General features: G+C 49.2%; 44 protein-coding genes (2 of these 44 running past the window's edge). 24 read left to right on the top strand and 20 right to left on the bottom strand.

The window, feature by feature from the left end; genetic code table 11:
* The 6 genes from bglX (H1A11_RS14105) to H1A11_RS14130 all read left to right on the top strand — a co-directional run.
* A protein-coding gene (bglX, locus tag H1A11_RS14105) for a beta-glucosidase BglX (protein WP_117964742.1) crosses the window boundary here: on the top strand, nucleotides 1-508 show its 3' portion. The gene continues 1,784 nt to the left of window position 1, outside the view; only the last 508 of its 2,292 coding nucleotides appear in the window; its start codon lies off the left edge, out of view; the stop codon is at nucleotides 506-508.
* 137 nt (nucleotides 509-645) lie between these two features.
* The gene (locus tag H1A11_RS14110) at nucleotides 646-3,681 is read left to right on the top strand and encodes a TonB-dependent receptor (protein WP_181757358.1); all 3,036 of its coding nucleotides are present in this window, start codon (nucleotides 646-648) and stop codon (nucleotides 3,679-3,681) included.
* A gap of 84 nt (nucleotides 3,682-3,765) precedes the next feature.
* Entirely contained in the window at nucleotides 3,766-5,286 is a 1,521-nt protein-coding gene (locus H1A11_RS14115) for a RagB/SusD family nutrient uptake outer membrane protein (RefSeq protein WP_009037721.1), read from the top strand.
* 315 nt (nucleotides 5,287-5,601) lie between these two features.
* Nucleotides 5,602-7,938: a beta-glucosidase BglX gene (gene bglX / locus H1A11_RS14120; protein ID WP_119958055.1), complete on the top strand. Its 2,337-nt coding sequence runs from the start codon at nucleotides 5,602-5,604 to the stop codon at nucleotides 7,936-7,938.
* Between the two features lie 39 nt (nucleotides 7,939-7,977).
* Nucleotides 7,978-8,841, top strand: a complete 864-nt coding sequence (locus H1A11_RS14125; RefSeq protein ID WP_008662722.1) for an endonuclease/exonuclease/phosphatase family protein — start codon at nucleotides 7,978-7,980, stop codon at nucleotides 8,839-8,841.
* Between the two features lie 44 nt (nucleotides 8,842-8,885).
* Nucleotides 8,886-10,220 carry a glucoamylase family protein gene (locus tag H1A11_RS14130; RefSeq protein ID WP_181757359.1) on the top strand — a complete coding sequence of 445 codons (1,335 nt, stop codon included), beginning with the start codon at nucleotides 8,886-8,888 and terminating at the stop codon, nucleotides 10,218-10,220.
* A gap of 87 nt (nucleotides 10,221-10,307) precedes the next feature.
* Here H1A11_RS14130 and H1A11_RS14135 read toward each other — a convergent pair whose 3' ends face one another.
* From H1A11_RS14135 to H1A11_RS14190, 13 genes are all read right to left on the bottom strand, one after another.
* Complete coding sequence (locus H1A11_RS14135) at nucleotides 10,308-12,839, bottom strand: TonB-dependent receptor domain-containing protein (RefSeq protein WP_181757360.1); 2,532 nt, start codon at nucleotides 12,837-12,839, stop codon at nucleotides 10,308-10,310.
* 150 nt (nucleotides 12,840-12,989) lie between these two features.
* Complete coding sequence (locus H1A11_RS14140; protein ID WP_005830344.1) at nucleotides 12,990-14,285, bottom strand: DUF4010 domain-containing protein; 1,296 nt, start codon at nucleotides 14,283-14,285, stop codon at nucleotides 12,990-12,992.
* Between the two features lie 34 nt (nucleotides 14,286-14,319).
* A complete protein-coding gene (locus H1A11_RS14145; RefSeq protein WP_181757361.1) occupies nucleotides 14,320-14,787 on the bottom strand; it encodes a CYTH domain-containing protein in 468 nt (155 codons plus the stop codon).
* A gap of 19 nt (nucleotides 14,788-14,806) precedes the next feature.
* Entirely contained in the window at nucleotides 14,807-14,941 is a 135-nt protein-coding gene (locus H1A11_RS19215; RefSeq protein WP_005830349.1) for a hypothetical protein, read from the bottom strand.
* Between the two features lie 80 nt (nucleotides 14,942-15,021).
* Complete coding sequence (gene prfB / locus H1A11_RS14150; protein ID WP_005830350.1) at nucleotides 15,022-16,137, bottom strand: peptide chain release factor 2; 1,116 nt, start codon at nucleotides 16,135-16,137, stop codon at nucleotides 15,022-15,024.
* Nucleotides 16,138-16,251: 114 nt separating this feature from the next.
* Entirely contained in the window at nucleotides 16,252-17,004 is a 753-nt protein-coding gene (locus tag H1A11_RS14155) for a carbohydrate-binding family 9-like protein (protein WP_181757362.1), read from the bottom strand.
* Nucleotides 17,001-18,404, bottom strand: a complete 1,404-nt coding sequence (locus H1A11_RS14160) for a family 10 glycosylhydrolase (RefSeq protein ID WP_181757363.1) — start codon at nucleotides 18,402-18,404, stop codon at nucleotides 17,001-17,003. Before H1A11_RS14160 ends, H1A11_RS14155 begins: the two co-directional genes overlap by 4 nt.
* A gap of 5 nt (nucleotides 18,405-18,409) precedes the next feature.
* Nucleotides 18,410-19,636: a DUF5009 domain-containing protein gene (locus H1A11_RS14165; RefSeq protein ID WP_117964726.1), complete on the bottom strand. Its 1,227-nt coding sequence runs from the start codon at nucleotides 19,634-19,636 to the stop codon at nucleotides 18,410-18,412.
* Nucleotides 19,637-19,647: 11 nt separating this feature from the next.
* Nucleotides 19,648-22,098, bottom strand: coding sequence for a glycoside hydrolase family 9 protein (locus tag H1A11_RS14170; protein WP_181758097.1), 2,451 nt, complete (start codon nucleotides 22,096-22,098; stop codon nucleotides 19,648-19,650).
* Nucleotides 22,099-22,183: 85 nt separating this feature from the next.
* The gene (locus H1A11_RS14175) at nucleotides 22,184-23,269 is read right to left on the bottom strand and encodes a M57 family metalloprotease (RefSeq protein WP_008662714.1); all 1,086 of its coding nucleotides are present in this window, start codon (nucleotides 23,267-23,269) and stop codon (nucleotides 22,184-22,186) included.
* Nucleotides 23,270-23,397: 128 nt separating this feature from the next.
* Nucleotides 23,398-24,999: a SusD/RagB family nutrient-binding outer membrane lipoprotein gene (locus tag H1A11_RS14180; RefSeq protein ID WP_005834583.1), complete on the bottom strand. Its 1,602-nt coding sequence runs from the start codon at nucleotides 24,997-24,999 to the stop codon at nucleotides 23,398-23,400.
* Nucleotides 25,000-25,014: 15 nt separating this feature from the next.
* Nucleotides 25,015-28,104 carry a SusC/RagA family TonB-linked outer membrane protein gene (locus tag H1A11_RS14185; RefSeq protein ID WP_005830357.1) on the bottom strand — a complete coding sequence of 1,030 codons (3,090 nt, stop codon included), beginning with the start codon at nucleotides 28,102-28,104 and terminating at the stop codon, nucleotides 25,015-25,017.
* A 719-nt stretch (nucleotides 28,105-28,823) separates the two neighbouring features.
* On the bottom strand, nucleotides 28,824-30,629 hold the full coding sequence (locus tag H1A11_RS14190; protein WP_009037703.1) for a long-chain fatty acid--CoA ligase: 1,806 nt from the start codon (nucleotides 30,627-30,629) through the stop codon (nucleotides 28,824-28,826).
* Between the two features lie 142 nt (nucleotides 30,630-30,771).
* Here H1A11_RS14190 and H1A11_RS14195 point away from each other — a divergent pair, with 142 nt between their 5' ends.
* Nucleotides 30,772-31,842, top strand: a complete 1,071-nt coding sequence (locus tag H1A11_RS14195; RefSeq protein ID WP_117588744.1) for a M20 family metallo-hydrolase — start codon at nucleotides 30,772-30,774, stop codon at nucleotides 31,840-31,842.
* Between the two features lie 7 nt (nucleotides 31,843-31,849).
* Here the strand turns inward: H1A11_RS14195 and H1A11_RS14200 are convergent, their stop codons facing one another.
* Genes H1A11_RS14200 through dut form a run of 4 tightly spaced genes read right to left on the bottom strand, consistent with a single transcriptional unit; the run spans nucleotide 31,850 to nucleotide 36,082 of the window.
* On the bottom strand, nucleotides 31,850-33,142 hold the full coding sequence (locus H1A11_RS14200) for a murein hydrolase activator EnvC (RefSeq protein ID WP_117964718.1): 1,293 nt from the start codon (nucleotides 33,140-33,142) through the stop codon (nucleotides 31,850-31,852).
* Between the two features lie 42 nt (nucleotides 33,143-33,184).
* Nucleotides 33,185-33,772 carry a DUF4292 domain-containing protein gene (locus H1A11_RS14205; protein WP_117703846.1) on the bottom strand — a complete coding sequence of 196 codons (588 nt, stop codon included), beginning with the start codon at nucleotides 33,770-33,772 and terminating at the stop codon, nucleotides 33,185-33,187.
* Nucleotides 33,750-35,600 (bottom strand): tetratricopeptide repeat protein, encoded by a 1,851-nt coding sequence (locus H1A11_RS14210; protein WP_181757364.1) that lies wholly within the window; start codon nucleotides 35,598-35,600, stop codon nucleotides 33,750-33,752. Before H1A11_RS14210 ends, H1A11_RS14205 begins: the two co-directional genes overlap by 23 nt.
* Before the next feature lie 47 nt (nucleotides 35,601-35,647).
* A complete protein-coding gene (dut, locus tag H1A11_RS14215; protein ID WP_117703874.1) occupies nucleotides 35,648-36,082 on the bottom strand; it encodes a dUTP diphosphatase in 435 nt (144 codons plus the stop codon).
* Nucleotides 36,083-36,265: 183 nt separating this feature from the next.
* Between dut and H1A11_RS14220 the strand changes: the two genes are divergently transcribed.
* Nucleotides 36,266-37,594: a deoxyguanosinetriphosphate triphosphohydrolase gene (locus H1A11_RS14220; RefSeq protein ID WP_119961400.1), complete on the top strand. Its 1,329-nt coding sequence runs from the start codon at nucleotides 36,266-36,268 to the stop codon at nucleotides 37,592-37,594.
* 28 nt (nucleotides 37,595-37,622) lie between these two features.
* Here H1A11_RS14220 and H1A11_RS14225 read toward each other — a convergent pair whose 3' ends face one another.
* Complete coding sequence (locus tag H1A11_RS14225; RefSeq protein ID WP_117964712.1) at nucleotides 37,623-38,600, bottom strand: GNAT family N-acetyltransferase; 978 nt, start codon at nucleotides 38,598-38,600, stop codon at nucleotides 37,623-37,625.
* A 43-nt stretch (nucleotides 38,601-38,643) separates the two neighbouring features.
* Entirely contained in the window at nucleotides 38,644-39,462 is an 819-nt protein-coding gene (locus H1A11_RS14230) for a 1-acyl-sn-glycerol-3-phosphate acyltransferase (RefSeq protein ID WP_117964710.1), read from the bottom strand.
* A 213-nt stretch (nucleotides 39,463-39,675) separates the two neighbouring features.
* Here H1A11_RS14230 and H1A11_RS14235 point away from each other — a divergent pair, with 213 nt between their 5' ends.
* From H1A11_RS14235 to H1A11_RS14245, 3 genes are all read left to right on the top strand, one after another.
* Entirely contained in the window at nucleotides 39,676-40,179 is a 504-nt protein-coding gene (locus tag H1A11_RS14235; protein WP_117964708.1) for an RNA polymerase sigma factor, read from the top strand.
* 372 nt (nucleotides 40,180-40,551) lie between these two features.
* Entirely contained in the window at nucleotides 40,552-41,055 is a 504-nt protein-coding gene (locus H1A11_RS14240; protein ID WP_117964706.1) for an RNA polymerase sigma factor, read from the top strand.
* A 118-nt stretch (nucleotides 41,056-41,173) separates the two neighbouring features.
* Nucleotides 41,174-41,311, top strand: a complete 138-nt coding sequence (locus H1A11_RS14245; RefSeq protein WP_158562784.1) for a hypothetical protein — start codon at nucleotides 41,174-41,176, stop codon at nucleotides 41,309-41,311.
* 184 nt (nucleotides 41,312-41,495) lie between these two features.
* Here H1A11_RS14245 and H1A11_RS14250 read toward each other — a convergent pair whose 3' ends face one another.
* Nucleotides 41,496-41,741, bottom strand: coding sequence for a hypothetical protein (locus H1A11_RS14250; RefSeq protein ID WP_227204056.1), 246 nt, complete (start codon nucleotides 41,739-41,741; stop codon nucleotides 41,496-41,498).
* A 123-nt stretch (nucleotides 41,742-41,864) separates the two neighbouring features.
* On the opposite strand from H1A11_RS14250, the gene mraZ reads away from it, so the two are divergent.
* From mraZ to ftsZ, 13 genes are all read left to right on the top strand, one after another.
* Nucleotides 41,865-42,341, top strand: coding sequence for a division/cell wall cluster transcriptional repressor MraZ (gene mraZ, locus H1A11_RS14255; protein WP_117964704.1), 477 nt, complete (start codon nucleotides 41,865-41,867; stop codon nucleotides 42,339-42,341).
* Nucleotides 42,342-42,351: 10 nt separating this feature from the next.
* The gene (rsmH, locus tag H1A11_RS14260; protein WP_117600286.1) at nucleotides 42,352-43,272 is read left to right on the top strand and encodes a 16S rRNA (cytosine(1402)-N(4))-methyltransferase RsmH; all 921 of its coding nucleotides are present in this window, start codon (nucleotides 42,352-42,354) and stop codon (nucleotides 43,270-43,272) included.
* 9 nt (nucleotides 43,273-43,281) lie between these two features.
* Nucleotides 43,282-43,632, top strand: a complete 351-nt coding sequence (locus H1A11_RS14265; protein ID WP_005830386.1) for an FtsL-like putative cell division protein — start codon at nucleotides 43,282-43,284, stop codon at nucleotides 43,630-43,632.
* A gap of 87 nt (nucleotides 43,633-43,719) precedes the next feature.
* Nucleotides 43,720-45,858 (top strand): penicillin-binding protein, encoded by a 2,139-nt coding sequence (locus tag H1A11_RS14270; RefSeq protein ID WP_117600207.1) that lies wholly within the window; start codon nucleotides 43,720-43,722, stop codon nucleotides 45,856-45,858.
* Between the two features lie 43 nt (nucleotides 45,859-45,901).
* Nucleotides 45,902-47,350, top strand: a complete 1,449-nt coding sequence (locus tag H1A11_RS14275) for a UDP-N-acetylmuramoyl-L-alanyl-D-glutamate--2,6-diaminopimelate ligase (protein ID WP_117600206.1) — start codon at nucleotides 45,902-45,904, stop codon at nucleotides 47,348-47,350.
* An 8-nt stretch (nucleotides 47,351-47,358) separates the two neighbouring features.
* Nucleotides 47,359-48,627: a phospho-N-acetylmuramoyl-pentapeptide-transferase gene (mraY, locus tag H1A11_RS14280; protein WP_117600205.1), complete on the top strand. Its 1,269-nt coding sequence runs from the start codon at nucleotides 47,359-47,361 to the stop codon at nucleotides 48,625-48,627.
* A 52-nt stretch (nucleotides 48,628-48,679) separates the two neighbouring features.
* A complete protein-coding gene (gene murD / locus H1A11_RS14285) occupies nucleotides 48,680-50,014 on the top strand; it encodes a UDP-N-acetylmuramoyl-L-alanine--D-glutamate ligase (protein WP_117600204.1) in 1,335 nt (444 codons plus the stop codon).
* A 67-nt stretch (nucleotides 50,015-50,081) separates the two neighbouring features.
* Nucleotides 50,082-51,398 carry an FtsW/RodA/SpoVE family cell cycle protein gene (locus H1A11_RS14290; protein WP_117600203.1) on the top strand — a complete coding sequence of 439 codons (1,317 nt, stop codon included), beginning with the start codon at nucleotides 50,082-50,084 and terminating at the stop codon, nucleotides 51,396-51,398.
* Between the two features lie 99 nt (nucleotides 51,399-51,497).
* Nucleotides 51,498-52,694: an undecaprenyldiphospho-muramoylpentapeptide beta-N-acetylglucosaminyltransferase gene (gene murG, locus H1A11_RS14295; RefSeq protein ID WP_117600285.1), complete on the top strand. Its 1,197-nt coding sequence runs from the start codon at nucleotides 51,498-51,500 to the stop codon at nucleotides 52,692-52,694.
* Between the two features lie 26 nt (nucleotides 52,695-52,720).
* On the top strand, nucleotides 52,721-54,106 hold the full coding sequence (gene murC / locus H1A11_RS14300) for a UDP-N-acetylmuramate--L-alanine ligase (RefSeq protein WP_138344664.1): 1,386 nt from the start codon (nucleotides 52,721-52,723) through the stop codon (nucleotides 54,104-54,106).
* On the top strand, nucleotides 54,099-54,836 hold the full coding sequence (locus tag H1A11_RS14305) for a cell division protein FtsQ/DivIB (RefSeq protein WP_138344665.1): 738 nt from the start codon (nucleotides 54,099-54,101) through the stop codon (nucleotides 54,834-54,836). The genes murC and H1A11_RS14305 overlap by 8 nt, the downstream gene beginning before the upstream one ends.
* A 62-nt stretch (nucleotides 54,837-54,898) precedes the next feature.
* On the top strand, nucleotides 54,899-56,332 hold the full coding sequence (gene ftsA / locus H1A11_RS14310) for a cell division protein FtsA (protein ID WP_138344666.1): 1,434 nt from the start codon (nucleotides 54,899-54,901) through the stop codon (nucleotides 56,330-56,332).
* Between the two features lie 33 nt (nucleotides 56,333-56,365).
* Nucleotides 56,366-57,671 carry the 5' portion of a cell division protein FtsZ gene (ftsZ, locus tag H1A11_RS14315; protein WP_117600200.1) on the top strand. It continues 8 nt past the right edge of the window, so only the first 1,306 of its 1,314 coding nucleotides appear in the window; it begins with the start codon at nucleotides 56,366-56,368; the stop codon falls past the right edge of the window.

A 57,671-nucleotide genomic window follows, 5' to 3' on the forward strand; every position in this document is an offset into this window, starting at 1 on the left:
TTTCCCACAGAATGTGGGCCAGTTGCCTATGGCATACAATCACAAGAATACCGGCCGTCCTCTGAAAGAAGGCAAATGGTTCGAGAAATTCCGCAGCAACTACCTGGATGTGAGTAACGACCCGTTGTACCCCTTCGGCTATGGCTTGAGCTACACCACCTTCCAATACAGTGACATCACGCTCAGCTCCAAGCAACTGAATGCGGACGGCAAGCTGACCGCTTCCGTAACCGTAACCAATACGGGCAACTACGATGCAGATGAAATCGTACAGCTCTATATCCGCGACCTGGTGGGCAGCATTACCCGCCCCGTGAAAGAGCTGAAAGGCTTCGAGCGCATCCACCTGAAGAAAGGCGAAAGCAAGCAGGTGACCTTCACCATTACCCCCGAATTGCTGAAGTTCTACAACTACGACATACAGTATGTATACGAACCCGGCGAGTTCCACGTAATGATTGGACCCAACAGCCGCGATGTAAAGACTACGAGTTTTGAGTTGAAATAGGTATAGTTTTGCTTTTAGGTAAGAGGGCAGTCCGCGAAAACCGGGCTGCCCTTTTTTAACACCGTCACCAAATCTTTTTTGCATTTTGATTGTTCAGAGGAGAAACTGAATGATTTATCCACTAAAAAATCAATGTAATGAAAAAGAACCTAAACCTTCCCAAGAAGAAAATCGGAAGACTGAAAAACCTATTTCTGACGGTGTGCCTGCTGGCAAGTGTCGCCGCATCGGCGCAGGAGAAAACAGTAACCGGCACCGTGACCGATACCCTGGGTGACCCACTGATTGGTGCCACCGTATTGGTGCAGGGAACCTCCAATGGCGTGATTACCGACATAGACGGCCGGTACTCCATCCAGGCCACCCCGGAGAACACATTGGATTTTTCCTATGTAGGCATGGTGAAGCAAGCTGTCAAGGTAGGCAGCCAGTCGGTAATCAACGTCCAGATGAAAGACGACTCGCAGATGCTGGCCGAAACCGTGGTCATCGGTTATGGCAGCGCCAAGAAGCGAGACCTTACGGGCTCCATCACCAACATTAAAGGCGACGAAATCGCCAACAAGCCGGTGGTCAACCCCGTATCCGCACTACAAGGCAAGATTGCCGGCGTGCAGGTGATAAACTCCGGCAAGGCAGGCTCCGACCCGGAAATCCGTGTACGCGGAACAAACTCCATCAACGGCTACAAGCCACTCTATGTCGTGGACGGACTGTTCAACGACAATATCAACTTCCTGAATCCGCAGGACATCGAATCCATGGAGATACTGAAAGACCCGTCGTCGCTCGCCATCTTCGGTGTGCGCGGTGCCAACGGTGTGATTATCATCACCACCAAGAAGGCGAAAGAGGGACAGACACGCGTCAATATCAACGGCTCGTTCGGTTTCAAGTCCGTCACCGACAAAATTGCACTGACGGATGCCGAAGGATTCAAACTGCTGTACAACGAACAGTTGAAGAATGAAGGCAACCCGGAATACAACTTCTCGGACTGGACGGGAAACACCAACTGGCAGGATGAAATCTTCCAGACCGGGTTCATCACCAACAACAACATCAGCATCACGGGTGCCTCGGACAAGAACAGCTTCTATCTCGGTGCGGGCTATGCTTACGAGCAAGGCAACATCAAGCACGAGAAGTACAGCAAAATCACGTTGAACATCAGCAACGACTATAAAGTGACGGACAACCTCAAGGTAGGTTTCCAATTCAACGGGGCACGCATGCTGCCCGCCGACACGAAGAGTGTGGCTACAGCCCTGCGCGCAGCTCCGGTGGCGCATGTATTCAACTCCGAGTACGGCCTCTACACCTCACTGCCCGGATTCCAGAAGGCACAGATGAACAACCCGATGGTGGACGTGGACCTAAAGGCGAATACCACGAAAGCCGAGAACTACCGTGGCTCGGGCAACGTGTACGGTCAATGGGATTTCCTGAAAAGCTTCCAGTTCAAAGCCATGTTCTCGCTGGACTATGCCAGCAACAACACGCGGACGTATACCCCGATTATACAAGTGTATGACGCAAGCGTCGAGGGAGACATAGCCACGCTGGGCAACGGAAAGACCGGAGTGTCCCAAGCCAAAGAGACGGAAATGAAGGTACAGAGCGACTATCTGCTGACCTACACCAACTCCTGGGGAGACCACAACGTGACGGCCACAGCCGGTTTCACCACCTACTACAACAAGCTCGAGAATCTGAACGGCGCCCGTACCCAAGGGGTAGGCCTGGTCATTCCGGACAATCCCGACAAATGGTACGTAAGTATCGGCGACGCAGCCACCGCCACCAACGGCAGTACGCAGTGGGAGCGCTCCACCGTGTCCGTGCTGGCACGCGTGCTCTACAACTACAAGGGCAAGTACCTGTTCAACGGCTCCTACCGCCGCGACGGTTCTTCCGCCTTCTCCTACACCGGCAACCAGTGGCAGAACTTCTACTCCGTCGGCCTGGGCTGGCTGATGAGCGAGGAAGCATGGATGAAGGACATCACCTGGCTGGACATGCTGAAACTGAAAGGCTCATGGGGCACACTGGGCAACCAGAACCTGGATCGTGCCTATCCCGCCGAACCGTTGCTGACGAATGCCTACTCCGCCGTGTTCGGTACCCCGTCTGCCATCTATCCGGGCTACCAGCTTGCCTACCTGCCCAACCCCAAACTGCGCTGGGAGAAGGTGGAAGCCTGGGAAGCCGGTGCAGAAGCCAACTTCCTCCGCAACCGCCTGCACTTTGAAGGGGTGTACTACAAGAAGAAAACCAAAGACCTGCTGGCCGAAGTGCCGGGCATCTCGGGCACCGTACCGGGTATCGGAAACCTCGGCTCCATCGAGAATTCGGGCGTAGAGCTTGCCTTGAGCTGGCGCGACCGGATAGGCGACTGGAACTACAACATCGGTATGAACCTTGCCACCATCAAGAACAAGGTACTGAGCCTCGTGCAGGAAGGCTACTCCATCATAGCCGGAGACAAGCAGCAGAGCTACACAATGGCAGGATACCCCATCGGCTACTTCTACGGCTACAAGGTGGAAGGCGTCTACCAGACCCAGGAGGAGATTGAGCACTCTCCCAAGAACACACTGGCAACCGTCACCCCGGGCGACCTGAAATTCCGCGACGTGAACGGTGACGGTGAAATCACCACGGCAGACCGTACGATGATTGGTAATCCTACACCCGATGTCACCTACGGCTTCACGCTCGGCCTGGGCTACAAGAACTGGGAGCTTGCCGTTGACATGATGGGGCAGGGCGGCAATCAGATTTACCGCACGTGGGACAACTACAACTGGAGCCAGTTCAACTTCATGGAGCAACGCATGGACCGCTGGCACGGCGAGGGTACCAGCAACACCCAGCCACTGCTGAACACCAAGCATACCATCAACAATCTGAACTCCGAGTATTACATAGAGGACGGCTCGTTCTTCCGCATCCGTAACATGTCGCTGGCATACAACTTCGACAAGGCGCTGATTTCGAAGATAGGCATGCAGGCACTGAAGCTCTACGTGAACATACAGAACCTGAAGACCTGGAAGCACAACACCGGATATACCCCGGAACTGGGCGGATCGGCCATCGCTTTCGGGGTGGACGACGGCAGTTATCCGATGCCGGCGATTTATACGTTCGGATTTAATCTGACGTTCTAAAAGCCTCTCCCCTAAATAAGAAAGAGTAACTTCAAACCTCCCCCGACCCCTTCAAAGGAAACGGGGAATGAAAAATATAAATTTATGAAACTGATAAAATACATATTTACATTGCTGGTGGGTGCAACAGCCCTCTCACTGACATCCTGCAACGACTTCCTGGACCGCGACCCGCTGGGGCAGTTCACGGAAGATGACTCTCCTAACGCCCTTGTAGGCGGGAAGATATTCAACGTCTACTACCTGATGCGCTCGTACGACATCACTGCCGGTATTCCTGCTTTTATGGTGCACATGGTGCGCAGCGAGGACTCCGAGAAAGGCAGTGATGCCGGCGACGGCAGCAACGAGGCCGCCATGTGGGACGACTTCGAATACACTGCCTCCAACGGCCCTCTGAGTGCCTATTGGGGACAGAACTACAAAATCATCTACCAGTGCAACGAAATCCTGGACGACATTGAGAAGAGCGGACACAAGGACGACACCGAAGCCATCCGCAACCGTGGCGAAGCGCTCTTTTTCCGTGCCTGGTGCTACTTCAACCTGGTACGCGCCTTTGGCGAAGTGCCGCTGGTCACCATCAAGGTAGTGGAAGCCTCCGATGCCAACGTGCCCAAGACCACGGCGGAAAAGATATACGAACAGATTGACAAAGACCTGACCGAAGCCGAAGAATGCCTGCCCCTGCGGTGGGACAGCGACTATACGGGACGGCTGACCTGGGGCGCCGCACGCTCCCTGCACGCACGCACCTATATGATGCGGAACGATTGGGACAATATGTACACAGCCTCCACCGAAGTGATAAAGTCGGGCATCTACAACCTGAATACACCGGTCGACAAAGTCTTCACCGTAGAAGGGGAGAATTGCGGTGAGAGCATCTTCGAACTGCAATGCGAAGCCACCGATGCCATGAAAGAGGATGCCAGCATCGGCAGCCAGTTCTGCCAGGTGCAAGGGGTGCGCGGAGCCGGCGAGTGGGACCTGGGATGGGGCTGGCACATGGCCACCAAACTGATGGGAGAAGCTTTTGAACCGGGCGACCCGCGCCGGAACGCCACATTGCTCTACTTCCGCCGCAGCACGGACGAGCCCATCACACCGGAGAACACCAACCAGCCTTATGGCGAGTCACCCGTATCCACCGCCATGGGTGCCTACTTCAACAAGAAGGCCTACACGGACCCGACACTGCGCCGCAAGTACACCCGCATGGGTTTCTGGGTAAACATCCGCCTCATCCGCTACCCGGACGTGTTACTGATGGCTGCCGAAGCCGCCAACGAGAAAGGGCTAACGGGCGAAGCCGCCGGGTATCTGGAACAAGTACGCGCCCATGCCCGCGGCACACTGGCAGACGTGCTTCCGAAGGTAGAATCTGCCAGCCAGTCTGTGCTGCGTGACGCTATTCGCCACGAACGCCGCGTAGAGCTGGCACTGGAACCCGACCGCTTCTACGACCTCGTGCGCTGGGGCATTGCCAAAGAAGTGCTGCAAGCTGCCGGAAAGAATTACCAAGACAAGAATGCGCTGCTGCCTCTGCCCCAGACAGAGATAGACAAATCGAACGGAGTACTGGTGCAGAACCCCGACTATTGATACCCGGCCAAAGGAAACAGCCGGCCCAATCAATGGCAAAAGGTCTGTTTCATAACTTACTTGCAATCAAAGCATTGCTACTGCAAAGAGCTGCAAACTTTTTGCAGTGGCACTGCAAAGGTGTTGCAGTAGCACTGCACAACAGTTGCAGTGTCGCTGCAAAGCAGTTGCAGTAGCGCTGCAAACCGTTTGCAGTATCACTGCAGAGATATTGCAGCACCGTTGCAAAGAAGTCATAGCGCCACTGCAATAGAGTGACGGCAATCTAAAAACAATGAAGGGAACATACTTACAAACAATTAATTCAATATGAATATGAAGAAAATTTTCAAGAGAACAAGTCTGCTGCTCGCAACCGCTTTAATAGGTGGCACCGCCACCGTGCAGGCGCAGAAATCTCCGCAGGACATGGACCGCTTCATCGACGCACTGATGGGCCGGATGACTGTGGAAGAGAAAATCGGCCAGCTCAACCTGCCCGTGACCGGAGAAATCACCACCGGTCAGGCAAAGAGCAGCGACGTGGCCAAGAAGATTGAGCAGGGGCTCGTGGGAGGGCTTTTCAATCTGAAAGGAGTGGCCAAGATACGCGACGTACAGAAACTGGCCGTAGAGAACTCCCGCCTGGGCATCCCCCTGCTGTTCGGCATGGATGTGATACATGGCTATGAGACCATCTTCCCCATCCCCCTCGGCCTCTCCTGCACGTGGAATATGGCAGCCATCAAGCAGTCTGCCCGCATAGCCGCTACAGAAGCCAGTGCCGACGGTATCTCATGGACCTTCAGCCCGATGGTAGACATCAGCCGTGACCCGCGCTGGGGACGTGTATCCGAAGGTTCGGGCGAAGACCCGTTCCTCGGAGGCGCCATCGCCCGTGCCATGGTGTTGGGGTATCAGGGAAAAGACCTGAACGACCAACTGACACGGAACGACGAAATCATGGCATGCGTCAAGCACTTCGCACTGTACGGTGCCGGAGAAGCCGGACGCGACTACAACACCGTAGACATGAGCCGCAACCGCATGTTCAACGAATACATGTACCCCTATGAAGCAGCCGTCCGCGCCGGAGTGGGTAGTGTGATGGCCTCCTTCAACGAAGTGGACGGCGTGCCCGCCACCGCCAACCACTGGCTGATGACAAACGTGCTGCGCAAACAATGGGGCTTCAACGGTTTTGTGGTGACCGACTTTACCGGTATCTCCGAAATGGTGGAACACGGAATCGGCAACCTGCAGACCGTTTCCGCTCGTGCGCTCAACGCCGGTGTGGACATGGATATGGTGAGCGAAGGTTTCGTGGGCACGTTGAAAAAGTCGCTCACCGAAGGCAAAATAACCATGAAGACGCTGGATGCAGCCTGCCGCCGCATCCTTGAAGCGAAATACAAGTTAGGGCTGTTCGATGACCCTTACAAATACTGCGACCTCAGCCGTCCCGCACGCGACATCTTCACGCGCGAGCACCGCGACGCCGCACGCCGGATTGCCGCCGAAAGCTTTGTGCTGCTGAAAAACGAACCTTTTGAGGGACAAGGCAAGAAGTCTTCTCGTCCCGTCCTTCCTTTGGAGAAGCAAGGCACCGTCGCCGTCATCGGCCCCCTGGGCAATACCCGCAGCAACATGCCCGGTACCTGGAGTGTTGCCGCACGCCTGGACGACTATCCCTCTCTGTACGAAGGATTGAAAGAAATGACAGCCGGCCGGGTAAACATCACCTACGCCAAAGGCAGCAACCTCATCGGTGATGTAGCCTACGAGGAACGCGCCACCCTATTCGGCCGATCGCTGAGCCGGGACAACCGTACGGATAAGGAACTGCTGGACGAAGCTTTGAAGGTGGCCTCCGGTGCCGACGTGATTGTAGCCGCCCTGGGCGAGTCTTCCGAAATGAGCGGTGAAAGCTCGAGCCGTACCGACCTCGGCATCCCCGACGTGCAACGCACCCTGCTGGAGGCCTTGCTGAAGACCGGAAAGCCCGTTGTACTAACCCTCTTCACCGGCCGGCCGCTGACGCTCACCTGGGAGCAGGAACATGTGCCCGCTATCTTGAACGTATGGTTCGGTGGCAGTGAAGCGGCATACGCCATCGGCGACGTACTGTTCGGTGACGTGAACCCAAGCGGTAAGCTGACCATGACTTTCCCGAAGAACGTAGGGCAGATACCTTTATTCTACAACCACAAGAATACCGGTCGCCCGCTGGCTGCCGGCAATTGGTTCGAGAAGTTCCGCAGCAACTATCTGGATGTGGACAATGAACCGCTGTATCCCTTCGGCTACGGGCTCTCATACACCACTTTCCAGTACAGCGACATCGCCCTCAGTACCCCGGTCATGGGACAAAATGGCTCCACCACTGCCGTAGTCACCGTGACCAATACCGGCAAACGTGACGGCGCAGAAGTCGTGCAGCTCTATATCCGCGACCTCGTAGGCAGCATTACCCGCCCCGTACGCGAGCTGAAAGGCTTTGAAAAGGTGTTCCTGAAAGCGGGCGAAAGCAAGACCGTATCCTTCAAGATTACCCCTGAGCTGCTCCGCTTCTACGACTACGACCTCAACCACGTGGCCGAGCCGGGAGATTTCGATGTGATGATAGGTGGCAGCAGCCAGGCAGAAAAGACAGCCCGACTGACACTGAAATAAAATAAAATATTTAATATTGCACTCTAAAAACAAGAAAACATGAGATATACTACTTTACTCCTTTGTTTTTGCAGCATTCTGCTCCTTGGCAGCTGCAAGAGCCAGCCCTCCGCACAGAACGGACAGCCGCTGGAAGTGATGACGTTCAATGTCCGCCTGGATATTCCTTCGGACAGTGTAAACAACTGGAATTACCGCAAGGGTGACGCCTGCCGTATGATAGCCTACTACAGCCCCGACTTGCTGGGCATGCAGGAAGTGCTTCACAACCAAATGGAAGACCTAAAACGCGGGCTGCCGCAATACACAGCACTCGGTGTGGGGCGCGACGACGGCAAGGAAGCAGGCGAATACTGCCCGATATTCTTCCGGACCGACCGGTTTACACTGGTGGAATACGGCAATTTCTCCCTCAGCGAGCAACCCGAAACTATCGGCATCAAGGGCTGGGACGCTTCCTACAACCGTGTCACCACCTGGGCGATACTGCAGGAAAAGAACAACGGACAAAAGTTTGTATATTTCAACACCCATCTGGACAACGACGGAAAGACAGCCCGCAAAGAGGGCGTGCAACTCATTCTCGACAAAATCAAGGAGATAGCACCGGACATGCCCGCCATCATCACTGGTGACTTTAACTGTACGCCCGGTGAAGAACCTCTGCAAACGCTGGAAAAGGGAGGAATGGAAAATGCCGCAAAGACAGCTGCCGTCACCTACGGTCCGTCCTGGTCTTTCCATGACTTCGGCCGTCTGCCGGTGGAGGAACGCGTACTGCTGGACTATGTCTTCGTGACCAAAGGCGCAAAGATAGACCGCTACCGCGTTATCCAAGACAAACCGGAGAACAGCTACCTTTCCGACCACTGTCCTATACTTGTTGAATTGACCGTGCAATGAATATAGATAAGTAAATGATAAAAAAACAAGTAAGCATTGGTACAATGAAAATACAATACTGTTTATTATTGTTCCTGCTGTTGCTCGGTTTCACGCAATGCAAAAGCCCCGCCGCCAAAGAAGACCGGCTGAGCGACGATGCCCTGATGGACACCGTACAGCGCCGTACCTTCAACTACTTCTGGGAAGGTGCCGAGCCCAACAGCGGACTGGCACGCGAACGCATCCACATGGACGGTGTCTATCCGGAGAACGACCAGAACGTAATCACGTCCGGTGGAAGCGGCTTCGGCATCATGGCTATACTTGCCGGTATAGACCGCGGCTATGTCACCCGCCAGGAAGGGCTGGAACGAATGGAGAAAATCGTCTCCTTCCTCGAAACCGCCGACCGTTTCCACGGTGCCTACCCACACTGGTGGTATGGCGATACGGGCAAGGTGAAACCCTTCGGGCAGAAAGACAATGGCGGCGACCTGGTAGAAACAGCCTTCATCATGCAGGCGCTGCTCTCCGTCCACCAGTACTACATCGACGGTTCGCCCGCCGAGCAAGCCCTCGCCGCCCGCATCGACAAGCTGTGGCGCGAAGTGAACTGGAACTTCTACCGCCAGAACGGCCAGAACGTGCTCTATTGGCACTGGAGTCCGGAATACGGTTGGGAAATGAACTTTCCCGTACACGGTTACAACGAATGCCTCATCATGTATATCCTTGCCGCCGCCTCGCCTACCCACGGCGTGCCTGCAGCAGTCTATCACGAGGGCTGGGCGCAGAACGGGGCCATTGTAGACCCTCATAAAGTGGAGAATATCGAGTTGCATCTGCGCTATCAAGGCACAGAAGCCGGACCGCTCTTCTGGGCACAATACTCGTTCCTCGGCCTCGACCCCATCGGGCTGAAGGATGAATACTGCGCCAACTACTTCGACGAGATGCGTAACCTGACGCTTGTGAACCGTGCCTACTGTGTCCGCAACCCCAAGCACTACAAAGGTTTCGGGCCCGACTGCTGGGGACTGACAGCCAGCTACTCCGTCAACGGATATGCCGCCCACGCTCCCAACGAACGCGACGACCAGGGAGTCATCTCTCCAACTGCCGCCTTGTCATCCATCGTCTATACCCCGGAACAGTCGTTGCAAGTGATGCGCCACCTCTACGAGATGGGAGATAAGGTCTTCGGCCCTTATGGCTTCTACGATGCTTTCAGCGAAACGGACAACTGGTATCCGCAGCGCTACCTCGCCATTGACCAGGGCCCGATAGCCGTCATGATTGAGAATTATCGGTCGGGACTGCTGTGGAAGCTCTTCATGAGTCATCCGGATGTGCAGAAAGGGTTGAAGGAGTTGGGGTTCTCAACAGTCAGCAAGTAACTTACTATCATAAAAAATCCCCTTCTGAAACTTGTATTCTCTGATGAATAGCGAGGTACAAGTTTCAGAAGGGGATGTATTTACAACCTATTCACCGCCGCCACCAGAACCACTGCCACCGCTCTTCACATCATCATTGCTGATAGTGCGCGCAGCCTTTTTCACGTTTGCCTTCAACTCACCGATACGGTAGCTGACGCTTATGCCGAAGCGTTGGCGGCTGTACTTATAATTGCTTTCCCGTATAAAACCGCTGCCTTCGGTGGTGGAGCTTTGGTCCATATACTTCTTGAAGAAGTTGCTGGCAAAGGCAGACAAGGTGAGGCGCTTGTCCAGGAAGGACTTGTTGACGCTCAAGCCATAATCAAAGAAGCTGCTGCCCTTACCTTGCAGCATAATCCACGGCGTCTGTCCGAAGACATTCAGACTGATGCGCCAGTCATGGGGCAGCGTCTGCTGTGCACCGCCGTAGGCAAAGAGGCTCCAGCCATCGTTACGCATGCCTTCACTGCCCTCCAGATAAGAGTAATTGCCGCTCATGTTCATGTAGATACGTGTACGTGGAGTGGCATTCCAGTTGACGTAGCCGTTCACACTGGCATAACGGGTCTTGCCGATGTTGGCATAGGTAGAATAAAGCACATCCTTGCCCGTGGGATTCTTCAATCCCTCAATCTCCGTATCGGGCATGAGCCTTGTCACATTCTCAATACTGTTGTTGGTAAACGAGTAACGGGCCGAGATATTGATGTTGAACTTCTGTGTGAAGTTACTGTAACTCAAGTTGAAAGCATGGCTCTTCTCGCTGTCCAGCTCCGGATTACCCTGGCTGATGTAGGAGGGGTCCGTATCATTCAGATAAGGATTCAGAGACCAGATTCCCGGACGATAGATACGCATGTTGTATCCTAAACGCAGATTGGACATATCCGTCAGCTTGTAGCCGATAGAAGCGGAAGGCACTACGTCGTCAAAGTTCTTTGTGAAATCCTCGCCGCGGCCCACCAGATACTTCACATCTTGGATGGTATGCTCGTAGCGTAATCCCAAACGGCCCGAAAGTCTCTTCACCTTCAGTCCATATCCCAGATAGGCGGCGATAATATCGTTCAAATGCTTGTAGTGTGAACTCTGGTCCTTGTTGTATTCATACTTTCCGGTATCGTCCGCATCAAAACGGTCGTCTTCGGAGGAGTTGTTGCGCAGAATGTACTTGGCACCTGCCTCCAATGTATGCAGCTTGCCGATAGGCGTGGTATAGTCGGCCTGGAACGTATGCTCCGTGGTATTCTGCTCACCGTCGTTATGCTGGTTCTTCAAACGGTTCAGATAGTCTGCCCAATCGGGGTTATAGCCATTGTCTATTTCATATTCCGTATAGGAATCCGACGTTTGCGGACGGGTGTTTATCTTGTAGGAGAACGTCAGCATGCGGTCCTTGACCTTGAACAGACGCTGGTAGTCGATACCTCCGTCGATAGAATACCAGGAAGACTTGCTGCGGTTAAAGGCAGAATAACTGTAAATGGGAGCAGCATTTATGTTCTCTGGAAAGGTGGCGATGTAGTCCGTAGAGCCGTTACTCTTATTCCCACCGCCCCAAAGTCCGAAAGACATGGTAACCAAGCGTAATGTATCTATTTCGTAGCTGGCCTCCATGCTGCCCGACTGGAAAGAACCGTGTCCCTTGTTGCTGCCGTCATAGTCCAGATTGGAAGAATTCTCCGTAACAGCTTCCGGTGTCACGTGCTGGCTGCCGCTGCTGTAGTTGCGGGGCTGGTCGTTGTAATTGTAATTGTAGCGGGCGCTGACGGTCAGCTTTCCGCTCTTTATGGTACCGAATGCCCCGCCGCCTGCACCGCGGTTGCTGACATTGGCACTGAACGTAGCCGTATAGCCTTCGAGTCCGCTGCCCACGGTGACGATGTTCAGAATACCGCCCACACCCTCGGCGTCATACTTGGGGCCGGGATTGGTTATCACTTCAATATGCTTGATACTGTTTGCAGGCATACTTTTCAGCACTTCCGTCGGGTTGTTGCTCATCATGTTGTTGGGCTTTCCGTTGACGTATACCTTGAAGCTGCTACTCCCGTTCACCTGAATATTGTCCTCGCCATCCACCGTTACCAACGGTACCTTGCGGAGCATTTCCAGCACGGAGTTCGATTGGGCGTCAGGGTCATCCTGCACATTGTACTCTATCTTGTCGATATCTGCCTTCACCAGAGGCTTCTGAGCAACAATCTCCACTTGTCCCAACTCATTGGAAGCATCTACGATATACAGCGTACCGAAGTCCACCAGCTTCTCCCCTGCCTTCACAGAAAAGTCCTTCACGATGGGAGTACGTCCCACGGAAGTGATGGTCATCACGAAGTTGCCCGTACCGGGTACTTTCTCCTGGAACTGGCCTTTCATGTCCGTTACCAGCATTTTCAGCGCCTTTGCAGGGGCCTCTTTCTTCACGATTTTAATGGTAGCATAAGGTTCACCTTCCTGGGTGAGTGAGTCGAGCAAAATTCCTTTAACCTGGAAAGAAGTGTTTGCCGTGTTTTGCGCTGCAAGCAGTCCCGAAATCATCAGCATCCATAGCAGCACAGTCCATTTTGTTCTCATTGCGTTTTTATATTTAGTGACTATTCATGTTTATTGTCTTGGTATTAGACGTTTCCCGTTCGAGTTTTGTCACAATGAATTCGGCAAAAATAGCCCCTTTTTCATGCATTTACGAGACTTTCGGAGTTAAAAAAGCAAAAAGAAAGCAATTTAGAGAAAATAGAAGAAAAGTAACAGACAGATATTTGCGGCAATAACAGAGCCGAATCCCCCCAATATCCACGGCCGCAAAGGGCTTTTTCCACCGGCAAAGAATAACGCGTAGCACATGTTTACCGCTATATTGCTGACAATAGCCTGCATGCTACAAGCCGTAATCACCAGCACCGCCACACTGCCCGTTCCTTGAAGCAGGTTCAGGATGAAAGGAGTAATGTCACTGAACCCCGAAATGAAAGAGAGCAAGTTCAGTCCACCCGTGCCGGCATACACCAGCGTATAGTGGGTCAAGATAGTGAACACCACAAACAGCATGGCAAAAATCAGCGCTACCTTGAACTCCAACGGATTACTGCTGTCCTCGTCCTCCGTGGTCTGCGTGCCGTCGTCCACCCGTTTCCGCTTGGAATGCAGATACCATGCCACGGCTGCCGTTACCACCGACATTATCAGCAGGTAGGGATAAATGGCCAGTAGCGTCTCCCGGCTGAAAATACCTATCAATATCAAGAAACGGAGGAACATCATGCTGACCGCCAACAACATGGCCGCCACATATTCGGGAGCATCCTGCACAGAAGCCTTACGGCTCTTTCGCGCCAGTACGGAAATGGTAGCCGTGCTGCTGTACAAGCCTCCCACGATGCCCGAAACCAGAATGCCCGACTCATGGAAAACGTAACGCTTCAACAGATAAGAAAGGTAGGAAATGCCCGATACAACCACCGTGGCCAGCCAAATACTGTATGGCGTCAGGTTGATGCCGGGAATAAGATTCTCATTGGGCAGCATCGGCAGGATAATGCCGCTGATGGCAAGGAACTTGGCAAGCGTAATCATCTCGTCGTTCTTCATGCGCTGGGCCAGTTCCGTGAAGGTGTGTTTCAGCTCGGTGAAGAGCAGGACGGTCACTATGACCATGACGTAGAACCACGACGGCTGCGTGGCCACAATGGGAGCAATACAGTAGGTGATGAGTGCAATAATGATGGTGGTTACTCCGAACACATGGTACTGTGACTGCTTCACATAATAGTTCAGTCCGAGCAGCAGTCCCAGAATGGCTCCTCCTCCCATGAACAGACGATAGCCCGTAGGGTCGAGGATATAGAGCAGATAGCCCAGAATGCCTATAAAGGTGAAGGTGCGGTCGGTACCGAAAAGCGTAGTTTCCCCTTCGCGCTTCAAGCTGATTTTACGCTGTGAAAGCCCGATGAGTAAAGAGAATACAGTGACCAAAAGGAAGGTGACCAGTTCTCTTGGCAGGTAGTCGTAAAGTTTCTCCATGACGATTAAACAAGTACGGCACACAATTGGTTTGCTACCACGTGGTGAAAGGGTGTTTCATCAGTTGCGAGTTATAGTAGCGGACATCTCCCGTCACCTCCCGTCCGATGAATGCAGGTTTCACGAAAGGCTCGTCTTCCGAGGAGAGTTCCACCTCGGCCACAGTCAGTCCCTCATTCTCGCCATAGAATTCATCCACCTCAAAGACGTGCTGTCCGCTGCGCACCAGGTAACGGATCTTGTCGATGATACCCGGTTCGCACAGCTTCAGCAATTCCCGCGCTTCGCACAGCGGAATTTCCTTTTCCCACTCGTAGCGGCTGGTTCCCGATTCATTGGATGCACCCTTGATGGTGAGAAATCCCCGTTCATCGCGGATGCGCACCCGTACTGTCCGTCCACGTACACTGCTGATGTATCCTTGTACGATACGGCTGTGTGCATACGCTTGTGGCTTGTATTCTCCCGTCACGAGGAATTTCCGTTCTATCTCCTGCGGCATGTCGTTTCCAGTGATTTTATCAGCCCCAGTAAGAGTAAGCCACAAACATGGCGATGACCAATACAATGGCTATTACTCCCATCGTCATCATCACTTTCTTGGCTTGTTGCTCTTCCTTCTGGCTGTGCATTGCTTTCTTTTTACTTTTTCCCATGGTGTGTTTTATAGTTTAAAGTTCAACGATGAACAAAGTAAGAAGAAATTCGGGAAGAATGCAAATGAAAGGGAGAAAATTTATTCGCCACTTCCTGCAAACTCCATCAGGTAAGCTTTGATAAAGCCGTCTATCTTTCCATCCATCACACCATTCACATCACTGGTCTGGAAGTTGGTACGGTGGTCCTTCACGCGGCGGTCGTCGAAGACGTAGCTACGAATCTGGCTACCCCATTCGATTTTCTTCTTACCGGCTTCCACCTTTGCCTGCTCGGCCATGCGGTGTTGGAGTTCCTTGTCGTAAAGCATGGAACGGAGAAGGCGGAGAGCGTTCTCGCGGTTCTTGGGCTGGTCTCGTGTCTCGGTATTTTCAATCAGGATTTCTTCCTCTTCGCCCGTATATGGATCCTTATACTGATAGCGCAGACGGACACCGGACTCTACCTTATTGACGTTCTGTCCACCGGCGCCACCACTTCGGAAGGTATCCCATGACATGCGGGCAGGTTCGATGTTCACCTCAATGGTATCATCTACCAAGGGAGTGACAAACACGGATGCAAAAGAAGTCATACGCTTGCCCTGGGCATTGTAGGGCGAAACACGCACCAAGCGGTGTACACCGTTCTCACCTTTCAGGTAGCCGTAGGCATAATCGCCGGAAATCTCGATGGTACAAGTCTTGATACCTGCCTCGTCTCCTTCCTGCAGGTTGGCGATGGTGGCCTTATAGCCGTGAGTCTCGGCATAGCGCAGATACATACGCATCAGCATGCTTGCCCAGTCCTGGCTCTCCGTACCACCGGCACCAGAGTTAATTTTCAGCACACAGTCCATCTGATCGGCTTCCTCGCGAAGCATATTCTTGAGTTCGAGGGCCTCGACAGCAGTGATTGCCTTGGCATAGGCATCGTCCACTTCCTCTTCAGTCACCAGTTCGTCTTTGTAAAAGTCGAAAGCCAGTTGTACCTCGTCAGTCAAGGTCTTTACCTCATTGTAGCCGGAAATCCATTGCTGCAAGCCTTTCACTTTCTTCATCTGAGCCTCGGCAGCCTTCTGGTCGTCCCAGAAACCGGGAGCCTGGGTGCGGAGCTGCTCTTCTTCCACCTGTATCTTCTTTCCTTCAATGTCCAGATAGCGGTTCAACGCCTCGGTACGTTCTTTGATATCTTTCAGTTGTTCTGCGGTAATCATATATGCATTTACAATTTAGGAAGTGCAAAGGTATAAAAAAACACATAATTCCGCAATTGTCAATCCAATAAGTAATGCTAACGGCAAATGATTCCACCAGAACACCCTAAAGATTTATTCAAAAGACAAGGTGCCGAAAAAGGCCGGACAGTGGAACATGGGGCGTTCCAGCCCGATAGGACTCCAAGAAAGGAAGTGGGGAGTCTGGAGTTTGTCACCACACTTGTAGAAATTCCCTTTCATTGTTTTTCCGTCCAGAGAACCGACGGAATGCTGGAAGAAAACGGAAACGGGAATAACCATGGCCAGTTCCCATCTGCACTCGCCCAAACGTTCCTCGAAAGGTTCGCCGGCCAACGAGCTCCAACGTTTCACCATGCCCAGCACTTCCTGACTCACCGTAGGACGGCGCTCATTGACTGCACCTCCCTGAATCAGCAGCCTGCCGGCGCAGTTACATTCGAAATTGTAATAGCGGTCGTCACCTTCGGGAGATACGAAGAATTCCACACAAGCATCTTCCCATACCCGGCCATTGTCTCCGGAGGCCACTGCACGCACACTGGCTTCCTTCACTTTGTAGTGGAGCAGGATTTCGCGCCCCGTATGGGCTATGCGGAAACTCACTTCCGGCTTGTAGGGATAATCTTTCCAGTTGACCACATCAAGGGGCTGAAACTCTATCCCGTTCTCGTCCAGCAAGGACGGCACAGCCTCACCTTCCGGTGAAGCCGTACACATTACTTTCTTTACACACAAGCTCTTTCCACTCTGGGCATTGCAACAAACCATGCCTACCATTGAAAACACCAAGAGCAGAAGGAGTTTGCTCCCGTAATCTCTCACTATCATAAAACGTCCTTTCATTTCTTATTAGTAGAAGCCTTGTCTGCTACTGCTACATCCCAACCGGAAACAACGTCGCCGTAAAGATAGAATGTCACGTCAAAAGTAGTCTTGCTATTCTCATCCACCACTTGGTAGCAGCGTGTCGCGTCATAGGAATCCACCTCCTTGTACTCGCCCAATGCCAGCGGAGCCGGCTCTTCCTTGCCGGCAGCCTTGGCTATGATTTGCTGCATGCGTTCCTGCATCAGCTTCATAATGCCTTCATGCTTGAAGGGGTCGGGATCCGCCACTTCGGGATGGGTAGCCTTTATCACCCCGCCATTGGCGGCACGCACGGCTCTGACACTGTCCGTATAAGCCTTGAACTGCCTCTTCACCTCCGGAGAACGCAGTCCATGAATGGTAAATACGGCAATTCCCTGGGCGCCGTTGTTGAGAGCGGCATCCATGCATTCGAACATCATCGGGCCGTCGGTGGCGGTCATGCCGCAGTACAGTGTAGTCATATCGTTCTTGTCGCGTACATTCTCAACCGTACAGTCGGAAATGAAGCTGGCATCACCCGTATAGAAGGTATGGTAAACCATCGGGAACACGATGTCGAGATTCCATTTGCCCCAGTCCTGACGCACCATGCGTGAAGCCATCTTCGGGGTGGGGAACGGGGAGGCAGCCATTGTCTTGCCGTAGGAATGCACCACTTCGGCAATCATATTGGCCACTTCGGTTATCTGGTCGCAACGAAACTGGCGCCACTTCACATCGAGGGAAGGGTCTTCCTGCTCGCGGGGGTCATAACCGTACTGCTCCCTGAACAACCTGAGCATTTCCGGATGGTAACCGTAATCCCACGCAGCGTATTCACGGTCCTGCACAATGCCATAATGGGGCCACAAGGTGGTGGGAAGCACCACATCCACAAAACGATGATAGTCGATGGCAATGCCATTCAAGCCTTCCACTTCACAGTAGGCCTTGATTTTTTCCTTGATGAACTCGCGGACTTCGGGCAATGCCGGGCAGAGAAACTTGTAATAGCCTACATAGGCGGTAGTGTCTGCCAGGCTCTTGCCGTTACGATTCACGCTGAACCATTCGGGATGCTCCTTCAATATCTTGTCACGGTCGTGTTCCAGATTCATGGTCCATAACCAGGCATACACTTCGATTCCGTGTTTATGGGCAACCGGTATGGCAGCCCGGTAATCGTCGGGAGTCGGCGCATTCAGCATAATTCCATCCATGCCGATGTCGTTCATCACTTGGCAGATGGAGTCGAAGTTCATGCCGGGACGATAGTCCAGCCACGTCCAGAACATGGGATATTCCTTGGTTGTTTCCTTAGCTCCCTGCTGGCACGAGAACATGCCCAGCGCAAGGAACAGCAGCAAGAATGCAGGTAAAAAGCTCTTTTTCATTCTATCTAAATTTTAAGTTTAACATGCAGTTTTTCCATCACCCAGGTAACGCCGATTACCACAAAGGCAAAACAAAGGCAGTTGACCAGCCCCATGAATCCATGTGTGAACCAGTCCGGCAGGACAACACCGGTCACATCAGCAAAGCCATAGAAGACATAAGGTACCAGATAAGTGGTCAGCGTAGCCGTTCCGGCAGGGCGTATCAGGTTGAACCAACCTGTGACCTGATGGCTGACCAGATAGCCGAGCAGTGTGTAGAGCCCCACGGAAATGGCAGTCACATAGAACACCCAGGGAGGAGTGCCACCCATCTTGGCCACAATCCAGAAATGGTGTGTCCCAATTCCGACCAGCAGAAGCAGAACGGCAACCGTCAGCCCATTGCAGAGTTTCCAGCCGTCACCCTTGCCGGCATAGCGGGCGCTGAGAATGGAAAGGATGACACCTCCCATTGTAAATGCGGGCAAAGCCCCGTTGCCGATATGCAGAATGGACAACATGCCCTGATAGAAGTTGCGTTCGGGAAAGGCAAGGATAGCCTCACCGCCAAAGCCCTCGCGCAAAGGCGTACCCAGCAGGCATATCAGGATAAAGGCACCCCAGGCAGGCAGCAGATACTGCAACCGGTCACGGCTGAAGATATAGATTACGGCACATACCAGATAGGTCCAGCCGATGGAGCCCAATATTCCCCAATAGGCACCGAATGCACCTCCCTGCGGATTGCGGAACGTGAAGGCAAGGTAAAGGAGAACCAATACTCCGATTATTTTAAAAGCACGGAAAAGGTTCTTCTGAGTGCCGGAAGCCGGTTTCGGATATTGGTTCCACACACCGATAAAGCCTATGGCCATCAGGAACCAGTATACTCCTATCGGATAGGGAGCTTCCGGTGAAAGCCGGAACTCCGAGTTCGTTATAAACGCACCCATCACCAGCAAGGCAAAGGTGCGGGAAAGGATATGCCCCAAGGTGGACTCTGCCGAGAAGCCCTTGGCATATCTGCGCTCAATGGCGTAAGGTATGGACATTCCCACTGCAAACAAAAAGCAGGGGAATACAATATCCGCCAGTCCCATAAAATCCTCACCATAGACGGCATGTTCCAGCCAATGGGGTACGTCATGCACTTTCCAGAAGTCATTGACGAAAATCATGATGAACATGGTCAATGCCCTCAGCATGTCGATGGCCAGGTTGCGCCGTGAATAAACAGTCTTGTCACTCATATCATCTTGCTTTAGAATTCAGAAACCAACATCAGCCATCTGGCTGCCGAAGAGCCCCACACCTCTTTATAAGTAGCCGTATTGAACTGTGGCCAATAGGGCGTGTCCTCATTGAAATAGGACTGCATACCTACGGGTATCTCTCCTACCGTTTCTCCGGGCAATGCCGTGTAGAGCTGCGGATAGTTGCTGCCTTCCCCATAAATCATGGACTGTCCGAAAGGATTCCTGCCTACAACCCAGAAGAGCTGCTGTTCGGCAATGTCTTTCAGTTCCTTGTCCTTCAGTACCCTGGCACAGATAGCGGCAGCTTTACCGGTAGACAAATGTACGGCAATATTTCCCTTAAACGAGAACCAGACGGGGAATATGCGCAAATAATGCTCTTTATCCAGACGAATACCGTTTTCGAGTTGTTCCTCGAAATCCTTATCGGCACCGCTGCGAATCCCTACCTGAACGGCGTAGAAGTTGGCGGAATCCTTCACTTCATCTTTGTGATAGATGCCACTGGGCACCATTCCATAAGGATATACATACTTCATGATATTCTTCAGATAACCGCCATAGAGTTTCATGGCACGAATCCACTGCTCATACTCGGCATGACCGGACTGTGTCTCGCAAAGGGCGGCAAGGGCTTCCATATAGGCATAGTCGCGGGACTGGTGGGTATAGTGTACAATGGACTTCCTGGCCAAATCACGGTAGAAGAAGCCGCAGGTCTTGTCTTTGTCTTTCAGCGGTTCGGTGCGCTGGCACTGCAAGGTGTAGCGGATAGCCTTCACGGCCTCATCGGCATACTGCTGTTCGCCGGTCAGCTTGTAGAGCATGCTGGCTGCCCATGAAATATTGGCGTGATACTGGCTTTCGGATGCCATGGCGGCATGTCCCCCACCCTTCTTTATCAGTTCGGCAAAGCCCAACTCATTAAAGCGTTTCATGGCATAACCGAAGTCTTCCTTTGCAATCTTTTTCAGATTGCTCCTGAGGGCTTCATCCTTCTCAACCATCATGGAGGCATACGCTTCAATTCCTGCAAGCAGGAAGTTTTCCAAAGCTCCGTTATGGACAAGCAGTTCACGGCGGCCGGCATCGTCGTCGGTACCTACCTCACCGTCAGTCCATAGATTGGTACCCCACGTCTGTGCACGGTAACCATCGCCCAGCCGGGTCTTCATCACATAGTCCATTCCCCACAAAGCCTCTTCCATCAGGCGGTTGTACAAGTCGACATTGCCTTTTTCTTTGGCGCGTTCGGCCATCAAGAGCAAGGAATAGGCTATTTCTCCCGTCTGTAAGGTCTGTTGGGACATGTCGGCAGCATCGTGCCATCCTCCGTTTATAGGAATAATATGTCCGTTGTAAGTGGCATGCAAGTCATTATGACAAGCCCCGTGCTTTCCGGGAACGGGATAACCGCAACGTTCGCAAAACAGGAAGTTGACCATCCGCCAGGCAGAATCCTCCCACACATCCTTATGGATATAGAAAGGCAAGGTGGTGACATCCCCTACCTGAATGACGTAACGTCCCTGCGTCTTGAAGTCGGAAAAGTCTATTGTCTCGAACTCTCCCAGGCCGGTCTTTTCCTTACGAACGGGACCGGTATAAACAATGGCCTGCGTAGCAGCATCCTTCAACTGGAACTGTCCGCCGTGCTTTTCCACATTGACAATGGCGCTTTTGGGGCTCTCTATACTATAACCGGTAGTAGAGAAGATGATGCGATTCTGTGCAGGCATCCAGCCTTTCACGGTTTCCGGGTTCTCCACCTTCTGAAGTTCCACGGCATCTACATCGAAGCGAAGGAAGTCGCCCATAGTACGTTCTTTGCCGAACACTTCGATGGCAAATGAAATCTTGGTTACCTTGTCGCGCGCCAGTCCGGACATCTCGACGAAGCATTCGTTCCATTGGTTATTTTTCAGATTGATTTCGTGGTAGCCTTCCCGACCGTAAATGTCGGGTACTTTTATTTCTCCGTCATTCTCCACATAAAGGTTGAGGTAGATGCTGCGTGCTCCTTCGCACGTGGGATAGATATAGAACTTCAGGCGGTTGTAACCTTCCCAGTTCACACCTCCTATATCATAAGAGGCCATGCAAGTGCCGCGTCCCAAACCCCAGCCAAGAATCTTCTCCGGATGGGCGGGAGCTTCCAGACGCAGACTGTGCTTGCCGGACTTGCTCCGTTCGTCAGTCAAACCAATCTTACCGATGCCCTTATGCGACCATTTGGAGAAATCCTCCATATCACACAGCATCACGGTTTCCAACACTTTCTTTTTCAAGCCGAATGTTTCGAAAGCCTTTGTCTCGTCGAGCGGTAACGGACTGTGCACGTAGCCCGTGCTGACGATGTCGGCTTTCAACTTTTCATCTACCTGGGCATGAAGCAAAACGCAGCAACCGATAACTAAATCAAAAAGCAAAAAGATAAGTTTTATTACATTCTTCATCATATTATAATTATTAAGTTATAAGGTGATTAAAGCATAAAGGAGAAGAAAATTAGTACAAATATATGAGGAACTATGCCTAATCTCAATTTTCAACAAGTCTTTGAATAGTTGTTTGAGTGGCATACTCTCTACTAATACAATAAGTTTCTCCATATACAGTAGTAACATATGCCCTAAGTTCAGAAGTTACAGGACTACCAAAAATAACTTTAGCAGCATCTCCTTCGGAAGCAAGCAAAAACATGCCTGTAGTCCCCCATTCATATTTCAGAATAGGGTGATTGCCGACAACACGTACCATATACACGTCAACTCCAAAGCGCTTTACCTCTGTTGGGTAATTAACAAAATCTCCTTCAAAAAATCGAGGATACAAATAACTTATCGCTGATTTATCTCCCTCACTAAACCCAGACCATTGATATTCGGCAGTTCCTCCATTCATCACAGAATAGGGATCTGAATCAAAAGTTCCAGTAATACCATTGGCCACAGATTCACCCAATGATTTCCAATTTGTATGCCTTAGTCCGAAGCAATGTCCCAACTCATGTACCATATTATATATCTTCTGAAGTCTTGGAATGGTTTTGTTATAATCATAATCCAAATTTATCCAAATAGAGGAACCTGGTTTTCCATTCATAGGCCAAGAGCCTGCCGCAATAGTATTGTTCGGTAAAGGAGCGCTAGCATCACTACGGATGAGTATATCCGGATTGGCAGCTGTAGTATAAGTCATTTTAAGGTTACTAAGAGGATTCCACAGATTGATGGCTTCCTGTATTTCATCTCGCCAATCATCCACACCTGATGCAGGTATCGAGCTATCAACACCAACGGTAATTGCTCTTTGTTTGGGGTGACCAATTAAACCGGTAGTATGATAAGCCTGCCTTGTTTGTGGTTGACTATAAGTGACAAGTTTACTTTTTTCAAGGTATATATCACCTTGAATAAGATAACCTGACTTCAACTCTACCACATCTAAAGTATCGAATCCAAGTGATTGGATTATACACATACCATCTTCTATTGAAACGCTTTGCTGTTCTTCTTGTTCTTCAAAGTCAACAGTTTCCAACTCATTATAACAAGCGCTCATAAACATTAAAAACATAGAATAGCATAATATAAACAAGCCATTCACGAGATATTTTGAATTCATAATAATCAATTATTATATTAAACAAAAAATACATAAAGGGAAATATGAAATATGTTTTTCATACTTCCCCTTAAAAAAACATGCTTCAAAAAGTCCTCATCACTTAATCTCTATGATAATAATGCGGATTAGAAGTTCGGTTTATCTACATCCCAGAAGATGCGAGTACCGCCATTGTCCGGTCCGCCCAACATTTCGACGGCTTTGGCATAACCGGTAGGATTATTGCCTTTTTCATTGATGGTGAAGGGTAAACGGCGTGGGCCAAGATCTGTATCAATCTCACCTTGACTGTAGTTCACCATTACCGGGAATAATTTGGGATAACCAGTGCGACGTATCTCAGCCCAGCCATTCATACCTTCAGGATAAATAGCAATCCAGCGTTGTGTGGCAATCTTAGCAAATTTTTCCTCGTTACTCAAAGACTCGTCCCATTTAGCAGTCACCTTGCTCTGGCCTTCAATGCTGGCAGCGGGAATAACGGGGTCTACATACGCTGCAGCAGTAGTCGTACTGCTTAAATAATCGCCCACAGCGGCTCCCCATTGTTCGAACGATGTCCGTATACCCTTTTCATACAAGCTCTGAGCGGTGCCCTTACCATTTACATCCCAACCACGCAAAGCAGCTTCGGCTTCCAACAAAATGGTTTCGGCAGCAGTTGCCAAAATAGCAGGAGAGGTTTCTGTCAAGTTGGGTCGACTTACAATCGCCTTATAGGCATCCGAAAACCCTTCTTCTTCCAGTCCTTTAATACCAAGACGAATACCAAAATATTCACTCTTGCTGTTCTGTGTAGCATACTTATCAAGACGCGCATCGCCCATACCAGACAAGATAGAAGGAATATTAGCGCCTAAAACACCATCTCCATAGTTGAATGCAATACCGTAAAGCGGATTGACATAACCGTTTCCTGCAATGCCGAAATTAGCATCATTGGTTTCAATCAATCCATTACTATCGTTCATGGCAGCTTCCGCCTCACTTTTTGCCCAAGCAGCATCATACTTCACAATACGCATGGCCAAACGCAAACGAATGGTGTTACACAACTGCGCCCATTTGTTCAAGTTACCTCCATAGGCATAATCAAACATCATAAACGAAGCCACATCCTTTTCTTTAGCAGTACGCAGCACGTCTGCAGCTTCTTTCAATTCTTCAAAGAATTTTTTATAAGCATCCTGTCCTGAATCATACTCACCACCAGTAGCCGATTCGCCATAGTGAGAATAGATAATACATCCGTATTGGTCGGCAAGACGCGACATAGCTATTACGCGGCAGATGGTATTGATAGCCTCGAAATGGGCATACGTCTCCATATCGTCTTTGCACTTGTTGGTGATTTTCAAGCTTTCCACCATTACGTTTCTATAAGCATAATCCCAACAGTTGTCATTCCATCCTGCATTCATGGCATAGGTCACATTACTTACATTGCCGGCAAATGCAGTAGCCGTACTGATATAGCCTGACCACAAATCGGCATTCAAATTTTGAATAAGCTGATATTCCCATACATTGACACCTGCATTTTTATTATAATAGATAGACTGCATCATGGGAATGAAGTGCATACCAATGTAGTTGTTATCTTGTTTTAGTTCTTCATCGCTCACTCCCTTCGGATTAGTGTTCATATCCTCGAACGCTCCCGTACATGCCGAGAATAAGGTAGCTGCCAGCAGCGCTACAGCTGTAAGTCTAAATATATTTTTCATAATCATATCTACTGTTTAAAAATTAACTTTCAAGTTGAACCCAATCGAACGGTTGGTAGGCATACCAAACACATCAACTCCTTGCAGACGGTTGCTGGTAGAAAGCATGCCATCAGGATCATATGGAGCATTGTTCTTGAAGAAGAACAGGTTGCGGCCTACAAGTGAAACCTGTGCGTTCTTAATGACACCAGTCTTTGCCAACCAAGCCTGAGGCAGACTATAGCCAATGGAAAGTTCGCGCAAACGTATGTTGGTAGCACTGTACATATAATGCTCGGTCACACCCGCACGGCCACCAACCTGATTATAGAAGCCTTCCACATCTGTAATTTGACGGCCTTCCAGCATCACGTAACCACGGTCACGAGCATCACCCGTTGCCTTGCTTACTCCCTGCTGATCGAGGTCGGCTTCCGTCAAAGACATCACTTCACCTCCAAAACGTCCATCAATCAAGAAGTAAAGAGAGAAGTCCTTCCACGTGATTGTATTGCTCCACCCCAAGTTAAAATCAGGAGTAGAATTACCCAGTTTCACCGGATTTGTCTTGTCCACCAATGGAAGTCTATCACTATCTTTTTGTCCTTCTTTTGCAGGTTCATACTGAATATTGCCTTTTTCGTCACGTACAAAAGTAGTACCGTAAATGTCACCAAACGAACCACCTACTTCTAAACGACTCCATACATTGTTACTTTCGCCACCGCTAAATGTAAAATAACCAAAGTCATCACCAGCCAGTGCCTTTGCTTCGTTCTTATTGGTTGCAAAGTTAACACCGGTTTTCCAGCGGAAATCCTTAGTCATGACAGGAGTTCCATTCAACATAACTTCGACACCGGTATTCTGAATATCACCGGCATTGATGTAATATCGGGCGTATTGTGAACCTGACGGAGCATCCAACGTAAAGAGTTGATTCTTTGTATTAGTCTTATAATAAGTGAAGTCGAACTCCAAGCGGCTATTGAAAAAGCGCCACTCAGTACCAAACTCAATGGAAGTAGTCATTTCCGGTTTCAGTTCTGCAAACGGAGCTGTACTGTTGAAATTGATGCTACCACTCTTTGTAATGGAGTTGAGAGGATTTGAAGTATAAGTATTCAAACCGTTACCCACCTTCGACCATGCACCGCGAATCTTACCTAAATCAATCCAAGAAGGTAATTTCAATGTTTCGTTCAGCAACCATGTCACACCTACTGACGGATAGAAAAAGCCTTTGTTTTTGTATTTGGTAAATGCCAATGTTGAAGTCCAGTCGTTACGTGCTGTCACGTCCACATAAATCTGATCTTTGAAGCCTACCTGACCGGTGAAGAACACACTCTGGCTTTGAGTATGGGTTTTCCAATCGGTCAATGAGCCCTTGTTCAAGGAGCAGTTCTGCATAGTGAATACGTTGGGCACAGAGAGTATACCCGGATAGGAATCGAAACCTGTACCGTTTCCTGTATAATCGTTGATGCTGGCACCTACCGAAGCATTGACACTGAAGTTAGTGAATTGCTGTTGATAAGTAAACAAAACATCCCCATAAGAAGAAAGGCTACTTGATTCACCGTAGATGTAACGACCGTTAGTTCCTGTTCCAGCCGGATTCATACCACACAACACCGGGCTGGTACCTGCATACATACGTGTATTGTTCTTGTCTACAACATAGTCGGCACTACCACGAGCCTGTATACTGAACAGGTCATTGAACTTATACTTCACACTCAGATTCAACAATGTACGATAACGGGTATCCTCATTCGGAACCTTATTAATCAACCAATAGGGATTCTGCTCCATATCAGTACCTTGAGATTTATACCAGTTCTGGTCCATTATGTTACGACCGGCATTAAGAATCTGATAATTATCTTTGTAGTAGTTAAAGTCCTTTCCACCTTCAACACCACCACGCGGGAAGTGATAAAGACCTACCAAAGGATTCATGTAATAACCTCCCGAAGTAGTACGGTTGTTCCCCCTTTGATACATCGCATTGATATTGGCATCAACAGTCAGTTTGTTATTGAGGAAGTTGGCAGTTTCGCGAAAATTGAAATTATGCTTCACCAAGCTATTACCTTCCACCACGCCCTTGCCGTAAGTATTAGCATAGGAAAAGTAAGTTTGCATAGCTTGCGAACCCATGCTCAACGAGAGCGAGTTGATAGTAGTGACACCTGTTTTGAAGAAATCGTCTGTATAGTCGGGACTACCTTTGATATCACTGCCCCAACTGGTTGACACACCCGTATAGTGATTCTGGAATTCGGGAATACCGTATGCAGCTATATCGAAAGTGGTGCTGGTATTGAAACTGATACTGGCGCGTCCTTCCTTGCCCTTCTTAGTGGTAATAATCACCACACCATTGGCAGCCGAACTACCGTAAAGTGCAGCTGCGGCAGGGCCTTTCAATATGTTCATGCTCTCAATATCATCGGGATTCAGATTGGAAATACCGTCGCCACGGTCGTAGTTACCACTGTCGTTGTCTCCGCCGATAGTAGTTGAGGTATTTTCGTTGGTAGATGAACCGAACGGTACACCGTCTATCACATACAACGGCTGGTTACTTCCGCTTACAGAACGGTTACCACGAATAATCACTTTAGAAGAACCTCCCAAACCGGAAGAACTCTTATTAATCTGCACACCTGCCGTCTTACCGGCCAATGCGTTCATCATATTGGGGTCTTTCACGCGTGCCAATTCATCACCGTTTACTACCTGAGTAGAGTAAGTCAGTGATTTTTCTTTCTTTGCGATACCCAATGCCGTTACCACCACTTCATCCAGCAGCTTGGCATCATTCTTTAATGTGACTCTTATCGTCCCCGGAGTGATGGGAACTTCTTGTGTTATCATACCTACGAAAGACACTTGCAGGATTTTCGCACCTGCGGGCGCATCTGTAATAGTGAATTTGCCGTCTAAATCCGTTACGGCTCCGGTAGTGCTTCCTTTTACCAATACGGAAGCTCCGATAATCGGTTCATTGTCCTCAGCTGAAATAACGATACCGGTAATGGGGGAATTTTGGGCTGCTACCCAACCGATGGCTGCCAGCAGGCAAACCAAGGTCAGCATAATTCTTTTTTTCATAAGCTGTTTTTCGGAAAATAAATATTAGATTAAATATGTGTTAAGTTAATAAACAGATTCTCGGAAATCTGTTATCCCGATCGGCCAGTCTGATTGGCTGTTCCTCTCATTTCTTCTTCTTTGTATGCTTCATAGGCTATTAGTATGTTACGGTTAATATTTAAGCTTATCCAAATGTCTTTATTCTGCAGATTTCTTTTAAGCTCTCGTATATAAAACCGGGGGCACAACCACAACCCTATCGGAAAAGGAAGATTTGTTTGCTAATAAAAGTTAATGAAGAAAAGCTGCTGGCAGAACCGGTGCTTTATTGCATGGTTTTAAGCAGATTACGGCATCACCCTTCTCTCCCTCGCCTAAGAGTGAGGCTTTCATTATCTACAAGAGAACTCTCCTCCGGCACCGCAACAAATTAACCTCTCCACTGCGACAAACTAACTATTTTCTCGCATCTCATTATTCTTATCACAGTCATGTTAGTTTCTTACAACAGCTGTGTTCTTTTCTTATAACAGCTGTGTTCTTTTCTTACAACAGCTGTTGTAAGAATAATAAGAAGCATAAAAACTGCCAGTCAGCAGTGTACAGATGATTAGTTTCTCGCAGTGCAGGGGGTAGTTTCTTTCTGTTCAGAAGAAGGAGATAAAAAACAGACCGTCCGGCCCGGAATGAAAAAGATTCACCCCAGGTCGGACGGTTATAAACAAAAAAACAAAGTTTTATTCCTCGTACATCTTGTCAATCAGCCCCTTGTAGTTCTTTGCCACTACAGAGCGTTTCAGCTTCAGCGTGTTCGTCAGCTCGCCACGCTCCATGCTGAACGGTTCGGTCAGGAGCGTGAAGCGCTTCACTTGCTCGTAATGGGCGAACTGTTGCTGCAAGGTATCGATACGGGCACGGAACAACGCTTGTATCTTGGAATGTTGCAGTAACTCATCCATATTGTTGTATGCAATGCCTTTCTCCTTGGCATAATCCTTCACAAAGCCATAAACGGGAACTATCAAAGCGGAAACAAACTTACGCTCATCGGCAATGACAGCAATCTGGTCAATGTAACGGTCAATAGCCAGCTTCGTTTCCAATGCCTGCGGCGAAATGTATTTTCCGTTGGAGGTCTTGAATAAGTCTTTGATACGCTCCGTCAGATACAGATGGCTATCCTTCAAATAACCGGCATCACCCGTGTGGAACCAACCGTTACGGTCGATGGCAGCAGCCGTTGCCTCCGGTTTCTTGTAATAGCCGGTAGTGATAGTCTTACCACGAAGAAGTATCTCGTTGTTCTCGCCAATCTTCACCTCCACATCAGGCATCACCGTACCTACGGAACCAATCTCATAGCCTTCGTTGAGGAAGCAGGAAACGGTAGCCGTAGATTCCGTCAGACCATAGCCCACCACCATGTTTATACCTACAGAATGCACAAACTCGCAGATTTCATCGGGCACAGCAGCACCTGCCGTAGGGAAGAAATTACCGTTCTCAATACCTATCGTCTTCTTCAGCAGAGCATAAATGGTCTTTTCGTAGAACTTGTATTTCAGATGAAGCATCATCGGAGGAGTCTTTCCTTGGCGCAAATAATCAATGTTATGCGTCCTGCCCACCTTGATGGCATCCAACATCATCGCTTTACGCAGACCGGTTTCCTGGGAAATCTTCTCCTGCACACCGGCATAGACTTTCTCCCAAAAACGGGGTACACTGCACATCAGTGTAGGGCGTATCTCTTTAATAGTAGTTTGGATATCTTGTGGACGGAGATTGATGCAGACCTGCACCCCCCGGTGTATACAAAGGTAGGTCCATGCCTTTTCGAATACATGGGTCAGCGGAAGGAAGTTCATGGAAACATCCCGGTCTGTCATGAAAGGCAATCGGATATCATGAATGCGGAAAGCCTCTCTATAATTGAAATGATGGAGCATGACACCTTTCGGCTCACCGGTAGTACCGGAAGTATAAAGGATATTGGCGAGGTCATCATCTGAGGCAGCTGCTGTACGTTCTTCTACAATGGCATTGTGCTGCAACTCTTCATCCATTGCCATAAATTCATCAAAATAGATGGAAGTCATGTCGCGCGGATCTTTCACCACAGCACGGTCGAAGATGATGAGCTGCTGCAGAGACTGGCAAAATCCGAACACGCTGAAAGCGGCATCGTACTGGAACTGCTCGCCTACAAACAGATAACGTATCTGTGCATCGTTGATGATATACTGTGCCTGGGCCGGTGAGCTGGTAGCATACAAAGGTATAGTCACCGCCCGGTTGGCGAATGCACCGAAATCAGTAAAGAGACATTCGGGTTTATTCTGCGAGAAGATACCGATATTCTCTTGTGGCTCTATTCCCAAAGCCACCATTGCATTGGCAGTCCGGCGTACAGTCTGTGAGAACTCTTTCCAAGAGATGGGTATCCATTGTGCAGTTTCATAGTCTCTGTATTTCAGGGCTATTTTGTCTCCATACTTCTCTGCCTGGCGGTGCACCAGAACAGACAAATGATGATAAGTCATAACTTTTGATATTGGTAAATACGGTACAAAGGTAGTGGTTTCATTTGAAACTAATCCGATATTAGCGGGTAATTATTCAATATGGGTACTCCTTTCCGTTTTTTATTCGTAAGTTTGCAGCAGGATTATTTATTTACCGAATATGATTTACGATATACCGACTTTAACTTCCGAAGCAATCGGATTGCTCAAATCACTGATAGCCATTCCTTCCTTGAGCCGCGACGAGGAGAAAGCGGCGGATTATCTGCAGAACTATATCGAAATGCAAGGCATGGCAACAGGACGTAAAGGCAACAATGTATGGTGCCTCAGCCCGATGTTCGACCTAAAGAAACCGACCTTGCTGCTGAATTCCCATATCGACACCGTAAAACCCGTCAACGGGTGGCGGAAAGATCCTTTCAAACCAACGCTGGAAAGTAATGGAAAGCTCTACGGGCTGGGCAGCAACGATGCCGGAGCCAGTGTAGTCAGCCTGCTGCAAGTATTCCTGACATTGTGCCGCACCACTCAGGCCTACAATCTGATATATCTTGCCTCGTGTGAGGAAGAAGTATCAGGCAAGGGGGGAATAGAATGCGTATTGCCGGAACTCCCTCCCATACAGTTTGCCATTGTAGGCGAGCCGACAGAGATGCAACCTGCCATTGCAGAAAAAGGATTGATGGTGCTGGACGTAACTGCTACCGGAAAATCGGGACATGCTGCCCGAAACGAGGGAGATAATGCTATATATAAGGTATTGGATGATATTGCCTGGTTTCGTGATTACCGTTTTCCAAAAGAATCTTCCCTGTTGGGTCCCGTGAAAATGAGCGTAACCATGGTAAACGCCGGTACACAGCATAACGTCATTCCCGACCGTTGTACTTTTGTCGTAGACATTCGCAGCAACGAGTGTTATAGCAATCAGGAGCTATTCGATGAAATACAGAAACACATCACGTGTGAAGCCAAAGCCCGCTCCTTCCGGCTAAGCTCTTCACACGTAGCTCCGGAGCATCCGGTAGTGCAAAAGGCTATTACCATGAAACGTACTCCTTTCGGCTCACCGACCTTGTCCGACCAGGCACTGATGCCGTTCCCTTCTCTAAAGATGGGACCAGGGAAAAGTGCCCGTTCACACACTGCCGATGAATTTATCTTTGTCAAGGAGATAGAGGAGGCGATAGGAATGTATTTGGAGTTGCTGGAAGGAGTGAAAATTTAAATTATCATTATCTGTTCAGCCACGGCTCCGGATTCAGTTTTTCCTTCTCTTTCCTCAATTGGAAATGTAGCACCGTACGACCATTGTCGGCCCCATCCGAGAAGATTTGTCCGAGGGTCTGTTTGGTGGTAACATCATCGCCCTGCTTCACCGAGGCCGATGACAAGTTGCAATAGACGGATATATAATTCCCGTGACGGACAAGGATATTGAACAGTCCGTTCAGTTTAAAGACAGCCGCCACTTTACCATTGAAGATGGCGCGGGCTTGGGCACCCGGTTTCCCTTGTATATCGATGCCTTTATTGTCCAGCTTGACATTGCGCAAACCTTCTACAGAATACTGGCCGTAATGGCTGGTAATGATATACGCTCCAGTGATGGGCATCGGCAACTTACCGCGATTATTAGCAAAATTCCCGGATAATTCACGGTCTGCCTTACTCATGGAGTAAGTATCCAAAGGCTGTGCCTTTGGCTTTGCGGACGTAGAGGCAGTCGCAGTTTTCTCACCAGCCTTTTTACGTGCGGCTGCCTCACGGCGCGCTTCTTCTGCCGCACGTTTACGCGCTTTCTCTATCTCTTCCGCTATCAGGCGGTCAATGCGTGCATTGAGCTGATTGGCTTCACGGCGTTTCTTATTCAGTTCGTTCTGCAATCCCCGCTGTTTCTTTTTCAGATTGGCCACCAACAACTTCTGTTCCTTCTCCTGCGCTTCCAGCTTGACTTTCTCCTCTTCACGTTCTTTCAGCAATCCTTCCTTGGCAGCCTTCACTTGCTGAAGCTCAGCCTTCTTACGGTTCAGCTGTTCCTGCTTTTTCAACACCTCCTCGCCTTGCAGGCGCTGATAAGTGGCATATTCGCGTACATAACGCATGCGTCGATAGGTCTGTGCCAGGCTCTTGGCAGAGAAAATGAACATCAGCTTCTCTTCAATGGAACGGTTCTTATACAAATATTGGACGGACGATTCATATTTCTTCTTCTTGTCCTTTAGGTCACGTTGCAAGCGAGTCAACTGACGTCCCAATGAAGACAACTCGCGCTCTATGGATTCCACATCATTATTGATAGTCAGAATATAACGTCTGCGTTCTTCTATCTGTCCGGTCAGTGCAGCAAGACCTTTCAACTGGCTTCCCACATCCTTCTTGGTGGTTATCAACAGCGTCTCCGACTCTACTATCTGTTTCTGCAAGGCACCACGCTTGCTTTCCAGTTCCTTAATCAGCTTGTTGGACTGGGCAAAGAGCGGAGAAACCGGCAAAAGGAGGAGAAAGAAGAAAAGGAGAAGCTTCATAAGTTATAAGGGATTATCCAACAACTATCAATTATCAACTAATCAAAGGTCCATCAGCATTTCCAGCAGTTCCTCCAGCTCCACCTCTTTATATTTCTGTGAGAGCTGGGTAGGGGCCAGTACAAAAGGCTTATCCGAGAAGTTGGAAAGTTCAATCTTTCCCTTTTCCAGAGAGGGTATCCCGAGTTCCTTGCCGGTAAGCACCTTCTTACCATTGGGTTTGGAAGCGGCATAAAGCAGTTTCTCCAAATGGGCAAAATCCGCCTTCTTGGGCAGCACATCCTTCAGTTCCTTACGTGTTGCACGGACATAACGTTTTCCCATACGGTCTACCAACAGAATCTCATCCGGGGTGACTTCCATACGTGCCACCTCCGTACGAAGTATCGGCATCAGAAAGGAAATCTGCATGCATTCTTCCTTCTTCAACTTCATCGTACCGTTCACAGTAAGGGTGGCATCTTTATGGGGTACCGTCAGCTGCACTTTGGAGGAAAGGCAGGCAGATTCTCCGGACAGAGAACTTGAGTGACGCGAAGTCTTGCAACCGGCAAGCCCCACAGCCAGCAACAACAGCAAGGACAATAGGCGGCACGTCCTTGCCATATCATTCAGCAGGTTTAGTTTCATCTGATATATATTTCTTTTTTTGTATTTTCTGTTTCAACGTATCAGAGCGATTGCCCTTATCCCAGGCTTGTTTCCAGTATTTCAAGGCACCTTCCGCATCGCCAGTCATGTAATAGATATCTCCGCAATGTTCCAAGACCACGTCACTGCTATCTTTATCATTCTTTATCGCCTCATCTATGTAGAGACGCGCCTCGGCATAATTACCTTTAACAAACAATATCCATGCATATGTATCGAGATAGGTGGAATTGTTCGGCTCGGCTTTCACTGTCTTGTAGCTCATCTCTTCCGCCTTGTCTAAGTCGCGACGCTCCACGGAAAGATAATATGCGTAGTTATTCAAGGCACCGATGTTTGAAGGATTGTACACCAAAGCGGAATCATAAGCCGCATAAGCTTCCGCATGCAGATTCTTGGTGTGATAAGCATCACCGATAATGGCATAAAAATCTGATACGACCTCCTTCTTGCTATCGTCCTTGACGTGTGACAAAGCCTTTTGACAGATGGCAAGAGCATCATCCGTCCGTTCCGCCTGGTTGTAGGCAATGGCCAGATAGAAATAGAACTCCAACATATCGGGATTGGACTCCACACCGGCTTCGCACAAATTCATTATTTCCTTGTAATCCTCCTGGCGCACGGCTTCCCCCAGCAATGTCATACGAGCCGCTGTGTTGGTAGGGTCTATCGCCAGAACCTGGCGCAGAACCGGTCCTGCCTCCTTGTTCATTCCTTTGGAAAGAAGATATTGGGCATACAGCAAAGGTAATTGTGCCTCATCGGACTCCTGCTCCATGATACGGTTGAAGAGCGTAATGACACGTGTGCTGTCCTTGCCTGCCTGCTCATTCTGCACGATGAACTGCCGCATCACATTCAGTTTGGTGTCCGAAGCCACTTTCTTGTTCAGTAACAGCGTGTCCAATTGCTGTTCATATAGTTCCTTCTGTCCGGTCTCTTCGTAGTAAGAAGCCAATGAGTACATGGCCATTGCATTGTCCGGCTCTTCGGCCAGCACCTTCTTGTAAATCTCATAAGCTTCCTGCTTTTTCCCGTTCTGCATATAGACATCCCCCAGTACCACCTGATAGCGCCTATCGTTGGGATACTCTTCTACCAGACTTTCTATTTCATGAAAGGCGCTCTTGTCGTCCTTCTTTTGCAGATAGATGCGGAACTTCTCCATACTGAGCTGTTCGTTCTTGCCCATCCGTTCCTCGAGCTTGTTCAGTATACCGATAACTTTGTCATACTCTTCCTGGCGGTTGTAAATCTCCAGCAAGTTGTATAGCGGGTCCAGCTTATCCGAGAAACGTACCGCCATATTTTCCAACAAGACAGCGGCTTTCTCCGTTTCGTTTTGCTGCATGTACAGATTGGCAAGTCCCTGGGCATACCAGTAATTGTCGGGAGCATTCTCCACCGCCTTTTCCAACGCGGCTTGTCCCAGCGGCACCTGCTTGAGGAACATATAATACTGGGCCATCTCATACAAAGCCGATGATGCGTTCGGGTTTATCGTCAGGCAATGTTGCAGGACATCAAAAGCTGCATCATAGTCTTTCTGGACTTTCAGACGGGCGGCCTCAAGAAAGAAGTAGTCGTAACGGCGCTGCTGTTCGGGGGTAAGCTCCTTTACGGGCGAAACATCGGCTTTCTTCGACTTCTTCCGTTTCTTCAATTCCTTCCGTGCCTTTTCAGGCCGACCGTACCCGCTCATTTTCTCCTTAGAAGCTTGAACATTGGCAGCCTGCACTCCATACGTAGTAAGGCAGAAGGCACCTATCAACAACGCAAGTATTATTTTTACTCTGATTCTCATCTATTTAATTATAAATTCTTAGCCCGTAAAAACGGAACAATATCCATTCATTTTTTACCCGTATGCCCGAAGCCACCGGCACCGCGCTCCGTCTCATCCAGCACTTCCACTTCCTGCCAAAGAGCTTGTTCGTGACGCGCTATCACCATTTGTGCAATCCTCTCCCCATCTTCGATGACGAAGGTTTCTGCAGAAAGGTTGACGAGAATAATACAAACTTCACCACGGTAATCGGCATCAATCGTTCCAGGGGAGTTCAGCACGGTAATCCCCTTCTTAATGGCCAATCCGCTACGCGGACGCACTTGCGCCTCAAATCCTTCCGGAAGAGCGATATAAAGGCCAGTAGGCACCAGACACCGCTGCATCGGAGCCAGCGAAATAGATTCATTAAGGTTTGCACGGATATCCATTCCTGCAGACAGCTCAGTGGCATAAGCCGGAAGCGGATGCTTTGATTTATTGATGATTTGTACGTTCAACATGATGTTATTTACGATTTGACGATTTACAATTAGGGCTACTTCTATTCTTACAATTCGAGTAATTCAAGTTTCGCAATTCATCTCCGTTTCACTATAAACTTGGGCGAAAATACGGCTTTTTATACAAAATAGTGATACATTTGCAGTTAAATAATAGTAACTTCAATCGTAAATAACATCATGATGAATTGGAATACGCTCATATCTGCCAAACGTTTCGGACTGGAAGAGTTTCATCAGGAACGCCATGAAAACCGCTCGGAATTCCAACGTGACTATGACCGCCTTGTCTTCTCCGCCCCCTTCCGCCGTCTGCAGAACAAAACCCAGGTATTCCCTCTTCCCGGTAGTGTATTCGTCCACAACCGATTGACGCACAGCCTGGAAGTATCATGTGTAGGTCGCTCACTAGGCAACGATGTATCGAAAGCTCTCATAGCCCGCCGTCCGGAACTGCAAGACAGCTACCTCACCGAAATAGGCTCCATCGTTTCCGCCGCCTGCCTGGCACACGACTTGGGAAATCCTCCTTTCGGACATTCGGGAGAACGAGCAATTTCCACCTTTTTTTCTGAAGGAAAAGGAATGTCCCTGAAGGGCCAACTGACACCTGCCCAATGGGAGGACCTTACTCACTTTGAAGGAAATGCAAATGCGTTCCGCCTGCTTACCCACCAGTTTGAGGGAAGGCGACAGGGAGGATTTGTACTCACCTACTCCACCTTGGCAAGCATCGTGAAATATCCCTTTTCATCGAGTCTTGCTGGCAAAAAGTCAAAATTCGGTTTCTTCATCACAGAGGAAGAAAGTTTCCGCCGCATAGCAGAAGAGTTGGGTATGGAGAAGCAGAACGATGCCCCGTTGAAATATGCCCGCCACCCGCTAGTCTATCTGGTGGAAGCCGCCGATGACATCTGCTACCAGATGATGGATATTGAGGATGCTCACAAACTGAAAATTCTGACTACACAAGAAACCAAAGAGTTGCTTCTTTCTTATTTCTCGAAAGAGCGCCAAGCACACCGGCTCAAAACGATGGAGATAGTAAGTGACACCAATGAGCAAATAGCCTATCTGCGTTCCAGCGTTATCGGGCTGCTTATCGGCGAATGCGTGCAAGCCTTTGTAGACAATGAAGAAAAGATTCTGAAAGGAGAATTTGAAGGAAGCCTCATCAACCATATATCCGAGGTACCAGCCAATGCCTACAAGCACTGTGCAGACATCTCCCTGAAGAGGATTTACCGCTCACGCGACGTACTGGACATTGAACTTGCCGGTTTCCGCATCATCAGTACCCTACTCGAACTGATGATTGACGCCGTGCGTTCTCCAGAAAAGGCATATTCGCAACTGCTCATCAATCGCGTATCGGGCCAGTACAACATAAAAGCGCCTGCACTCTATGAAAGAATACAGGCGGTACTGGATTACATCTCCGGAATGACAGATGTATTTGCACTCGATTTATACAGGAAAATAAACGGGAATAGCTTGCCAGCGGTATAACAGACGACAAGCATTCTTCCGGATAGTCCTATGATACAACCTTATTTGCTCCCGACGTAAGCTTGCATGCCTCCGGTGCGCTCGCTATGAATGACTCGATGTGGCGAATGCGCTTTTCTGCTAAAATCTCGTCCACGGCAATCAGGATACCCGTTTCCTCCACATCTCCGAAACCGTAATTGATGGCTGTACCGAACATACGCATGGTAGGGCTGAGACTCATATAGGCATTCACCAGAGGGGGAATATTATACCCCGCCTTACGGATTTCACAATTCAAAATCTTATAGTCTTCCTTAAAAGAGTCTTTACAGAAGAGAGCTGCCAATTCATTCTCGTCCGATTCCAGAAGTAACGGCTTCATCGGAGTAATCAGGTTGTCCTTATCCGCAAAGTGTTTCCGAAGAAAATAAAGAATCTTATCACGACTCTGACGATGATAGCTGGGATACATAGTCACCTTTCCGAAGAAATACTTCACATTGGGCATGACTACGGTCAGTGCGCCCAAACCATCCCACAGATTATCCAACGCAAACAGACCTTTACTGTCTGCACGCGTAGACTGATACTCCAACGTAACGAACGAACGTCCCAACTCAATGGTCGTAGGAAGATAGTCCTTCAAAAATTTATCCGAAAAGTTAAACATATGGGCAGTTGCCAGAATAGGGGCACCATGTTCGTCAAAACGCACATCCGTACCCAAGATATAACGGTATCCACCCAAAATTTCTTCAGCTTCCGGATTCCAGACAATCAACTGCTTGTACGGATTGTCCATGATGTCATATTCGTCAATATCCATAGACTTGCCCGTTCCTCCTCCCGCAGCGCGGAACGCAATCTCGCGCAAACGGCCGATCTCCTTCATGGTATTCGGAGAGTCTTGGGCAGTAATGATATATATCTGGTTATGACTTCTATTGGTCATACGCAGGCGCTTCTCCTCAGTCAACTCCGCTTTCAACAGCTCCTTGCTTATCGGTGCAATTACATCTTCCATATTTCTCTGTTAGTAGTTCTTCTTTTATATAAATACGGTCTCTCTACAATTTATATACAATATCCTTCACATATTGCGCCCATCCAGCCGGGCTTTTCGATTTATCGAAAGTTTGCCAGGGGATAGGCTTCCCTATGGTGATAGTAAATGTTTTATGGCGATTCTTCAGCATTTCATCTGCCAGGTAAAGCATGGCGATATTGAACTTGACACCCAACATCTTACAAAGATTGGCAAGATTATAAAAGAAATTGGAGTTCCGCCCTTCGAAGTGGATGGGAACTACATCACGGTGGGCTTCGACACTCTTCACGATAAAGGTCTTTTTCCAATCCAAGTCACGGATGACCCCATTCTGCCTACGTGAACAAAGACCTGCGGGAAACATGATGAGCTGATTGTCCGAAGCAAATCCCGCCTCCACCATTCTCGGGAAGTCTTTGGCCTGCTTTCCCGTCTTGTTGATGGGGATGCAGAGCGGTGCCAGTCCGTGCAGGTTCATCAGCAGGTCGTTGACCATATATTTCACCTTGCCGCCATAAAAGGAGCCCAAGACATAACCCAACGCCACTCCGTCCTGCCCACCCAGGGGATGGTTGGATACAAAAGTATAAAGCCCTTCTTTAGGCAGATTCTCCTCCCCCTTTACCACAATATTGGCATCAAGGAACTCCAGACAAGCTTTCAGAAAATCCACACCGACTTTATCTTTCGACTCCCGCAAAAAGACATTCAATTCCTCTTGATGAACGATATGCTTCAAATAAGAAACTACGAACTTGGGGATATACTTAGACTTCTTCGGAGCCTTTTCCCGAAGTATCTTGTCTATGTCAATCAAAAATAAAGAGTCGTCAGCCATTCTTCTTTTGATGAAATGAATGTGCAAAATTAACTCATCTTTTTAATTAATCGCAAAAAAAGGACAGAAAACTACACCCGAAATCTATCAAATAACACCTAAAAACTATCAATTGACAGTTTTCCCCCTAAAGTGTGTTTGAAATCCGTCTGCCTGAAAAAGAAAACTTCCGTAAACTTGCAATATCATGATTAACGAAAAAACATAGCACATATGAACAATATAACATTTAAAAAAGACCTGCTCGGAGTTCAAGACGATTTATTGCGTTTTGCATACAAACTTACTTCCGACCGTGAAGAAGCCAACGACCTCCTGCAGGAAACATCCCTGAAAGCTCTGGATAACGAAAAGAAGTATACTCCCGATACCAATTTCAAAGGATGGATATATACCATCATGCGTAATATCTTCATCAACAATTACCGCAAAGTGGTGCGTGACCAGACTTTTGCGGACACCACGGATAATCTCTATCACCTGAACCTGCCGCATGACACCGCTTTTGAGAGCACAGAAAGGGCATATGATTTGAAAGAGATGCACCGCATTGTCAACGCCCTGCCACGGGAGTACAAGATTCCCTTCTCCATGCATGTCTCCGGCTTCAAGTACCGCGAAATTGCAGAGAAGCTGGGGTTACCCTTAGGTACGGTAAAGAGCCGCATTTACTTCACCCGCCAAAGATTACAACAAGACTTGAAGGATTTTGTTTAAGAACCCAGCATATAAAACCAGTGATTTCCATAAATTAAGAAGAGTACAAATTTTAGTTGTATCAAAAGAGAGAAAGGTAGGCCGGGACAATCCCATGTCTACCTTTCATGGTCTCGCCTTTATATTTCTGCACGAACATATTCAAGCCGTTACACTTTGCGATAATATTATTTACAAAAATCAGGTAGTAACCTCTGGTTACATTCCACCTTTCCAGCTATCCGAAGCACTGAAAGCTAACCAAAACCACCTGAAAACTGCCAATTATTAGATTTCCCCCCAAAGAGAGTTTGATTTCCGTCTATCAAAAAAAGAATCATCCATAACTTTGCATCATCAATAAAACGAACAATAATTAAAAAAACATCCATTATGAATAATAGAACATTTACCCAAGACCTACTCGGAGTTCAAAACGACTTATTACGCTTTGCATATAAATTAACCTCCAACCGCGAAGAAGCCAACGATCTGCTTCAAGAGACATCATTAAAAGCTCTGGGCAATGAAGAGAAGTATACACCTGATACCAACTTTAAAGGATGGATATATACCATCATGCGTAATATTTTCATCAACAATTACCGTAAAGTGGTACGTGACCAGACGTTTGCAGATACCACAGACAATCTCTATCATCTGAATACACCGCATGACCTCACACTTGACAGCACAGAAAGTGCTTACGACCTGAAGGAAATGCACCGCATTGTCAATGCCCTGCCACGTGAGTACAAGATACCTTTCTCCATGCACATTTCCGGTTTCAAGTACCGTGAAATCGCAGAAAAGCTGAACCTCCCACTTGGAACAGTAAAGAGCCGTATCTTTTTTACCCGCCAGAAGCTGCAGCATGACTTGAAGGATTTCAGATAAGAGAATACGGCAAGCAAAGAATTGTTTATTTATTGGCCGGATAAAAAAGAAATATACCAGACAATCATAGAATACAAACCAAGATACCTAAAGAAAAACCGAGTGATTAATAAACAACATGAAGAAACAGACAACCATTACAGCCTGCACATTTGTAACAATGGCAATGGAAGCTCCTGCTGTTTTTGTCGTACAGCCGGCCATGAGCAAGCACGTCAAGTACGCAGGTATGGCACTACGTACAGCTGGTCAATGAAGACAAACTTGACTCGCTGAACAGCATACAGTAAAAAAAAGATTTATCCACCGGATTCTGTGGATGAATATAATAATCAACCACCCTAGGGGAATATTATCACTCCTCCCCATCATCTCCCGGCAAACGGTAACGTTCACAAAAAAAGATGGGAAATTAACAAAAAAGAGTTAAGAAGTTAATACTAAAACAAGGAAGAGTTAAGAAAGAGCTTTATCCCAAACTTTGGTTTTTCCAAACCAAGCCTTGAGATAGAAAAACCAAGGCTTGGTTTAGATATCCGCAAGGCTGGGAAAGAAGTTTCCCGCCCAAGACACCATTCCACCAACAAGCGACTTTCAAACCAAAGACCCGCCATCTCTAACTGAATCTTTTCAAAAGAGACTACACAAATTCCCCCACCAGCAAAGTGCTTCAAAAGTAGCTTCATTATCAAATGAATAAGCTATCAACAAGGTGTTGAAAACTTCTTCCTAAGATTTTAGTTAAAAGATTGTGGGGAATTGTGGGGAAATGTGTATTTTTACCGTCGCTTATTATAATAAGGTGAGAAATGATACAATTCTTAGGTAATATCGAGGCGAAGGCAGATGCAAAAGGAAGAGTTTTCATCCCGGCCACCTTCCGGAAACAGCTGCAGGCCGCTTCCGAAGAAAAGCTCGTGTTGCGCAAGGACGTATATCAGGATTGCCTGGTGCTCTACCCGGAAAGTGTATGGTTTGCCACCCAAAACCAACTTCGCTGCCGGCTGAATAAATGGAACGCCAAACAGCAAATGATTTTCCGCCAGTTCGTAAGTGACGCGGAAATCATGATCCCTGACGGGAACGGACGCATCCTGCTCCCAAAGCGTTACCTGCAAATGGCGGGTATACAAAGTGATGTCCGCTTCATTGGCGTGGACAACACAATAGAAATCTGGGCCAAGGAACGTGCCGAACAACCATTCATGAACCCTGACGAGTTCAGTGAGGCTCTTGAAGAGCTGCTGGGAGACGAAAATATTTGCTGTGACGAAAATAAGCTATAAACAACAGATGATGAAAGAAGAAACAACATATCATATCCCCGTATTGCTGATGCCGAGCGTAGATGCGATGAGCATCCGTCCGGACGGCACGTATGTAGACGTAACGTTTGGTGGAGGAGGACATTCGCGCGAGATACTGTCCCGCCTGGAAGACGGCGGCCGGCTGCTGAGCTTCGACCAGGACGAGGATGCGGAACGCAACATTGTGAACAACCCGCATTTTACATTCGTACGCAGCAACTTCCGCTACCTGCACAACTTCCTACGCTATCACGGCATCGAAAAAGTGGATGCCATACTTGCCGACCTCGGCGTATCTTCCCATCACTTTGATGACAGCGAACGGGGATTTTCCTTCCGCTTCGACGGAGCACTGGATATGCGTATGAACAAGCGTGCCGGCCTGACAGCTGCCGACATCGTGAATACCTACGAAGAAGAAAAGCTGGCCGATATTTTTTATCTGTACGGCGAGCTGAAGAACAGCCGGAAACTGGCATCTGTCATTGTTAAAGCACGGGCTACGCAGAGAATTGCCACCATCGGCGAATTTTTGGAAATCGTCAAGCCACTCTTCGGCCGCGAACGTGAGAAGAAAGAACTAGCAAAGGTATTCCAGGCATTGCGCATTGAGGTAAACCAGGAAATGGAGGCACTGAAAGAAATGCTGTATGCAGCAACAGAAGCGCTAAAGCCGGGAGGCCGTCTGGTGGTGATAACCTATCACTCCCTGGAAGACCGTATGGTGAAGAATATCATGAAAACCGGCAACGTGGAAGGCAAGGCCGAAAAAGATTTCTTCGGGAACGTATTGACCCCGTTCCGGCTGGTCAACAACAAAGTAATTGTACCGGACGAGGAAGAGATAGAGCGCAATCCGCGTTCGCGCAGCGCCAAGCTGAGAATTGCAGAAAGAGTAACGAATGATTAGTGACTAGCAATGGAAAAGAAACAAGAAGAAAAGAATACGGAGAAGGTGAAAAAACGCACCTCACTGAAAAACATCATAGGAGGCGACATTCTGGCCACAGACTTCTTCCGCCGTCAAGCCGGATTGTTGTTCCTTATCATGGTGCTTATCATTATTTACATCAACAACCGTTACGAATGCCAACTGCAACTGATAGAGATAGACAACCTTAAAAAAGAGTTGATAGACATCAAGTACGATGCCTTGACACGCAGTTCGGAATTAATGGAACGGAGCCGCCAATCGCGCATCGAGGAATACATCGCCACCAAAGAAAGCGATTTGCAGACTTCCACTAATCCACCGTACTTACTAAAATAATGGAGAATTGAGGATTAAAGTAATTTCAATAGCACATCGTAAATCGTTAAATCGTAAATAACATTGGCTGTAAATAAAAAAAACATAATGACCCGTTACTTCTTCGTCGTCCTACTCATGGGGCTGGTGGGGATAGCTATTGTTGTGAAAGGCGCCATGATTATGTTTGCCGAGCGACAGTACTGGCACGATGTAGCCGACCGCTTCGTAAAAGAGAATGTAACGGTGAAGCCCAACCGGGGAAATATCCTGTCCTCGGATGGTAAACTGATGGCAAGTTCGCTGCCGGAATATAAAATATATATGGACTTCATGTCCGGCGAAAGGGACGAGAAGCGCCGCAAAAAGGACCAGCAGCGCAAGGATTCTATCTGGAAAGCCAATTTCGATTCCATCTGTATCGGGCTTCATCAGATTTTTCCGGACATCAGTGCCGCCACCTTCAAAAGCCATCTGCGCAAGGGGCGGGAGATGAAGAGCCGGAACTACAACATTCTTCCCAACCGCAACCGGCGCATCTCTTACATTCAGTATAAGGAAGCCAAGCGGTTACCCGTATTCAAGATGAACAAATACCGAGGCGGTTTCCACGAACAGATATACAACCAGCGTAAAAAGCCGTTCGGTTCTTTGGCAGCCCAAACCCTGGGCCGTCTTTATGCCGATACAGCCATGGGAGCCCGCAACGGCATTGAGTTGGCCTTCGACACCCTGCTGAAAGGACGGAACGGTATTACCCACCGTCAGAAGGTGATGAACAAATACCTGAATATCGTAGACCTTCCCCCGGTAGACGGTTGCGACATCATATCCACCCTCGACGTAGGCATGCAGGACATCTGCGAAAAAGCCCTGGTGGACAAGTTGAAGGAAATCAATGCCAATGTCGGGGTAGCCGTACTGATGGAAGTGGCTACCGGAGAAGTGAAGGCCATTGTCAACATGATGAAAGCCGGAGACGGCAATTACTACGAAATGAACAGTAATGCCATCAGCGATATGTTGGAACCGGGCTCCACCTTCAAGACAGCCTCCATTATGGTGGCACTGGAAGACGGCAAGATAACCCCGGATACCGAGGTAGACACGGGCAACGGTATTATGAATATGTACGGCAGCAAGATGAGAGACCACAACTGGCACCGGGGAGGTTATGGAAAGATAGATGTGACACGTATTCTGGAAGTTTCTTCCAATGTGGGCGTCTCCTACCTCATCGACAAGCACTACAAGGATAATCCGCAGAAGTTCGTGGACGGTTTGAAGCGCATGAGCATCGACCAGCCGCTTCATCTGCAAATTCCTGGTGAAGGGAAACCCAACATCAAAGGGCCTAAAGAGCGTTATTTTGCCAAAACGACTTTGCCGTGGATGAGTATCGGCTACGAGACCCAGGTACCTCCTATGAACATACTGACCTTCTACAATGCCATAGCCAACAATGGGGTCATGGTACGCCCCAAGTTTGTGAAAGCAGCGGTAAAGGATGGTGAGGTAGTGAAAGAATATCCTACGGAAGTAATCAATCCCAAGATATGTTCCGACCATACCCTGACACAGATCCGCGAAATCCTTCGGAAAGTGGTATCGCAAGGTCTGGCAAAACCCGCCGGCAGCAAGCAGTTCTCCGTATCGGGCAAGACGGGTACGGCACAGATTTCTCAAGGAGCAGCCGGATATAAGTCGGGACGGGTGAACTACCTTGTAAGTTTCTGCGGATATTTCCCCTCGGAAGCACCTAAATACAGTTGCATCGTTTCCATTCAGAAGCCTGGGTTACCAGCTTCAGGCGGTCTGATGGCAGGTAGTGTCTTTGGGAAAATAGCGGAAAGAGTTTATGCCAAAGACCTGCGTTTTGACATACGCAGTGCCATAGACAGTACCACCAATGTGATTCCTCCCGTGAAAGCCGGAGAGATGAACGAGGCGCTCCTTGTATTGAACGATCTGAAAGTTCCCGTCCAGAAACAGTTCTCCGAACAAAAGAAAAAGGAGCAGTGGGGACATACACAAGCTGCCCCGTCGGCAGTCATCCTGCAAGACCAGGAACTGGCCTCGGGCACCGTGCCCAGCGTGGTCGGTATGGGAGCGAAAGATGCAGTCTACCTTTTAGAGAGCAAAGGACTGAAAGTAAGGCTAAACGGCGTAGGACGGGTGAGGAACCAGTCCATAGCAAGCGGCAGTCGGATAGTGAAAGGACAAACCATAGCCCTGACACTACGTTAACATGAGAATAAACAAGATTTGGATATACATTATATAATAAGGTATGAAATTAAGTGATTTGTTGGCAACAATACAGCCGGTCCGGATTGCCGGAAGTACAAACATGGAGATAACGGGAGTGAATATAGACTCCCGCCTGATAGAAACCGGACATCTGTTCATGGCCATGCGTGGTACGCAGACCGACGGGCATGCCTATATCCCAGCTGCTATCGACAAAGGGGCTGTCGCAGTATTGTGTGAAGAATTGCCGGAAGAGCTCAAGACCGGCACCACCTACATTCTGGTGAAAGACAGTGAAGATGCCGTAGGGAAAGTGGCCACCACTTTCTATGGTGACCCTACATCCAAGATGGAACTCATCGGCGTGACCGGAACCAACGGAAAAACAACCGTTGCTACCTTATTATATAATACTTTCCGCTACTTCGGCTACAAGGTCGGACTGGTTTCCACTGTATGTAATTACATCGACGACCAGCCCGTACCGACCGAACATACCACCCCGGACCCAATAACCTTGAACCGCCTACTTGGAGAGATGGCGGACTCCGGCTGCAAGTATGCCTTCATGGAAGTCAGTTCCCATTCCATTGCCCAGAAGCGCATCAGCGGTCTGAAGTTTGCCGGCGGTATTTTCACTAATCTGACCCGCGACCATCTGGATTATCATAAAACGGTGGAGAACTATCTCAAGGCCAAGAAAAAGTTCTTCGACGAACTGCCGAAAGGAGCTTTCAGCCTGACCAACCTGGATGACAAGAACGGACTCGTGATGACACAGAATACCCGTTCGAAAGTATACACCTACTCTTTGCGCAGTCTTAGCGACTTCAAAGGCAAAGTCTTGGAATCTCATTTCGAGGGAATGTTACTTGACTTCAACAACCACGAGCTGGCAGTACGTTTCATCGGAAAATTCAATGCCTACAACCTGCTGGCGGTATTCGGTACTGCCGTATTGCTGGGCAAGAAAGAAGAAGATGTACTGGTTGCCCTCAGTACGCTGCGTCCGGTAACCGGCCGCTTCGATGCCATCCGTTCACCGAAAGGCTACACTGCCATTGTGGACTATGCGCATACTCCAGACGCCCTGGTCAATGTATTGAACGCCATTCACGGAGTGCTGGAAGGAAAAGGAAAAGTGATTACCGTTGTAGGTGCCGGCGGCAACCGCGACAAAGGCAAGCGTCCCATCATGGCCAAAGAATCCGCCCGCTTGAGCGACCGGGTCATCATTACCTCCGATAACCCGCGCTTTGAAGAGCCGCAGGACATCATCAACGACATGCTGGCGGGGCTGGATAAAGACGACATGCAGAAAACCATCAGCATCACCGACCGCCGCGAAGCCATCAAGACAGCCTGCATGCTGGCACAGCCGGGAGACGTGATTCTCGTTGCAGGCAAAGGGCATGAGAATTATCAGGAGATTAAAGGCGTGAAACACCATTTTGACGACAAAGAGATATTAAATGAAATAATTAAATAATTAACATTATGTTATACTACTTATTTCAATGGTTAGACAAATATGACTTCCCCGGTGCGGGCATGTTCGGCTATACATCCTTCCGTTCGTTGATGGCAATCATTCTGGCATTGCTCATTTCGAGCATCTGGGGAGACAAGTTCATCAATCTACTGAAGCGCAAGCAAATTACCGAAACGCAACGTGATGCCAGTATCGATCCATTCGGTGTGAACAAAGTGGGAGTACCCAGCATGGGCGGTGTCATCATTATTTTTGCCACACTCATTCCTTGCTTGCTACTGGGCAAGTTAGACAATATTTATATGATATTGATGCTGATTACCACAATCTGGTTAGGGTCGCTAGGATTTGCCGACGACTACATCAAGATATTCAAAAAGGACAAGGAAGGCCTGCACGGTAAGTTCAAAATCATCGGTCAAGTAGGTTTAGGACTTATCGTCGGATTGACTCTCTACCTCAGCCCGCAGGTGGTTATCCGCGAGAACATAGAAATAGAGAAGCCAGGGGGACAAATAGAAGTAGTACATGCAGCCAAGGAAATCAAGGCAACGCAGACCACCATCCCGTTCTTCAAAAGCAACAACTTCGACTATTCCGACTTAGTAAGCTTTATGGGTGAACATGCCCAAACAGCAGGTTGGATATTGTTCGTGATTATCACTATTTTCGTAGTTACCGCCGTCAGCAACGGAGCCAACCTGAATGACGGAATGGACGGAATGGCGGCAGGGAACTCCGCCATTATCGGACTGACCTTGGGAATACTCGCCTACGTGTCGAGCCACATTGAATATGCCGGCTACCTGAATATCATGTACATTCCCGGCTCGGAAGAACTGGTAATCTTTATCTGTGCCTTCATCGGTGCACTTATCGGCTTCTTATGGTACAATGCCTATCCGGCCCAAGTATTCATGGGCGATACGGGCAGTCTGACCATTGGAGGAATCATCGCAGTATACGCCATCATTATTCACAAGGAACTGCTGATACCCATCCTTTGCGGTATCTTCCTGGTGGAGAACCTCTCGGTCATCCTGCAACGCCTCTACTACAAGACAGGCAAGCGGAAAGGCGTGAAACAACGTCTCTTCAAAAGAACGCCGATACACGACCACTTCCGCACTTCCATGAGCCTGATAGAACCGGGATGCAGCGTGGTATTCACCAAACCGGACAAGCTGTTCCACGAATCCAAAATCACCATCCGCTTCTGGATTGTGACGATTGTACTGGCAGCGATAACAATTATAACATTAAAGATTAGATAATGTGGGATGCATTAGCATAGTTTCCACATTGACATATTAGTATATAAATATTATGAGTAGAATTGTAGTATTAGGAGCTGGCGAAAGCGGCGCAGGCGCTGCTGTACTGGCCAAAGTGAAAGGTTTCGACACGTTCGTCTCCGACATGTCTGCTATTAAAGACAAATACAAGGAACTGCTGGATAAATACGGCATTGCCTGGGAAGAGGGACACCACACAGAAGAGCTGATTCTGAATGCTGACGAAGTGGTGAAAAGCCCCGGTATCCCCAACGACGCTCCGCTCATTGTGAAATTAAAGGAAAAAGGTACGCCCATCATCTCTGAGATAGAGTTTGCGGGACGGTACACTGACGCAAAGATGGTCTGTATCACCGGCTCAAATGGAAAGACTACAACCACCTCGCTCATTTATCACATCTTCAAGAGTGCAGGACTGAACGTCGGCCTCGCCGGCAACATCGGCAACAGCCTGGCCTTGCAGGTAGCCACGGAGCAGCATGATTACTACGTCATTGAGCTGAGTTCCTTCCAACTGGACAATATGTATAACTTCCGTGCCAACATTGCCGTACTGATGAACATCACTCCGGACCACTTGGACCGTTACGACCACTGTATGCAGAAATATGTGGACGCCAAATTCCGCATCACCCAAAACCAGACACCGGAAGACGCTTTTATCTTCTGGAACGACGACCCCATCATCAAGCGCGAACTGGACAAGCATGGCCTGCGCGCCCATCTTTACCCGTTCGCTGCCGTAAAGGAAGACGGAGCCATCGCATACGTGGAAGACGGTGAAGTGGAAATCAACGAACCGATAGCCTTCAATATGGAGCAAGAGGAGCTGGCGCTGCACGGCACACACAACTTATACAATTCATTAGCCGCTGGTATCTCGGCCAACTTGGCCGGTATCCGAAAAGAATATATCCGCAAGGCTTTGTCCGACTTCAAGGGAGTGGAGCACCGATTGGAGAAAGTAGCCACCGTACGCGGCGTAAGCTTCATCAATGATTCCAAGGCAACGAACGTAAACTCCTGCTGGTATGCCCTGCAAAGCATGACCGGCAAAACCGTACTTATCCTCGGCGGTAAGGACAAAGGAAATGATTATACGGAAATCGAAGACCTTGTACGCGAAAAGTGCTCTGCCCTGGTATATTTGGGATTACACAACGAAAAGCTGCACGACTTCTTCGACCGCTTAGGATTGCCCGTAGCTGATGTTCAGACCGGCATGAAGAATGCCGTAGAAGCAGCCTTCAAACTGGCAAAGAAAGGTGAAACCGTGTTGCTCAGCCCTTGCTGTGCCTCCTTCGACCTCTTCAAGAGTTATGAAGACCGCGGCGAACAGTTCAAAGCATGTGTCAGAGCACTATAAAAGACAAGTGCCGCATGAGACTGTCAACTTGTAATTCTTTAATTATTAATTTTTAATTTGCGAAGCATTGGATTTATTAAAGAGCATATTCAAAGGCGACAAAGTGATTTGGATTATTTTCCTTTTCCTTTGCCTCATCTCCATCACAGAGGTATTCAGTGCTGCCAGTACGCTGACCTACAAGAGTGGCGACCACTGGGGACCGATTACGCAGCACAGCATTCTCCTGATGGTAGGTGCCGTCATTGTAGTACTGGTACACAACATCCCCTATAAATGGTTCCAGGTGTTCCCGGTATTCTTGCTTCCGATATCCATCGGACTGCTGGCTTTTGTGATGCTGATGGGATTCATTACCGGTGACCGCGTAAACGGCGCAGCCCGCTGGATGACCTTCATGGGCATTCAGTTCCAGCCGTCGGAAATAGCGAAGATGGCCGTCGTCATCGTTACAGCCTTTATCCTCTCGAAAGGGCAGGACGAAGACGGTGCAAGTCCGAAAGCCTTTAAGCGCATCATGATTATTACCTGCATAGTCTGTGGCCTTATCCTGCCGGAAAACTACTCAACGGGAATGTTGCTCTTCGGAACGGTCTACCTAATGATGTTCATCGGGCGGGTATCTGCCAGGAACCTACTGATACTGGGAGGAGGGATTGTGGCATTCGTTACAGTCTTTGTTGCCTTCCTGCTGGCCACGCCAGACAAGACATTGGAAAATATACCGATGGGACACCGTTTTACCACTGTAAAATCCCGTATTGCAGACTTTACCAACAAGGAAGAAGTTCCTGCTGCCAAATTCGACATCGACGGCGACGGGCAAGTGGCACATGCCCGTATTGCCGTAGCTACGAGTAACGTTGTAGGCAAGGGCCCGGGAAACTCCGTACAACGTGACTTTCTGAGCCAGGCATTCTCCGATTTTATCTATGCCATCATCATTGAGGAACTGGGACTGGTAGGCGGGATAGTCGTTGTGTTCCTTTATGTCTGCCTATTGGTGCGAGTGGGCCGTATCGCCAAAAAATGCGACCGCACCTTCCCCGCTTTCCTCATTACCGGAATAGCCTTGCTACTCGTCACGCAGGCGTTGTTCAACATGATGGTTGCCGTAGGTCTGGCACCCGTCACGGGACAACCGCTTCCGCTCATCAGCAAGGGTGGTACATCCACTTTCATCAACTGTGCCTACATCGGCATGATACTGAGCGTCAGCCGCTATACAGCCAAACTGGAGGAACAACGGATGCATGATGCACAAGTGACTATGCTGGTGGATACCGGAAATGCAGAAAACCTGAAACAACCGATCGACAGCGAGGCACAAACAGCCGCCGAACCGACAGCAAAGGTACTGAACAGTGATGCGGAGTTTGAATAACAGCCTCTCCCCCACCCCCTCCCCTATAGGGAGGGGAGAAAAGAGTGATTGAGTAATGGCGAGTATGCCAATAATACAAAAATAAAGAAGAACAAGAATATGAGTAAAGAGGCAAACAACTATACAAGTCAAAGTAACTCTACCCCTCTCTCTACGGGGAAGGGAGTGAGGCTTATCATCAGCGGCGGTGGTACCGGAGGACATATCTTTCCGGCTATCTCCATTGCCAACGCCATAAAAGAGTTGTGTCCCGACGCAGAGATTCTCTTCGTAGGTGCCGAAGGAAGAATGGAGATGCAGCGTGTTCCCGATGCTGGTTACCGGATTATAGGTTTACCCGTTGCCGGATTTGACCGTAAACATCTGTGGAAGAACGTCTCCGTATTGCTGAAACTGATACGGAGCCAGTGGAAAGCACGGAGCATCATCAAGGAGTTCCGCCCGCAAGTAGCTGTCGGTGTAGGTGGCTATGCCAGTGGTCCTACGCTGAAAATGGCGGGAATGATGGGTATTCCCACACTGATACAAGAACAGAATTCCTACGCCGGTGTCACTAACAAGCTGCTGGCACAGAAGGCATGCAAGATTTGTGTGGCTTACGAAGGTATGGAAAAATTCTTCCCGGCAGAAAAGATAATCATGACCGGTAATCCGGTGCGCCAGAATCTGCTCCACCACTCCATCTGCCGCGAAGATGCCGTGAAATACTTCGGACTGAACCCGGAGAAGAAAACAATACTGATATTGGGCGGCAGTCTCGGAGCCCGCACCATCAATCAGACATTGAGTGCCGGACTGGATGTCATTCGCGCCAATCCCGAAGTGCAATTCATCTGGCAAACGGGGAAGATATACATTGACCAAGTCAGAGAAGCTATTACAAATACAACGGGAGAAGCCGTACGCAACCCGCGCATTAGTGCCATCCCCAATCTGTACGTGACGGACTTCATTAAGGATATGGCAAATGCATACGCGGCTGCCGACCTGGTGATTTCACGTGCAGGAGCCGGTTCCATCTCCGAGTTCTGCCTGCTGCACAAGCCAGTCATCCTGGTTCCCTCACCCAATGTGGCAGAGGACCACCAAACCAAGAATGCGCTGGCGCTGGTGGATAAGGGTGCAGCTATCTATGTGAAGGATGTGGAAGCGAAAGAGAAGCTGCTACCGGTGGCGTTGGAGACAATCGCCAACTCCGAGAAGCTGCAAGACTTAAGCAAGAATATCTCCAAGCTGGCGTTGCCGGACTCGGCAACAATTATTGCGAAGGAGGTATTGAAGTTAATTAAGAAATAAATTAGGAGAGCATCTTAATGAAAGATATGAATATAGAAACAATTAAATCCGTTTACTTCATTGGTGCCGGCGGTATCGGCATGAGTGCGCTGATACGTTATTTCCTCTCTAAAGGAAAGAAAGTAGCGGGCTACGACCGTACGTCGAGCGAACTGACAGAACGCCTGATTACGGAAGGAGTACAGATACACTACGAAGAGAATATCAACCTTATTCCGGAGGTGTGCAAAGACAAGGCAAGCACGCTCGTGGTCTATACCCCCGCCGTGCCGCAAGAGCATGCAGAACTGACCTATTTCCGTGAAAACGGTTTCGACATATATAAGCGCTCCCAAGTATTGGGCATCATCACCCGCAGCAGCAAAGGTTTGTGCGTGGCAGGTACGCATGGCAAGACTACCACCAGCACCATGGCTGCCCACCTGCTGCACCAGTCACACGTGGGCTGCACCGCCTTCCTCGGAGGTATTTCGAAGAACTACGGTACGAATCTGCTGCTTTCCGCCACCAGTCCTTATACCGTTATCGAAGCAGATGAGTTCGACCGTTCCTTCCACTGGCTGTCACCCTGGATGAGTGTCATTACTGCCACCGACCCCGACCACCTGGATATATACGGCACCAAAGAAGCCTATCTCGAAAGCTTCCGCCACTACACCGCGCTTATACAACCAGGCGGCGCCCTGATTCTGCACAAAGGACTGGAGATGCAGCCCGACGTACAGCCAGGGGTAGCCACCTATACCTACTCGCGCCATGAAGGTGACTTCCATGCCGAGAACATCCGTATCGGAAACGGTGAAATTTTCATCGATTTCGTAGCACCGGACACCCGCATCAATGATATCCAGCTAGGTGTTCCCGTCAGCATCAACATCGAGAACGGCGTTGCCGCCATGGCACTCGCCCATCTCAGCGGTGCCACCGACGAGGAAATCAAGCAAGGCATGGCAAGCTTCCGCGGAGTGGACCGCCGTTTCGACTTCAAGCTGAAGAATGACCGAATTGTATTCCTCAGCGATTACGCCCACCATCCGGCGGAAATAGCCCAAAGTCTGAAGTCCGTCCGTGAACTGTACCAAGACAAGAAGGTAACCGTCATCTTCCAGCCTCACTTGTACACCCGTACCCGCGACTTCTACCAGGATTTTGCAAACAGCCTTTCCCTATCCGATGAGGTGATTCTGACAGAGATATACCCTGCCCGCGAGCAACCAATTCCCGGCGTGACGAGTCAGCTGATTTATGACAACCTCCGCCCCGGCATCGAGAAATGTATCTGTAGGAAAGAAGACGTCCTCAGCCTCCTCGCCCAGAAGCATACCGAAGTAGTGGTAGTGCTGGGAGCCGGCGACCTGGACAACTATGCTCCCCAAATCACCCAACTATTATCAGAGAAGTATCATGGTTAAAAGGATTCTACTTTCTATCGTCCTGTTGCTTGTCATTGTCTATCTGGTGGTGGCTGTCACTGCCCTCAACCGCAAACCGGCCACCCAGGTGTGCCATGACGTGGAGCTGGTGATAAAAGACACGGTATATGCCGGCTTCATCACGAAGAAGGAAGTAGCTACCCTGCTGGAGAAGAAAGGCATCAGCCCCATTGGGAAAGACCTGAAACGCGTGCGCACCAAGACCTTGGAGCGCGAACTTGCCAAGCATCCCCTCATCGACCAGGTGGAGTGCTACAAGACCCCGAGCGGCAAGCTCTGCATCGAAGTGACCCAGCGAATCCCCATCCTGCGCGTGATGAGCGCCAATGGCGAAAACTACTATCTGGACAACAAGGGTACTGTAATGCCCCCCGATGCAAAATGCGTTGCACACCTTGCCGTAGTGACCGGAAATGTAGAAAAGTCGTTTGCCATGAGGGATTTATATAAGTTTGGTGTATTTTTGCAGAAGAATTCTTTTTGGAATGCACAGATTGAACAGATTCATGTACTGCCTGGCAAAAATATAGAATTAGTGCCACGTGTCGGCGACCATCTCATCTATTTGGGTAAGATGGCCGGTTTTGAAAAGAAACTGAAACGTGTAAAAGCATTCTACGAAAGAGGTTTGAACCAGGTGGGCTGGAACAAATACTCCCGCATTAACGTTGAATTCGATAATCAGATTATCTGCACGAAGAGGGAGTAAAGAGATTTATCCCTTATCAAAGCGCAGTAAATTGTAAATTGTAAAATAGTAAATAAATAGATATGGCAACAACAGATTTCATCGCCGCTATCGAGTTGAGTTCTTCCAAGATTTCCGGTATCGCAGGGAAGAAGAACAGTGACGGAAGTATCCAGGTGTTGGCTTATGCATGCGAAGATGCATCCTCGTTTATACACAAAGGGGCCATCTACAACATTGACAAGACCGCACAAGCGCTGACTTCCATCATCAACAAGCTGGAAGGCCAGCTGAACAACTCCATCGCCAAAGTATATGTAGGCATCGGCGGACAATCATTGCGCACGGTGAGGAATGCGGTAAGCCGTACGCTGGAGGAAGAGAGCATCATTTCGCAAGAACTGGTAGACGAGATTTGCGACGAGAACCGTGATGTACCCCTAGTAGACATGAGTGTGCTGGATGTAGCCCCACAAGAATACAAGATAGACAACACGTTGCACGTGGAGCCCGTAGGAGTTGCCGGAAAATACATCACCGGACAGTTCCTCAACATCGTGGCGCGCGCCTCGCTGAAAAAGAACCTCGAACACAGCTTCGAGCAAGCCAAAGTGGAAATTGCCGACGACCTGCTCGTAGCCCCCACTGCGTTGGCCAAAGCCGTGCTGACTGAAAACGAGATGCGTTCGGGCTGCGCACTGGTGGACTTCGGTGCCGACACCACCACCGTGCTGGTCTATAAGAACAATATCCTGCGCTACCTCAGCGTACTGCCGCTGGGTGGAAACAACATTACCCACGACATCACTTCCCTGCAAATGGAAGAGGAAGATGCCGAGAAGCTGAAACTGCAATACGGTGATGCCCTCTACGAGGAGGAAGAAGACGCCGAGACCCCTGCCGTATGCACGTCGGAAGACGGCCGTACCTTCGAACTGGCCCTGCTGAACAATATTATCGGAGCCCGTGCAGAAGAAATCCTTGCCAACGTATGGAACCAGTTACAGCTTTCCGGCTACGAGGACAAACTTTTCTCCGGTGTAGTATTTACCGGTGGAGGAGCCAATCTGAAGAATCTTGAGAAAGCCTTCCATAGAGTGAGCAAGATTGAAAAGGTAAAGACCGCCAAGTTCGTACAGACCACCGTCCACACACGCAGCGAAGAGCCCAAAAAGGACGGCATGCACAACACACTGCTGGGCCTGCTGGCTGCCGGCAACGAGAATTGCTGCCTGCAAGAGGTGAAACCGGTGCAGCAGCCTGCCTCCAATGTTCCTCCCAAACCGGTCGACATATTCGTTGACGACGAAGCGCTGAAAGAGCAGGAAGCTGCCGCACGCGCCGCCAAGGCACAGCGCGAGAGGGAAGAGAAAGAACGCAAGGAGCGTGAGCGAAAAGAAAGGGAGCTGCGCGAAAAGGAAGAGAAAAAGAAGAAAAAGAAAGAAGGCCCCAGCTGGTTCGAAAAGACTTTCAACAAGATTTCCAACGAAATCTTCTCGGACGACGATATGAAGTAATAATGTGATAATGTGCCAGAAAATTAAGTTATTATGGAAGATATAGTACAATTCGATTTCCCGACGGATTCACCGAAAATCATTAAAGTAATCGGTGTAGGCGGAGGTGGCGGCAATGCCGTGAACCATATGTACCGGGAAGGTATACACGACGTGACGTTCGTACTGTGTAACACAGACAACCAAGCGTTGAAGGACTCTCCCGTGCCCGTGAAGTTACAGCTTGGAAAAGAAGGCCTGGGAGCCGGAAACCGCCCCGCCCGTGCCCGCAAGGCAGCAGAAGAGAGTATCGAAGACATCAAGAATATGCTGAACGACGGCACCAAGATGGTATTCATCACTGCCGGAATGGGCGGTGGTACCGGTACGGGTGCCGCACCCATCATTGCACAGACCGCCAAGGAAATGGATATCCTGACCATCGGCATCGTCACCATCCCTTTCCGCTGGGAGGGCGACAAGAAGATAGACCAGGCACTGGATGGCGTAGAGGAAATCAGCAAGCACGTAGATGCCCTGCTGGTCATCAACAATGAAAAGCTGAGCGAGATATACAGCGAGTTGTCCGTGGACGACGCGTTCGACAAGGCCGACGACACCCTTTCGGTAGCCGCCAAGAGTATTGCCGAAATCATCACCCTGCATGGAAAGGTGAACCTCGACTTCAACGACGTGAAAACAGTGCTGAAGGACGGCGGCGTAGCCATCATGAGTACCGGCTACGGCGAAGGTGACAACCGTGTCAGCGAAGCCATCAAGAATGCGCAGCACTCGCCGTTGCTGAACAACAACGACATTTTCAATTCCAAGAAGGTACTCCTCAACATCTCTTACAGCTCACAATACAAGCTGATGATGAGCGAAATGGACGAGGTAAAGGAATTCATGAACCGTTTCAGCCGCGACTTCGAGACCAAATTCGGTATGGCCATCGACGACAAACTGGAACAGAAAGTGAAAATCACCCTGCTTGCCACCGGTTTCGGTATCCAGGACATCCACATGAAGGAGATGGACGACCGCATCACCCAGCGCACCGCCGAAGAACAGCAACGCCTTGCCGAGCTGGAGGAGGAAGAGGAACAGAGACGCAACCGCCGCGAAGTGTACTACGGCAAGGATGCCAACGCCCGTTCCCAGCGCAGCCGCCGTCGCCATATCTATCTCTTCAATCCCGAAGACATGGACAACGCCGACATCATCAGCATGGTAGAGAATTCTCCGACCTATCTGCGTGACAAAAGCACGCTGAACAGCATCAAGATGAAGGCAGAGCAGGAAGGGCAGCTCGCCACCGAAGCCGCGCAAGAAGCAGAAGGCGGTGCAGGGGGAGTCATCA

Source organism: Bacteroides sp. CACC 737 (genome assembly GCF_013874375.1).
In the GTDB taxonomy this organism is placed as follows: Bacteria; Bacteroidota; Bacteroidia; order Bacteroidales; family Bacteroidaceae; genus Bacteroides; species Bacteroides uniformis.

What these genes read in the sequence shown, in the direction of transcription:
- H1A11_RS14110 (WP_181757358.1), top strand. Translation starts at nt 646, where the DNA reads ATGAAAAAGAACCTAAACCTTCCCAAGAAGAAAATCGGAAGACTGAAA.
- H1A11_RS14115 (WP_009037721.1), top strand. Translation starts at nt 3,766, where the DNA reads ATGAAACTGATAAAATACATATTTACATTGCTGGTGGGTGCAACAGCC.
- bglX (WP_119958055.1), top strand. Translation starts at nt 5,602, where the DNA reads ATGAAGAAAATTTTCAAGAGAACAAGTCTGCTGCTCGCAACCGCTTTA.
- H1A11_RS14125 (WP_008662722.1), top strand. Translation starts at nt 7,978, where the DNA reads ATGAGATATACTACTTTACTCCTTTGTTTTTGCAGCATTCTGCTCCTT.
- H1A11_RS14130 (WP_181757359.1), top strand. Translation starts at nt 8,886, where the DNA reads ATGAAAATACAATACTGTTTATTATTGTTCCTGCTGTTGCTCGGTTTC.
- H1A11_RS14135 (WP_181757360.1), bottom strand. Translation starts at nt 12,839, where the DNA reads ATGAGAACAAAATGGACTGTGCTGCTATGGATGCTGATGATTTCGGGA.
- H1A11_RS14140 (WP_005830344.1), bottom strand. Translation starts at nt 14,285, where the DNA reads ATGGAGAAACTTTACGACTACCTGCCAAGAGAACTGGTCACCTTCCTT.
- H1A11_RS14145 (WP_181757361.1), bottom strand. Translation starts at nt 14,787, where the DNA reads ATGCCGCAGGAGATAGAACGGAAATTCCTCGTGACGGGAGAATACAAG.
- H1A11_RS19215 (WP_005830349.1), bottom strand. Translation starts at nt 14,941, where the DNA reads ATGGGAAAAAGTAAAAAGAAAGCAATGCACAGCCAGAAGGAAGAGCAA.
- prfB (WP_005830350.1), bottom strand. Translation starts at nt 16,137, where the DNA reads ATGATTACCGCAGAACAACTGAAAGATATCAAAGAACGTACCGAGGCG.
- H1A11_RS14155 (WP_181757362.1), bottom strand. Translation starts at nt 17,004, where the DNA reads ATGAAAGGACGTTTTATGATAGTGAGAGATTACGGGAGCAAACTCCTT.
- H1A11_RS14160 (WP_181757363.1), bottom strand. Translation starts at nt 18,404, where the DNA reads ATGAAAAAGAGCTTTTTACCTGCATTCTTGCTGCTGTTCCTTGCGCTG.
- H1A11_RS14165 (WP_117964726.1), bottom strand. Translation starts at nt 19,636, where the DNA reads ATGAGTGACAAGACTGTTTATTCACGGCGCAACCTGGCCATCGACATG.
- H1A11_RS14170 (WP_181758097.1), bottom strand. Translation starts at nt 22,098, where the DNA reads ATGAAGAATGTAATAAAACTTATCTTTTTGCTTTTTGATTTAGTTATC.
- H1A11_RS14175 (WP_008662714.1), bottom strand. Translation starts at nt 23,269, where the DNA reads ATGAATTCAAAATATCTCGTGAATGGCTTGTTTATATTATGCTATTCT.
- H1A11_RS14180 (WP_005834583.1), bottom strand. Translation starts at nt 24,999, where the DNA reads ATGAAAAATATATTTAGACTTACAGCTGTAGCGCTGCTGGCAGCTACC.
- H1A11_RS14185 (WP_005830357.1), bottom strand. Translation starts at nt 28,104, where the DNA reads ATGAAAAAAAGAATTATGCTGACCTTGGTTTGCCTGCTGGCAGCCATC.
- H1A11_RS14190 (WP_009037703.1), bottom strand. Translation starts at nt 30,629, where the DNA reads ATGACTTATCATCATTTGTCTGTTCTGGTGCACCGCCAGGCAGAGAAG.
- H1A11_RS14195 (WP_117588744.1), top strand. Translation starts at nt 30,772, where the DNA reads ATGATTTACGATATACCGACTTTAACTTCCGAAGCAATCGGATTGCTC.
- H1A11_RS14200 (WP_117964718.1), bottom strand. Translation starts at nt 33,142, where the DNA reads ATGAAGCTTCTCCTTTTCTTCTTTCTCCTCCTTTTGCCGGTTTCTCCG.
- H1A11_RS14205 (WP_117703846.1), bottom strand. Translation starts at nt 33,772, where the DNA reads ATGAAACTAAACCTGCTGAATGATATGGCAAGGACGTGCCGCCTATTG.
- H1A11_RS14210 (WP_181757364.1), bottom strand. Translation starts at nt 35,600, where the DNA reads ATGAGAATCAGAGTAAAAATAATACTTGCGTTGTTGATAGGTGCCTTC.
- H1A11_RS14220 (WP_119961400.1), top strand. Translation starts at nt 36,266, where the DNA reads ATGATGAATTGGAATACGCTCATATCTGCCAAACGTTTCGGACTGGAA.
- H1A11_RS14225 (WP_117964712.1), bottom strand. Translation starts at nt 38,600, where the DNA reads ATGGAAGATGTAATTGCACCGATAAGCAAGGAGCTGTTGAAAGCGGAG.
- H1A11_RS14230 (WP_117964710.1), bottom strand. Translation starts at nt 39,462, where the DNA reads ATGGCTGACGACTCTTTATTTTTGATTGACATAGACAAGATACTTCGG.
- H1A11_RS14235 (WP_117964708.1), top strand. Translation starts at nt 39,676, where the DNA reads ATGAACAATATAACATTTAAAAAAGACCTGCTCGGAGTTCAAGACGAT.
- H1A11_RS14240 (WP_117964706.1), top strand. Translation starts at nt 40,552, where the DNA reads ATGAATAATAGAACATTTACCCAAGACCTACTCGGAGTTCAAAACGAC.
- H1A11_RS14245 (WP_158562784.1), top strand. Translation starts at nt 41,174, where the DNA reads ATGAAGAAACAGACAACCATTACAGCCTGCACATTTGTAACAATGGCA.
- H1A11_RS14250 (WP_227204056.1), bottom strand. Translation starts at nt 41,741, where the DNA reads ATGAAGCTACTTTTGAAGCACTTTGCTGGTGGGGGAATTTGTGTAGTC.
- mraZ (WP_117964704.1), top strand. Translation starts at nt 41,865, where the DNA reads ATGATACAATTCTTAGGTAATATCGAGGCGAAGGCAGATGCAAAAGGA.
- rsmH (WP_117600286.1), top strand. Translation starts at nt 42,352, where the DNA reads ATGAAAGAAGAAACAACATATCATATCCCCGTATTGCTGATGCCGAGC.
- H1A11_RS14265 (WP_005830386.1), top strand. Translation starts at nt 43,282, where the DNA reads ATGGAAAAGAAACAAGAAGAAAAGAATACGGAGAAGGTGAAAAAACGC.
- H1A11_RS14270 (WP_117600207.1), top strand. Translation starts at nt 43,720, where the DNA reads ATGACCCGTTACTTCTTCGTCGTCCTACTCATGGGGCTGGTGGGGATA.
- H1A11_RS14275 (WP_117600206.1), top strand. Translation starts at nt 45,902, where the DNA reads ATGAAATTAAGTGATTTGTTGGCAACAATACAGCCGGTCCGGATTGCC.
- mraY (WP_117600205.1), top strand. Translation starts at nt 47,359, where the DNA reads ATGTTATACTACTTATTTCAATGGTTAGACAAATATGACTTCCCCGGT.
- murD (WP_117600204.1), top strand. Translation starts at nt 48,680, where the DNA reads ATGAGTAGAATTGTAGTATTAGGAGCTGGCGAAAGCGGCGCAGGCGCT.
- murG (WP_117600285.1), top strand. Translation starts at nt 51,498, where the DNA reads ATGAGTAAAGAGGCAAACAACTATACAAGTCAAAGTAACTCTACCCCT.
- murC (WP_138344664.1), top strand. Translation starts at nt 52,721, where the DNA reads ATGAATATAGAAACAATTAAATCCGTTTACTTCATTGGTGCCGGCGGT.
- H1A11_RS14305 (WP_138344665.1), top strand. Translation starts at nt 54,099, where the DNA reads ATGGTTAAAAGGATTCTACTTTCTATCGTCCTGTTGCTTGTCATTGTC.
- ftsA (WP_138344666.1), top strand. Translation starts at nt 54,899, where the DNA reads ATGGCAACAACAGATTTCATCGCCGCTATCGAGTTGAGTTCTTCCAAG.